The 57,671-nt window shown below is 49.1% G+C and carries 49 protein-coding genes (1 of these 49 running past the window's edge); 21 read left to right on the forward strand and 28 right to left on the reverse strand.

The features are described from left to right. The 7 genes from BTA51_RS24710 to BTA51_RS24745 form a co-directional block, all read left to right on the forward strand. A partial coding sequence (locus BTA51_RS24710; protein ID WP_246841181.1) for a transposase occupies positions 1 to 245 on the forward strand: 245 nt, incomplete at its 5' end. Between the two features lie 293 nt (positions 246 to 538). Then, entirely contained in the window at positions 539 to 1,798 is a 1,260-nt protein-coding gene (locus BTA51_RS24715; RefSeq protein WP_094711760.1) for a hypothetical protein, read from the forward strand. A 1-nt stretch (position 1,799) separates the two neighbouring features. After that, positions 1,800 to 2,927 (forward strand): DUF262 domain-containing protein, encoded by a 1,128-nt coding sequence (locus BTA51_RS24720; RefSeq protein WP_094711761.1) that lies wholly within the window; start codon positions 1,800 to 1,802, stop codon positions 2,925 to 2,927. Then, positions 2,924 to 3,610, forward strand: coding sequence for an MAE_28990/MAE_18760 family HEPN-like nuclease (locus BTA51_RS24725; protein WP_094711762.1), 687 nt, complete (start codon positions 2,924 to 2,926; stop codon positions 3,608 to 3,610). The genes BTA51_RS24720 and BTA51_RS24725 overlap by 4 nt, the downstream gene beginning before the upstream one ends. 952 nt (positions 3,611 to 4,562) lie before the next feature. Beyond that, entirely contained in the window at positions 4,563 to 4,877 is a 315-nt protein-coding gene (locus BTA51_RS24735) for a type VI secretion system tube protein Hcp (protein WP_094711764.1), read from the forward strand. Positions 4,878 to 4,955: 78 nt separating this feature from the next. After that, the gene (locus tag BTA51_RS24740; RefSeq protein ID WP_094711765.1) at positions 4,956 to 6,104 is read left to right on the forward strand and encodes a hypothetical protein; all 1,149 of its coding nucleotides are present in this window, start codon (positions 4,956 to 4,958) and stop codon (positions 6,102 to 6,104) included. Next, positions 6,101 to 6,865: a hypothetical protein gene (locus BTA51_RS24745; RefSeq protein WP_094711766.1), complete on the forward strand. Its 765-nt coding sequence runs from the start codon at positions 6,101 to 6,103 to the stop codon at positions 6,863 to 6,865. Before BTA51_RS24740 ends, BTA51_RS24745 begins: the two co-directional genes overlap by 4 nt. A 288-nt stretch (positions 6,866 to 7,153) precedes the next feature. On the opposite strand, the gene BTA51_RS24750 is transcribed toward BTA51_RS24745, so the two are convergent. Continuing rightward, positions 7,154 to 8,089 (reverse strand): hypothetical protein, encoded by a 936-nt coding sequence (locus BTA51_RS24750; RefSeq protein WP_094711767.1) that lies wholly within the window; start codon positions 8,087 to 8,089, stop codon positions 7,154 to 7,156. A gap of 434 nt (positions 8,090 to 8,523) precedes the next feature. On the opposite strand from BTA51_RS24750, the gene BTA51_RS24755 reads away from it, so the two are divergent. The 6 genes from BTA51_RS24755 to BTA51_RS24780 all read left to right on the forward strand — a co-directional run bounded on the left by BTA51_RS24755 (position 8,524) and on the right by BTA51_RS24780 (position 15,365). After that, positions 8,524 to 10,074 (forward strand): ABC transporter substrate-binding protein, encoded by a 1,551-nt coding sequence (locus BTA51_RS24755; protein WP_094711768.1) that lies wholly within the window; start codon positions 8,524 to 8,526, stop codon positions 10,072 to 10,074. A gap of 178 nt (positions 10,075 to 10,252) precedes the next feature. Further along, entirely contained in the window at positions 10,253 to 11,236 is a 984-nt protein-coding gene (locus BTA51_RS24760) for an ABC transporter permease (RefSeq protein WP_094711769.1), read from the forward strand. 13 nt (positions 11,237 to 11,249) lie between these two features. Next, a complete protein-coding gene (locus BTA51_RS24765; RefSeq protein WP_094711770.1) occupies positions 11,250 to 12,191 on the forward strand; it encodes an ABC transporter permease in 942 nt (313 codons plus the stop codon). Positions 12,192 to 12,219: 28 nt separating this feature from the next. Further along, on the forward strand, positions 12,220 to 13,215 hold the full coding sequence (locus BTA51_RS24770) for an ABC transporter ATP-binding protein (RefSeq protein ID WP_094711771.1): 996 nt from the start codon (positions 12,220 to 12,222) through the stop codon (positions 13,213 to 13,215). An 18-nt stretch (positions 13,216 to 13,233) separates the two neighbouring features. Next, positions 13,234 to 14,241, forward strand: coding sequence for an ABC transporter ATP-binding protein (locus tag BTA51_RS24775; protein WP_094711772.1), 1,008 nt, complete (start codon positions 13,234 to 13,236; stop codon positions 14,239 to 14,241). A gap of 185 nt (positions 14,242 to 14,426) precedes the next feature. Next, positions 14,427 to 15,365 (forward strand): LysR family transcriptional regulator, encoded by a 939-nt coding sequence (locus BTA51_RS24780; RefSeq protein WP_094711773.1) that lies wholly within the window; start codon positions 14,427 to 14,429, stop codon positions 15,363 to 15,365. Here BTA51_RS24780 and BTA51_RS24785 read toward each other — a convergent pair. Continuing rightward, positions 15,346 to 16,245, reverse strand: a complete 900-nt coding sequence (locus tag BTA51_RS24785; RefSeq protein ID WP_094711774.1) for a TraB/GumN family protein — start codon at positions 16,243 to 16,245, stop codon at positions 15,346 to 15,348. The genes BTA51_RS24780 and BTA51_RS24785 overlap by 20 nt on opposite strands. A gap of 242 nt (positions 16,246 to 16,487) precedes the next feature. Here BTA51_RS24785 and BTA51_RS24790 point away from each other — a divergent pair, with 242 nt between their 5' ends. The 3 genes from BTA51_RS24790 to putP all read left to right on the forward strand — a co-directional run bounded on the left by BTA51_RS24790 (position 16,488) and on the right by putP (position 22,270). Beyond that, positions 16,488 to 17,258 carry an AraC family transcriptional regulator gene (locus BTA51_RS24790; protein ID WP_094711775.1) on the forward strand — a complete coding sequence of 257 codons (771 nt, stop codon included), beginning with the start codon at positions 16,488 to 16,490 and terminating at the stop codon, positions 17,256 to 17,258. A gap of 236 nt (positions 17,259 to 17,494) precedes the next feature. Beyond that, entirely contained in the window at positions 17,495 to 20,674 is a 3,180-nt protein-coding gene (gene putA, locus BTA51_RS24795) for a bifunctional proline dehydrogenase/L-glutamate gamma-semialdehyde dehydrogenase PutA (protein WP_094711776.1), read from the forward strand. 123 nt (positions 20,675 to 20,797) lie between these two features. Further along, positions 20,798 to 22,270, forward strand: coding sequence for a sodium/proline symporter PutP (gene putP / locus BTA51_RS24800; protein WP_094711777.1), 1,473 nt, complete (start codon positions 20,798 to 20,800; stop codon positions 22,268 to 22,270). Between the two features lie 46 nt (positions 22,271 to 22,316). Here putP and BTA51_RS24805 read toward each other — a convergent pair whose 3' ends face one another. The 10 genes from BTA51_RS24805 to ppc form a co-directional block, all read right to left on the reverse strand. Continuing rightward, complete coding sequence (locus tag BTA51_RS24805; RefSeq protein ID WP_094711778.1) at positions 22,317 to 22,892, reverse strand: YceI family protein; 576 nt, start codon at positions 22,890 to 22,892, stop codon at positions 22,317 to 22,319. 116 nt (positions 22,893 to 23,008) lie between these two features. Continuing rightward, positions 23,009 to 23,557, reverse strand: a complete 549-nt coding sequence (locus BTA51_RS24810; protein ID WP_094711779.1) for a cytochrome b — start codon at positions 23,555 to 23,557, stop codon at positions 23,009 to 23,011. Between the two features lie 127 nt (positions 23,558 to 23,684). Further along, complete coding sequence (locus BTA51_RS24815) at positions 23,685 to 24,584, reverse strand: DMT family transporter (RefSeq protein ID WP_094711780.1); 900 nt, start codon at positions 24,582 to 24,584, stop codon at positions 23,685 to 23,687. Between the two features lie 670 nt (positions 24,585 to 25,254). Further along, a complete protein-coding gene (locus BTA51_RS24820; protein WP_094711781.1) occupies positions 25,255 to 26,061 on the reverse strand; it encodes a class I SAM-dependent methyltransferase in 807 nt (268 codons plus the stop codon). Further along, on the reverse strand, positions 26,054 to 26,410 hold the full coding sequence (locus BTA51_RS24825; RefSeq protein WP_094711782.1) for a hypothetical protein: 357 nt from the start codon (positions 26,408 to 26,410) through the stop codon (positions 26,054 to 26,056). Before BTA51_RS24825 ends, BTA51_RS24820 begins: the two co-directional genes overlap by 8 nt. Positions 26,411 to 26,556: 146 nt before the next feature. Then, positions 26,557 to 27,357 (reverse strand): undecaprenyl-diphosphate phosphatase, encoded by an 801-nt coding sequence (locus tag BTA51_RS24830; RefSeq protein WP_094711783.1) that lies wholly within the window; start codon positions 27,355 to 27,357, stop codon positions 26,557 to 26,559. 60 nt (positions 27,358 to 27,417) lie between these two features. Continuing rightward, on the reverse strand, positions 27,418 to 28,152 hold the full coding sequence (gene tsaB, locus BTA51_RS24835; RefSeq protein ID WP_094711784.1) for a tRNA (adenosine(37)-N6)-threonylcarbamoyltransferase complex dimerization subunit type 1 TsaB: 735 nt from the start codon (positions 28,150 to 28,152) through the stop codon (positions 27,418 to 27,420). A 77-nt stretch (positions 28,153 to 28,229) separates the two neighbouring features. Further along, positions 28,230 to 28,883: an adenylate kinase gene (gene adk / locus BTA51_RS24840; RefSeq protein WP_094711785.1), complete on the reverse strand. Its 654-nt coding sequence runs from the start codon at positions 28,881 to 28,883 to the stop codon at positions 28,230 to 28,232. Positions 28,884 to 29,178: 295 nt separating this feature from the next. Continuing rightward, positions 29,179 to 30,570 carry an HDOD domain-containing protein gene (locus BTA51_RS24845; protein ID WP_246841182.1) on the reverse strand — a complete coding sequence of 464 codons (1,392 nt, stop codon included), beginning with the start codon at positions 30,568 to 30,570 and terminating at the stop codon, positions 29,179 to 29,181. A gap of 231 nt (positions 30,571 to 30,801) precedes the next feature. Beyond that, on the reverse strand, positions 30,802 to 33,441 hold the full coding sequence (gene ppc / locus BTA51_RS24850; RefSeq protein ID WP_094711787.1) for a phosphoenolpyruvate carboxylase: 2,640 nt from the start codon (positions 33,439 to 33,441) through the stop codon (positions 30,802 to 30,804). A gap of 580 nt (positions 33,442 to 34,021) precedes the next feature. Here ppc and BTA51_RS24855 point away from each other — a divergent pair. Beyond that, entirely contained in the window at positions 34,022 to 34,366 is a 345-nt protein-coding gene (locus BTA51_RS24855; RefSeq protein ID WP_094711788.1) for a type 1 pili tip component, read from the forward strand. Positions 34,367 to 34,429: 63 nt separating this feature from the next. On the opposite strand, the gene mazG is transcribed toward BTA51_RS24855, so the two are convergent. From mazG to cysM, 4 genes are all read right to left on the reverse strand, one after another. Then, the gene (mazG, locus tag BTA51_RS24860) at positions 34,430 to 35,332 is read right to left on the reverse strand and encodes a nucleoside triphosphate pyrophosphohydrolase (protein WP_094711789.1); all 903 of its coding nucleotides are present in this window, start codon (positions 35,330 to 35,332) and stop codon (positions 34,430 to 34,432) included. 19 nt (positions 35,333 to 35,351) lie between these two features. Further along, on the reverse strand, positions 35,352 to 37,592 hold the full coding sequence (gene relA, locus BTA51_RS24865) for a GTP diphosphokinase (protein WP_094711790.1): 2,241 nt from the start codon (positions 37,590 to 37,592) through the stop codon (positions 35,352 to 35,354). A 247-nt stretch (positions 37,593 to 37,839) separates the two neighbouring features. Beyond that, on the reverse strand, positions 37,840 to 39,174 hold the full coding sequence (gene rlmD, locus BTA51_RS24870; protein WP_094711791.1) for a 23S rRNA (uracil(1939)-C(5))-methyltransferase RlmD: 1,335 nt from the start codon (positions 39,172 to 39,174) through the stop codon (positions 37,840 to 37,842). Between the two features lie 331 nt (positions 39,175 to 39,505). Then, the gene (gene cysM, locus BTA51_RS24875) at positions 39,506 to 40,393 is read right to left on the reverse strand and encodes a cysteine synthase CysM (protein ID WP_094711792.1); all 888 of its coding nucleotides are present in this window, start codon (positions 40,391 to 40,393) and stop codon (positions 39,506 to 39,508) included. Between the two features lie 450 nt (positions 40,394 to 40,843). On the opposite strand from cysM, the gene BTA51_RS24880 reads away from it, so the two are divergent. Then, on the forward strand, positions 40,844 to 43,732 hold the full coding sequence (locus tag BTA51_RS24880; RefSeq protein ID WP_094711793.1) for a response regulator: 2,889 nt from the start codon (positions 40,844 to 40,846) through the stop codon (positions 43,730 to 43,732). A 130-nt stretch (positions 43,733 to 43,862) separates the two neighbouring features. Here the strand turns inward: BTA51_RS24880 and pdxJ are convergent, their stop codons facing one another. The 12 genes from pdxJ to rpoE all read right to left on the reverse strand — a co-directional run bounded on the left by pdxJ (position 43,863) and on the right by rpoE (position 54,934). Continuing rightward, positions 43,863 to 44,609: a pyridoxine 5'-phosphate synthase gene (gene pdxJ / locus BTA51_RS24885; RefSeq protein WP_094711794.1), complete on the reverse strand. Its 747-nt coding sequence runs from the start codon at positions 44,607 to 44,609 to the stop codon at positions 43,863 to 43,865. Between the two features lie 157 nt (positions 44,610 to 44,766). Then, the gene (gene recO, locus BTA51_RS24890) at positions 44,767 to 45,480 is read right to left on the reverse strand and encodes a DNA repair protein RecO (RefSeq protein ID WP_094711795.1); all 714 of its coding nucleotides are present in this window, start codon (positions 45,478 to 45,480) and stop codon (positions 44,767 to 44,769) included. 72 nt (positions 45,481 to 45,552) lie between these two features. After that, on the reverse strand, positions 45,553 to 46,455 hold the full coding sequence (era, locus tag BTA51_RS24895; RefSeq protein WP_094711796.1) for a GTPase Era: 903 nt from the start codon (positions 46,453 to 46,455) through the stop codon (positions 45,553 to 45,555). Then, positions 46,452 to 47,132, reverse strand: a complete 681-nt coding sequence (gene rnc, locus BTA51_RS24900; protein ID WP_094711797.1) for a ribonuclease III — start codon at positions 47,130 to 47,132, stop codon at positions 46,452 to 46,454. The genes era and rnc overlap by 4 nt, the downstream gene beginning before the upstream one ends. Further along, positions 47,129 to 47,497 carry a DUF4845 domain-containing protein gene (locus tag BTA51_RS24905; protein WP_094711798.1) on the reverse strand — a complete coding sequence of 123 codons (369 nt, stop codon included), beginning with the start codon at positions 47,495 to 47,497 and terminating at the stop codon, positions 47,129 to 47,131. The genes rnc and BTA51_RS24905 overlap by 4 nt, the downstream gene beginning before the upstream one ends. Positions 47,498 to 47,602: 105 nt before the next feature. Continuing rightward, positions 47,603 to 48,388, reverse strand: coding sequence for a signal peptidase I (gene lepB, locus BTA51_RS24910; protein ID WP_094711799.1), 786 nt, complete (start codon positions 48,386 to 48,388; stop codon positions 47,603 to 47,605). 69 nt (positions 48,389 to 48,457) lie between these two features. Next, positions 48,458 to 50,257 (reverse strand): translation elongation factor 4, encoded by a 1,800-nt coding sequence (gene lepA / locus BTA51_RS24915; RefSeq protein WP_094711800.1) that lies wholly within the window; start codon positions 50,255 to 50,257, stop codon positions 48,458 to 48,460. Positions 50,258 to 50,466: 209 nt separating this feature from the next. Next, the gene (locus tag BTA51_RS24920; protein ID WP_094711801.1) at positions 50,467 to 51,864 is read right to left on the reverse strand and encodes a DegQ family serine endoprotease; all 1,398 of its coding nucleotides are present in this window, start codon (positions 51,862 to 51,864) and stop codon (positions 50,467 to 50,469) included. 174 nt (positions 51,865 to 52,038) lie between these two features. Further along, a complete protein-coding gene (locus BTA51_RS24925; RefSeq protein ID WP_094711802.1) occupies positions 52,039 to 52,473 on the reverse strand; it encodes a SoxR reducing system RseC family protein in 435 nt (144 codons plus the stop codon). Beyond that, positions 52,470 to 53,483: a MucB/RseB C-terminal domain-containing protein gene (locus tag BTA51_RS24930; protein ID WP_246841183.1), complete on the reverse strand. Its 1,014-nt coding sequence runs from the start codon at positions 53,481 to 53,483 to the stop codon at positions 52,470 to 52,472. Before BTA51_RS24930 ends, BTA51_RS24925 begins: the two co-directional genes overlap by 4 nt. Positions 53,484 to 53,524: 41 nt before the next feature. Then, complete coding sequence (locus BTA51_RS24935; RefSeq protein WP_094711803.1) at positions 53,525 to 54,232, reverse strand: sigma-E factor negative regulatory protein; 708 nt, start codon at positions 54,230 to 54,232, stop codon at positions 53,525 to 53,527. A gap of 93 nt (positions 54,233 to 54,325) precedes the next feature. After that, positions 54,326 to 54,934 (reverse strand): RNA polymerase sigma factor RpoE, encoded by a 609-nt coding sequence (gene rpoE, locus BTA51_RS24940; protein WP_246841184.1) that lies wholly within the window; start codon positions 54,932 to 54,934, stop codon positions 54,326 to 54,328. 188 nt (positions 54,935 to 55,122) lie between these two features. On the opposite strand from rpoE, the gene nadB reads away from it, so the two are divergent. From nadB to BTA51_RS24955, 3 genes are all read left to right on the forward strand, one after another. Next, on the forward strand, positions 55,123 to 56,739 hold the full coding sequence (gene nadB / locus BTA51_RS24945; protein ID WP_094711805.1) for an L-aspartate oxidase: 1,617 nt from the start codon (positions 55,123 to 55,125) through the stop codon (positions 56,737 to 56,739). Between the two features lie 324 nt (positions 56,740 to 57,063). Continuing rightward, positions 57,064 to 57,324 (forward strand): succinate dehydrogenase assembly factor 2, encoded by a 261-nt coding sequence (locus tag BTA51_RS24950; RefSeq protein WP_094711806.1) that lies wholly within the window; start codon positions 57,064 to 57,066, stop codon positions 57,322 to 57,324. Next, on the forward strand, positions 57,302 to 57,671 hold the 5' portion of the coding sequence (locus BTA51_RS24955; protein WP_094711807.1) for a protein YgfX. The gene runs 155 nt beyond the window's last position; only the first 370 of its 525 coding nucleotides appear in the window; it begins with the start codon at positions 57,302 to 57,304; its stop codon lies off the right edge, out of view. Before BTA51_RS24950 ends, BTA51_RS24955 begins: the two co-directional genes overlap by 23 nt.

Here is a 57,671-nt window from a genome sequence, read left to right on the forward strand (position 1 = left end):
GCATGCGCAACCCGACCGCTGCAGATCACCGCAAGGGCACTGGTCGACAGGTGTCATTTATTATCGAACACCGACGCCGACCGAACTATACGGACTGGATGAAGCACCGGGTGGATAGCCCCAAGGGTAAGGAAATTTACAGCCATCGAATGTCAGTGGTAGAGCCGGTGTTTGGTAACATCACCACCAACAAAAAGCTGAGCCGGTTTAGCTTGCGGAGTAAGAAGAAAGTCCAGGGCCAGTGACAGTTGTACTGTCTGGTGCATAACATTGAGAAGTTGATGAATTATGGGACGTTAGTTAATTAGCTGGAAAGCCACGAAGGCCTACGCAGGGCCTCTGTAACAGTGACTATAAGGCCTGCTTTACCGAAACAGGAACGATTGATTGCACTGGGCGGAAACCTGGGGCAAAGTTGGGAAAATTAAATTGATTAGGAAAGTCTGTGGGTAAACCTGTTTTACGAGGTTTTTTCTACAGGCTCGTTAAATGGCCGGGGGCCTAAGTCAGGAACTATTAAGATTATGGTAGGACTACTTTGTTAATTGTTAATCCAAAAAGAGAAAATGAATCAATTGAAGTGAAGCCATACTGGTATAACTATTATGCAGGTTATTCACATACTTTTACTCAAAAGATTATCGAAACGGCCGATCTTCCAGATGCTGCACTCTTATTAGATCCATGGAACGGTGGTGGGACTACTACATTAATGGCATCAGTAAATGGGTTTAGTTCCATAGGAGTAGACCTTAATCCGGTGATGAAGGTAATAGCATCGGCGAAGCAAACTGTAAAAAGTGATATAGAAATCATCAATCAGAAAATAAAAGAAATCACTACAAAGATTGAGCCGTTATCGAGGAATGACGATCATTTAAATGTATGGTTTGATCCCTTAACTGTAAATGGTATACGTAAGATTGAGCGCTGCATCACAGGAGAGGCGGAATATGAATCGACAGTAGATAAGGTCGATGCGCTAACAAATGTTCAATGTTTAATGTATACCGGCCTATTCAATTGTGTTCGAAGCTATCTATCCGAATTTATCCCCTCGAATCCCACCTGGGTAAAGAAACCCAAAATTGACGAAGATAAAATTAGTGTTTCATGGGGCGAATTAAAAAAACAGTACATCAGGCATGTTAGAGACATGGTTAAAGGGATATCAATTTCTGATCATCAATGGCCGAAAGATACTGCCGACATCAGAATAGCTTCTTCATCCAAATTGCCCTTAGAAAATGCTTCGATTGATTTTGTTTTAACCTCTCCACCATATTGCACGAGAATTGATTATGGAATTGCTACTTTGCCAGAGCTATCTATTTTATGTGTAGGTGGAGAAAAGGAAATAGATTTAGTTAGAAGGCAATTGATGGGAACTACTACGGTTCCGAAAGAGGCTAATTCTGGTGTTAAAAAGTTAACAGGAAAATGTGTTGCTTTTCTTGAATCTGTCAGGACACACAGCTCGAAAGCGTCAGAGACTTATTACTATAAAAATCTTTCTCAATATTTTTTATCTTTGGGAGCGTCTATAAATGAAATTGAGAGGGTTATGAGGCCTGGTTCTGTTTTTGTTTGCGTCGTTCAAGATTCATATTATAAAGATATACATTGCAACCTACCTGAAATTATTTCAGAAATGGCAGAATCTAGTAAATTAAAGCTTCGAGAAAGTATAGAGTTTGAGAGCAGACGAAATATGGCCAACTTAAATATAAAATCCAAAAAATATCGAAGCAAAAATTCAGCGTTTGAGTCAGTGCTGATTTTTGACAAAGGAGAGTAATATGGGTAGTGATGATTTAATTCTATCTCTCGAACAAAGTGTCGAAAAAGTCCATACGCAGAGTTTGGATTTGTCATTTAATGAACTGTTGGACATGTATGTGGACGGAGAGCTGGATATCAACCCGGATTATCAACGCCTTTTTAGATGGAGTCAGGGTGCGCAATCAAGATTTATAGAATCTCTGCTCCTGGAAATGCCGGTTCCACCAATTTATGTTGTGGAGTCTGAGACAGGGAAATATCAGCTTATCGATGGATTGCAGAGGTTCTCTTCATATCTTCATTTGCGGGGGAAGTTGGTAGCAGATCACCTGGAGCCACCAATAGTAGAGGGCGATTTTTTGGAATTACAGGAGTGCGATATCGTTCCTGATTTAAATGGCTACAAATATGATGACCTGCCAACTTCTTTAAAAATAAGATTAAAGAGAGCATTTGTCCGTGTTGAGGTTGTCAGAAAAGGGAGTGACAGTAAATTTCGTTATCATATGTTTAAACGCTTAAATACCGGTGGCGAAGCGCTAACAAGCCAGCAACTGAGGAACTGCACAATCCGGATGCTCGATTCAACTTTTATTGATTTCGTTATAGGTAAAAGTCGATCAGAAAATTTTAAGGCATGTATTTCTAATATCTCGAAGCAGCAAGGATTGGGATCTTTTGATCAAGAGTTGGTTTTGAGATATTTCGCTCTAAAAAACTATAAAGACAAATTTGTTCATGATGTGGCCGATTTTTTGACTGAATACATGGAGGCCGTTTCAGATCCAGATAATGGTGAAATAATATTCGATTACGATCAAGAAGGCATGGTTTTTGAAAAGCTTTTTTTAGTTTTAAATAAGGCCCTTGGTGATAAGTCATTTGGTCGAGTCGGTAGGGGCGGAGTGCAGTCTAATTTCTCCGTTTATCATTATGAAGGTATATGTACAGGCCTGCTTAGCAGGCTCGATGAAATCGACCCTGAAAATCAAGCTCATATAGATGCACTAAAAGAAAGTTTAGAGAATATAAAAGCCAACGAGGAATTCATTAGTGTAACAACCGGTGGTGGAAAAAATTCACCCGGCCCACTTAATAAAAGAATTCAGATAGTTATTGATAAGCTGAATGATTTGCAGCTATGAGCTTAGAGCACTTTCAGTTACAAATAGAGTCTGAGCGCGAGTGGCGAGAAGACGAAATTAGATTTCTTGATAATACCCAGAGAGATATAGCCTCTGAAGATGATCAAAAGAAAATTCGACGATCAATACTTTGTCTTGTTTATGCTCATATAGAAGGCTTTGTCCAATTTGCTTTCACCTTATATGTCGATGAGATTAATAAAAAAGGATTAAAGTGCTCAGATGTAAAACCAGTTATTGCAGCTGCAACTTTGCACCGTGAATTTATTGCTCTCAATAACAAAGATAAAAAAAGCGCAATTTTCCGCCGTTCGTTACCTGATGACACTTCCCTGCATAAGCTATCTAGGCAAGTAGAGTTTGTCGAAAATATAGCTCTAATACAGAATCACCCAGTTACGATACCTGAAGGATATGTCAATACTGAAAATAATGTTGGCCAACAGGTCTTGGAAAAGCTCTTATTCCAAGTTGGTTTGGAGTACAAAGATTTGAGAGATATATACTCTCCATTAAATCGACTGTTAAACGTTAGGAATGATATTTCTCACGGAAAAAGGAAGCAGGGGATTGAAGATAGAGAATATCAAGAGTTTATAGCTTGTTGTAAGTCGGTAATTAGTGGAATATCAAGGCGTCTAACTACTGCGTACGGTAGAAATGAGTTTATGCAGGCAGTGTAATCATTTAACAATCACATGCACAGGAAGCCAATTACGCGCCGCCAATTGTGGTGCGCTTCGCGCACTCTACCACAATTGGCTTTGCTCCATTGGCTCCTGTGATGTGGGCGTTGAGGCTGTAGAAAAACCTCCCAATCCCGCACCTTTTGCTATGATGGCAACACCCAATGCCTCCTCCGTCCAATCAACCAACAACTGACCCGACGACAAGTCTGCGAAACAAACAGACCTCGCAAAAGCATTACAGGCCATTCAAAGCCCTTAATCCTGTCATTGCAAAAACAAAATCTCGCCATTGGCCTTTATCCATATAGGAACCAAGCCGCTTGTTTAAATAATCAAGACAGATTTTCTTCATCCCAGCCTCCCCAAAACCTGAAGATGAGAAATATCACAGGACCTTAGATGGATTGAAGTTAACCCAAAAGACAGAACACACAAGCTGTTCCCGACAAAACCAAACGAGGGAGAAAGCCAAGCTGCGAGAGAGATACGAGGTGAGAGTTATAAATTGCCCAACATCCATTTCAGCGTCCTTAAAACAACCGATCACTGATTAAACTATAGTCAAAAATTCCCAAACGCCCAAAATGAAACGACTCTTGGTTGAGCATTAACTGCACAATCTCAATTTCAGGCAGTACACCCAAATAGCATCTGAAACCCACACTGCCTAGCCCTTCGGACAAGGGGCCGAATCTCTTCCATTGCCTGTTACCCTGATGGGCGGACACATAGGTCCGCCCCTACTTATTTCTCTGCCACTGGATGTAAACGAGAAATAGGATAAATCTGCTTTTGTGGGAAGGTGTGAATTCCCCGCCCCGCTAAGCTGAGCGCACCAGTCTCCTATACCAAACAACCTACTCGTTTACCCCTATAGAATGATACATAACGATCTCTTATGGTTTTGGCCAGCTAGTGATGTACAGCCAGGATAAAGGAGATTTCTATGGCAATTTATTTGAAGCACCACCAATTGGCCGTGAAAGGAAATATGACTGCGGAGGGCTATAAAGACTGGAATCGTCTGGATAGCTTCAGCTTTGGCAATAGCCGCCACATCACTATGGAAGCTGGTCACATGTCCAACTGCGAAGCCACCCGCCCTTCCCTCACATCTGTTTCAATCAGCAAACTGATGAATACCGCCTCTTCCTTGAGCTATTCAAAAACCACCATGAGCTACACCGCTGCAGACAGAGCTAACAAGGGTGCCTCTCCTGAGCGTGTCGGCTACGACTTGGAATCCGGTAAGAAACTCTAATTATTAGCGAAACCCTGTATGCAAGTGCCTGACCTACCGGGCACTGATGGACTTATGACTTTCTGAAAAGGACGCGTAATGCAGAATAGCAACCTTCCCGCTCAACATGATCTCATCCCATTTGAAAACCCTTTGCCAAGTTGGGGAGCGTCACAAAAGTACACTGGCAAGAAGCTGATGATTACTAAAGAGGCTCACACCTTCATGCGTAGACTGAATACGTATGAGAAGATAAAGGTCTACCATGAAGCTCTTAAGCTAGTCAGCGACGGCGGCTATGGGTGGAACAGTAAGGGCTTCAGAAAAGAGCCTATGTTCATGCGCCAAAAAATGTGTCCGGGTGGGATCAGTTTCATGTATAGCGTGAACCCTGAGATGATAGTCATCAATCGAATGAGGTTAGAACGAGGCGTTACAGATATTAGTACGCCCGCCAAAGAGCAACAAATGGGGTTATTTGAGATAGAACGTACATCAGGAGTTCGGTGGCGTGAAGGAATAACAGAGCGTGAAATCTCAATGCTTGAAAGCGCATGGGGAACCCCGAGACCAGTCCCAACCATCAATACAGAACATGTTGCCATCAACGGAATGTCAAACGACCTGAAAAAGGCTAGATGGCTAATGGGCGTTCATATGGATACCGCATACTGGAACGACAATGCGAAAGCTTATACTCTCGTCTACAATCCCACTCGCGGCAAACTTGACCTATTTGAATGCGTACAGGACAAGGTTTCAACCTCTAAAGTAGCTGAACTTTTAGCAGTTATGCTGATAGAAAGCCAGCAAAAAGGCGCAAAGCGAAAATGGACAGCCCATAGTCAAGGCGGCATCATTTTGACCCGAGCTGTTGAGCTGGTAAACATGCGTGGTATTCGACTTGATGGACAGCGAGTTTCCATTCATGCAGGAGGCAACCATAAGACCCGCGCAGAGAATGCTTTTAAACAAGCAGGGATAACCATAGACGAAATAAGACGCGACCATCCTAATGACTTGGTTCCCAATCTAGCAGGTATGAATGACCTCTCACCAGGTGCGTTCTGGCGTAGTATATGTAGTATCTTACTTGTGTTTGGCGACAAGCGCCCTGTTGAAGCTAGCCCACATACGCTACCTTATCTCAGCAGAGAGTCGGCAGTCAGACACTTACAGATGAACGGCTACCATAAGAAAGCAGAAAAGCTTGCAAAGCTAACCATGAAGGATTTTGGCTTGTCATGATTAAACAGCTAGTGAAGCCGCTCTTAACGGGTAAAGGACCGAACTTTTCAGATCTAACCCCAAGGCAATGCGGAATAGGTGATTACCAGCTTCGGTACAAGTTACCGGGTAATGTTCTTAGAGTAACCAAGAACAAAGAGCCGTGTATTCCTAGAGTTAATCTTTCTACCGATTTGTTTGATCCCTACTCGGAACAATCATATAACCGCGAGTTTGTACACGTTGGATTTGAGTGGTGGGCTTATAAAGGGCTATTCTTTCAAGGAGACTCTGGTCAGTTAGGCCGATTGACTATGAATATTGATGTCAATCGTGCAGCTACTCACACTCCAATAATTGAAGGCGATCTTGATAGCCTGGAAGCATACCTAAAAAAGGATTATTGGGACTATTACGAGACAGAAGAGAACAAGGACGGAAAGGCTGGAGCTAATTGGCAGGCAAGGTACGAATTCGACAATCCCGACGAAATGATCGAAAAAGGATATATACCACCGAGTAGATTAGTGCTGGTCAATTTACCTGAAGTCTATGTCAGGGAGCTTCTAAATGGTGAGAAGTGGTTGTCCTACTCCATCGGTGGAGAAGGCATTCCCGGTACAGGTGTTACACTGTTTTGGGCCTATCCGTTGAATGAAAACTACTATCTGACAGTTAGCTTTCGAATGTCTTCAGAAATAGGTGACGAGGACCTTAGGTATCAGCGTATGTCCGAGGACGCTCAGCGTATCATGTCGATGGTCGAGATGACTAAATGCTAATGGGCTGGAAAGGTCGTCTTATATTGAAGTTTCCAAAACAAATCAAGTAGGGCCTGATATTGCCAATGCGTCTTGAACATCCTTTACATTGTCCGGCACGGGAATTCGATTAAATACCCTCTCCATGAGATAGCTTCAGAGTTGCAAGCCATGTTGCAGATCCTAGATATCTAGCAGAAAAAACGATCCCAGAGTTCACTTTCACGTCATTTGTGGGAAACTTATTGCAGTGATTGGCCACTAACTTGACGTAGTGCTTTGAAGCTCCGCTTACGAAACCAGCACCGCTTATTCCCGACTCAGCTTGAGATAAATCCCCAAACCAATCAGTAACCCTACCGCTCCCAGCAACATCCAGACAGCATTCTGCAATTGGCCGGTTTCGCCGAGTAACGACTTAAACATCAACAACAGCGATTCGATGGATACAGCTATGAGAATGGCCGCCATGAACCGGGTGATGGTGCGTCTTGTGGAGCCATCGTGGTGAATATCCTTATGCAGCAACACCTCTTCTTCGATAATGGTTTTTCCAAGATCAAATATGGCCAACCCAAGGGTCACAAGAATCACAATACCAAAGGCTTCCGTCGCCATGACTCTGTGGGGATACAGGACGCCGACGAAGAGATCGCCTGCCGAGTACACCAGAAGCCCCGCCACCAAGATCAACATTCCTCCGATGATTCCATAGATAAACTGAAACAGAGGATGAATCTTGCGCCGGTATTCATCACCGTTTAGGAATGAAATCAATCGTTCCAGATTAAAGTTCACAATAAGATAGCCGAGAACTTCCTGCTTTTGGGTATCCGCATTCAGCCGACTGAATCGATGCACGCCAGATATGGATAATTTGTGTGTCGCACTGGAAAGATAGGGTTCTGTCATGACCACATCGGGTTCTGCCGTGCTGGCCAGCTTGAAATACGGGCGTTCACTACGATCGCTTCCCTGGCTCAGAGAACGCCGGTTTCGTTCACTGACATGGTCACCGAAGGCGGTATTGAATTTTTGAATACCTCCGGCATCCACACTGTATAAGAGTTCAACAAAGGGATACTGTCGACTCAGGTGTTGGGCAATATCGATCTGGGCGTTGTAATCATCCAGTAATGCAGCAGACGTAATACTAGTGGTGATGGATTCAATCAATTGTTCGATCGTTTCCCGATGGACGCGATATTGACTGAACAGATGCAGGTAGTTCTGGTGGGAGGACATGGCTACGGGTTCTTGTCATTGTTAGCATGAGTTATCACCATATAGCCCTATCGAAATATTGAATATTCGACCATCACCTATCAGTGACTGTACGTACCAATGTGACTAAAAATCACTCAAAAATGAACATTCCCTCAATTTAAGGGCTTCGGTGATAACGTTTTGCCCTCATATATTTCATAAATTTTTCCTTAAGAACCAATAACGTGCATCGCTATACATTTCCCGCATGACTAATGTCGAAATTTCGATTGTTCCTTTGATTACATGCAGATTAGGCTTATTGCTCGTTACAGAGACCGGCAACGGATATTTTGCCGGTATATTCTGTCTGACACATCATCGTCTGGATTGACGATTTCTCAGATAAAAAAACAATCAACTATTCATCGATAACAACAAGTCATTCCAACATAAAAAAGGAAGACAAAACTATGAAGAAGTCGTTAAGTATCATTGCCGGGGCTATGCTCTCATTGGGATTGGTTAACGTTAACGCGGCCACATTCAAGGTCGCCATGGACGCCGACCCGGTTTCTCTGGATCCACATGAGCAGCTTTCAGGAGCTACCCTGCAGATGTCCCATTGGGTATTCGACCCACTGGTACGCTGGACTCAGGATCTGACCTTCGAACCACGTATCGCTGAAAAATGGGAGCGTATCGACAACCTGACCATGCGGTTCCATCTGCGTAAGGGCGTCACCTTCCATAGCGGCAATCCGATGACGGCAAAGGACGTAAAATGGACCTTTGAACGTTTGAAGAATTCTCCCGACTTCAAAGCTATTTTTGATCCATTCGCCGAACTCAAAGTCATCGACGACTACACTATCGATCTGGTCACCAAAGAGCCTTTCCCACTGGTGCTGAACAACGTGACTTACCTGTTCCCGATGGACAGCGTGTTCTACACCGGCACTGATGAAAACGGCAATGACAAGAGCATGGTCGTCAAGCACGGTAATTCTTTTGCTTCCCGTAAGGAATCCGGTACCGGCCCATTCCAGGTCACTTACCGTGAGCAAGGTGTACGGGTGGAATTTACCCGTTACAACAACTACTGGGATAAGAAATCACCAGGCAACGTAGACAAAATGGTTCTGACTCCAATCAAAGAAGATCCAACCCGCGTTGCAGCCCTGCTGTCAGGTGACGTCGACTATATCGCTCCAGTACCACCAAATGACCTGAACCGTATCGAACACAACAACGGTTCCAAACTGATCACCATGAGCGGTACCCGAATCATCACGTTCCAGCTCAACCAGGAACGTCGTCCTGAATTCAAGGACCCACGTGTTCGTCTGGCGATCAACTATGCCATCAACCAGGAAGGCATCGCTGACAAAATCATGAAAGGGTTCGCCACTCCGGCTGCTCAAATGAGCCCGAAAGGCTACCTGGGTTACAACGCTGAACTGAAACCACGCTATGACCTGAAAAAAGCAAAAGAGCTGATGAAGGAAGCTGGTTACGAGAAAGGTTTCAGCATCACCATGATGGCGCCTAACAACCGCTACGTGAACGACGACAAGATCGCTCAGGCAGTGGCCGCCATGCTGGCCAAGATCAACATTAAAGTCGATCTGAAGACTCTGCCAAAAGCGCAATACTGGCCTGAGTTCGATGAGCGTGCGGCAGACATGATGATGATCGGCTGGCACTCAGATACAGAAGATTCCAACAACTTCTATGAGTTCCTGGTTGCCTGCCCTAACAAAGACACCGGTCTGGGTCAGTACAACAGCGGTAATTACTGCAACCCGAAAGTGGACGCTCTGATCAAACAGTCCAATACTGAAACTGACCCGAACATCCGCGCTCAAATCATGCAAAGCATTGAACGCACACTTTACGAAGACGGCGCTTTTGTACCACTGCACTGGCAGGATCTTGCCTGGGCTTCCAAAAGCAATGTTAACGCAGGTGCTGTGCTGAACGTCATGGACTTCCCATACTTTGGAGACCTGGTCGTCAAGTAAGGAAGTTCAGCCCTTTAGCCAAGCTCTAACGAGCTTGGCTTCTTTTTGCATTCGTAAGCTTTATAACACGAGCAAATTGCAACCCATTTGACTGGTCATCGAGATGTCTTAACGTCTTTCCGCCGGTCATGGGGTTGCATTACCAAAACAGCTAAGAATATCAGGTATATACCCCGCTATGTTGGCGTTTCTAATTCGACGACTGGCCCAGGCCTTCGTGGTCATGTTTGTGATCAGTCTTATCAGTTTTTCCATTCAGGATAACCTTGGGGATCCTCTCCGGGAACTTGTCGGTCAATCCGTATCAGAGGCCCAACGGGAAGCTCTGAGAGATGAAATGGGACTGAATGATCCATTCCTGACCCAGTACTGGCGTTTTGCCAAAAACGCCGTTCATGGAGATCTGGGCACTTCATATTTTTTCAAGCAACCCGCCCTGGAAGTTATTCTTAAGAAACTTCCGGCGACCCTGGAACTGGTGTTCGGGGCGACATTAATCATCGTACTTCTCTCTGTACCTCTGGGAGTGTACTCAGCGATAAGGCCAAACTCCTTGTTTTCCAAGGCGGTGATGGGCTTCAGTATTGTCGGCATCTCCATCCCCGTGTTCCTGACGGCCATCATGCTGGTATATCTCTTTGCCATAGAGCTGGGGTGGGCCCCATCCTATGGACGGGGAGAACTCGTTCATATGTTCGGCTATTGGGATTCCGGATTCTTTTCCGCTGATGGCCTGGCGCACCTGATACTTCCCTCGATTTCACTATCGTCCATCATGCTCCCCCTATTTATACGGCTGATCCGTGCCGAGATGATGGAAGTGCTGCAATCCGAATATGTGAAATTCGCCTGGGCCAAGGGAATCAGCCCCATGCGAATCTATTTTCTCCATGCCCTTAAAAATACCATGTTGCCCGTTATTACAGTGGGCGGGGTGCAGATCGGAACCATGGTCGCCTACACCATTTTGACCGAGACCGTATTCCAATGGCCGGGCATGGGCTTTTTATTCCTGGAAGCGGTAAACCGTGTGGACACTCCTCTGATCGTGGCGTACCTGATCGTTGTAGGGGCCATCTTCGTGGTTACCAATACCATTGTTGACATCATCTATGGCCTGGTTAACCCCACGGTCAAACTCACTGGCAAACAGTCGAATTAAGGAGGCCTCCATCATGCACAGTATTGAAGCCACCTCCCCCAGTGTGTGGAAACGCTTTAAAGATTCTCATTTCTGGCACAGTTTCAAGAAAGACAAAGTGGCCATAGTGAGCTTCGTTATTTTCATGAGTTACATCCTGATCAGCCTCTGCGCTCCGTTGATTGCGCCGTTTGATCCTTATGATATGACTCAGTTCGATATCATGGACTCGGAAATACCGCCGACCTGGCAGGAAAACGGCGATGAACGGTTTGTTTTCGGTACCGATTCCCAAGGCCGGGATATGTGGAGCACCATTCTCTATGGCACCCGTATCTCTTTAACCATCGGTATCTGTGCCGTATTGCTGCAGGCTTTCCTGGGAATCATCATCGGGCTCGCTGCGGGATATTTTGGTGGTCGGGTTGACAGCCTTCTTATGCGTATCGCAGACGTCCAGTTGTCATTTTCCACCTTGATGGTCGCTATCATTGTCCTGGCGGTCTTCCAAGCGGCATTTGGTGCCGAGTTGTACCAGGACCTGGCGCTCATAATGTTGGTCGTGGTGATTGGTATAGCTGAATGGCCACAGTATGCACGGACTATCCGGGCGTCTGTATTGGCTGAGCGCAAAAAAGAATATGTCGATGCCGCCAGGGTCATGGGCTTGAAATCCGGCCGGATCATGTTCCGCCATATTTTGCCGAATACTCTCTCCCCTATTCTGGTTATTTCCACGGTACAGATCGCCAATGCGATCATTTCTGAAGCCTCCCTGTCCTTCCTGGGACTGGGTATGCCGCCTTCACAGCCTTCTCTGGGATCACTGATCTCCAGTGGTTTTGCGTTCATCTTCTCCGGATCCTGGTGGATCACCATCATTCCCGGTATCGCCCTGGTGGTGTTGGTACTGGTAATGAACCTATTGGGTGACTGGCTCCGCGATGTGCTCAACCCCAAACTCTACAAAGGCTAGTTTCAAGAATTAGGTATAGGTGTCGCACATGGCATTGTTAGAAGTTAAGAATCTGGAAGTAAAATTCGGGCTGCGCACCGGAGAGGTAACCGCTCTCCGGGACGTCAGCTTTACCCTGGATCGGGGACAACGACTGGGTATCGTGGGCGAATCCGGCGCGGGTAAATCCGTTGCCGCCTTCTCCATACTGAACCTGATCAGCCGTCCCGGTTATATCTCCGGCGGAGAAATACTCTTCGACGGTAAAGATCTGTCCAAGCTGTCCGCTAAGGAAATGCGTTATATCCGCGGCAACCGGATCAGCATGATTTTCCAGGATCCGATGATGACCCTGAATCCTGTGCTGACAGTAGGGGCACAAATGGTAGAGTGTCTGCAGGCCCATACCAAGGTCAGCCCGCAAGAGGCACGCCGCATTGCGCTGGAAAAACTGAAGCTGGTCCAAATCCCCTCACCAGAAAAGCGTCTGGATCAATACCCTCATGAGCTTTCCGGTGGGATGAAACAGCGGATCATTATAGCCATTGCTCTGCTGCTGAACCCGGACATCATTGTTGCAGACGAACCTACAACAGCACTGGATGTCACCATCCAGGCTGAGATCATGGACCTGTTGCTGGAACTGTGCAAAGGCCAGAATCTCGGGCTCATTCTGATCACCCACGATCTGGGAGTGGTATCCCAGGTCACCGAGCAGGCCATTGTTATGTACGCCGGGCGTATCATCGAACAGGGCCCGACCAAGGAAATCATCAATGATGCCCAGCATCCTTATACCCAGGGCCTGATCAACGCTCTGCCTCAACAAGGTATTCCCGGTGAACGACTGAACCAGATCAGAGGCTCCATGCCTCCCCTGCATCGGGTCCCCAATGGTTGCGCTTTCCACCCCCGGTGTGATTATGCCGATACCATTTGCGAAACCGAGTTACCGGGTTTCACCCAGTCTGGCGGCTGCAAGGCGGCCTGTCATCTGGTGGCCGGCCGCATCAGCCTGAAATCGAAAGCCGAAGAAACTCATTGATCAGGGTCTTTGAATATCATGACATCCTTAGTAAGTATCAAGAATCTCTATAAGAAGTTTCCGATTCATGGGGACCTGTTGGATCAGGTCAGTTTCTCCGGCGGCAAATTTCATCTGAAACATGAATACGTGCATGCGATCAACGGCGTTAACCTCAATGTAGAACGAGGCGAAGCACTGTGCGTAGTTGGCGAGTCCGGCTGTGGTAAATCCACCGTGGCCAGGACTGTGATGGGATTGCTTTCCCCCAGCGACGGCGAAATCCAATACGAAGGCAAACGCATCGACAATCTGTCTTCCAGTGCCATGATGCCCTACCGCCGCAAAATGCAGATGATTTTTCAGAATCCTTATGCATCATTGAATCCTCGCATGACGATTACCCAGACCCTGGAAGAGCCGGTTCGCTGGCACCAGCCCAAACTGAACAATGCCGAAGTCAAAGAGAAAGTGGCAGAGGTCATGCAGTCTGTGGGGATTGATCCGTCATGGGGCGTTCGCTTCCCTCACGAATTTTCCGGCGGCCAAAGACAGAGAATCAGTATTGCCCGGGCACTGATTGTAGACCCGGAATTCATCGTGGCAGATGAACCCATTTCCGCATTGGACGTATCCATCCAGGCTCAGGTACTCAACCTGATGATGGACGCCAGGGAACAACGGGGACTGACCTATCTCTTCATCACTCACGACCTTTCAGTTGTCGAACATTTTGGCACCCGTGTTGCCGTTATGTACCTGGGCGCATTATGTGAAGTTGCACCAACCCGCAAACTGTTTGCAGCTCCCAAGCACCCCTACACCCAGGCGTTGCTCAGCGCGATCCCCCGCCTGGAAGACGAAAAACCGGACTTTATTCGTCTCAAGGGAGAAGTTCCCACGCCAGTAAACCTGCCAAGCGGCTGCGTATTCCACGGACGCTGCCCACACGCCAACGAGCGATGCAAAAAGGAAATCCCCAAACTCATGGACGTTGACGGCACCATGGTCGCCTGTCATGCCGTTGAGGAGAATCGATTAGGGTAGAGATTGGTATCCAGATTTTCAAAACTGAATATCCCGTCACCATAAACCCGGTTTAATCCACGCTGGAACACTGGACGCTCAGGCTGGCATGGCCCATAGTAACTAGGCTTAATTCAAGCGGGCCGGTTATGGATGGAAATTCCGGCAAATGGTGACGAACTCAACTCTTTAGTCGACAGACTGTTATGGAAATTCGCTGGTTAGAAGACTTTATCGCGCTGGCTAAGACACAGCACTTTTCACGTGCTGCCGATGAGCAGAACGTGACACAGCCTACGTTCAGCCGCCGCATAAAACTATTGGAAGAAGAGATGGGCGTGCAGCTTATTGACCGCAATACGCTGCCGTTAACCCTGACGCCTGCGGGAGAAATATTTCTTACTGCCGCAGAGCGGATTACGCGCACATTAAGGGATGCACGGGAAGAATGTCATGAGATCAAGGAACAACAGGCCAGCCGCCTGGTGTTTGCGACAACTCAAACCCTATATCTCTCTTTGTATAACCCCTGGCTGGAACCGCTGTGTCGTGAACTCAGCATTGATCTGGAGCTGAATCTCCGATCCACCGCCTGGACTGTCAGGGACTTCTCCCATGCCCTGCTTGAGCAGCAATGCGATTTCATGCTTTGCTACTGGCATCCGAGTATCGATTTATTCGTCGATGCAACGGCGGATGTCTTTGATTTCGTCAAAGTCGGCGACGAGAACCTCCTTCCCGTGACCAGCTGCGATGAATCTGGACAATCCCGACATACCCTACCGGGTACCCGGCGCAAACCGATTCCATTTATCGACTACCACGACAACGCTTTCCTCAAGCCGGTGGTACATTATGGTATCAACCACTCCGCCAAAGAGGTTCACCTGACAACCGTCAACCAGAACTTTCATTCTGTCAGTGTCAAAGCCATGATCAAAGAGGGTTTTGGTATGGGATGGATCCCCGGACGACTGGCTAATGAGAGCCTGAAATACAAAGGGCTGCAACTGGCAGGCGGACCGGAATTCAATATCCCGTTGGAAATCCGCCTGTACAGACGCAAGGACAACACTCACGTGGGCCTTAACCGGTTATGGTCAGAACTGATCAAGACCCAACCTTTTACAGCTGACTCACGTTAAATCCTTTTTTCTCCAGCGCTTCGATCACACTGCGCGCTCCAACCAGGTGGCCGGCTCCTACCACCACAAAGCAGGTCTTGTGCTCCTTGACGCACTGCTGCACCGAGTCGGCCATTGGCCCGTTACGCTGATAAAACAATATATCGTATACAGGGGCCGATTCAGGGGCTTCTTTCAGAGGATCCGCAATGGCGATCCGGTACATGCGATCAGCGTCACCTTTGATCCAGGCATCTTCCATTTCCGTCCACATTTTTTGGTAGTCATCCATCTGTTCGAAGCTTTCACGAATCGCATCATCATCTTCCGGGAGCTTACTGATGAACTCCATCTGCTGCCGGAAGGATTCTATCTGTAATATTGGCTTATTCCCTCTGGCCAGACGCATGAAATGGAAGTCAATCCCCTTCTCAGGGATGTACCCCAACTGGATGGCCTGAAGGGAGGCCAGCATTAATGCGACAAAGCCCGGGCGATAGTGCTGGACCGCCTGTAACGGCACACCAAACTCATCCAGACGTTTTTTAATGACGGACATGGTCTTGGAATTGACGTGTTGCTCGAGGGTTTCCCCCTGCGGGAAAGTCACTGTCTCCATCATGATTTTCTGCTGTTCTTCCAGCGGCACCGCCTGATCGTCCATCTCCACCATCAATACCGGACTATCCTGGTAGGCAGACATAATTTTCGACCTTAACGGGTAAAAATCATCGTCTCCAAAGTGAATGGCTCCCAACAGATAGGCTGTCCCCGCAGATGATTCCGCTTTCCAGAACAGTCCTTTTTTGCTCCCCTCCTCTGCCCAAATCACTGAAGCAAAAGCTAAAAACAGGACTCCCAACCAGTGACAACGTGATCTGACAGCCTTCCTAAATCTCATTTTCTATCCTCAACACTGATGAATAATTCACATGAATCGCATTCCACCCCTCACAGGGGGATATACATCACGGAAAATCAAAATAGCGGACTTTGCCGGTGAACGAAAGCGGACAACAGCAGGCAAAGGTGCAGAGTACAAAATTCCTCACGATTTGCACTGAAACGCATTAGTATTTACCCTTATAACAAGCTGTACAGTAATTAACCTAAACTTCACCGCTTCGTTCAGTGAGGTGAATAATGCCGCAAGCCAAAGTCATGAGCCTGCCGCAGACGGTCAATCGTCATAAGCATGATCATTATCAGTTGGTCATGGGGCTGACAGGTTCTGCAGAAATCGATATGTGTGGTCTTGCCGCTCATCTCGATGTGAGCCATGCCTGCATTGTGCCCACAGATACTTACCATGACTTTTTTGGCCGCCCCAGCAACCATGTGCTGGTCATTGATCTGGAAGAAAGTTCACCGGCTTTTCGTGACCCGCAGCACCCTGATTACGAAATTCTCAATCCCCTGTTTGAATCTCCCAAGCTGGTCTCACTGGACCAGGGTATGCGCCAGCTGACTCAGGTCTGCATACAGGAAATCCAGCGTGCCGAGACCGATCAGGCACTGCGACATCACATGGCCTGCACCATTATCCGCTGCCTGAGCAGAAGGGTTCTGCCCGATACCAAGCCTAAAAAAGTGCCCCTGCTCGATATCAACCGAATCGACCACTACATATCCCAGCACATGCAGGATCGCATCAGCATTTCCAACCTGGCTGACTGCATCTGTGTAAGTGAACGCCACTTCTTTGAACTGTTCAAACAACAGACTGAACAGACGCCGCACCAATACGTTATTCGTATGCGACTGACTTATGCGACCCGTCTGATACGTGAAACAAATCTGTCTTTAGCCGAGATCAGTCAAAAATCCGGATTTTCCAGCCAGAGTGCTTTGACAAACAGCATGCGTAAATATGAAGGATTTACACCAAAACAGCTTCGTAATAGTTTCAATTAATCGATAACCCCCTCCAACAGCCCCTACAGCCCCCAAATCACAGTTTTCTGCAAAACTGACGCGGGATTTTACAAGACCGTGTAATTCGTCTCGCGCTAGATTTATCTACAGTATCTCACGTTGCCCGGCGGCCATTCGATGCCGGTCACAAACTTGTCATTAACAACAACAATTGTTCGACAACTCCGAGGCCATGTGCCACCCCATGTCGAGCTTTGGACGGAGGAAATCCATCTATGTTCAAGGCGTCCAGCGCTCTCGCTGAAGACTTACCAAATCAACCCCTGGACCAACTCTGGCAGCACATCACCGTCAATTATGCCGTTGATGAAACCGCCTATCTGAAGGAACTCCTCCCCCTGGCCCAACCTGATGCTGACGGCATCGGCCAGATTACAGAGGTAGCGACGCGGTTGATTGAGAACGTCCGTAAACAGGACGATTCCGTTCACATGGTCGATGCCCTGTTACAGGAATACAGCCTGGATACTCAGGAAGGCATCTTGCTGATGTGTCTTGCGGAAGCCTTGATGCGTGTACCGGATAAGAAAACCGCTGACGCCCTGATTGAAGACAGGCTTTCCGGTGCAGACTGGGAAAGGCATATGGGTAAGAGTGAATCCACTCTGGTCAATGCTTCCACATGGGGACTGTTGCTGACAGGCAAAGTGGTCAAACTCGATCGTCAAATTGACGGCCGCCCGGCAAATGTCCTGAACCGTTTGGTAAAGCGTAGTGGGGAGCCCGTCATCCGGGCCGCCATGCACCAGGCAATGAAAATCATGGGTAAGCAGTTTGTGCTTGGCCGTGACATTCAGGAAGCGCTCGACAACGGTAACAAATACCGCAGCAAAGGCTACAGCTATTCATTCGACATGCTGGGCGAAGCTGCTCTCACAGATCACGACGCCAAACGCTATTTTGATTCCTACAAGCAGGCGATTGCTGCCGTTGGTGCAGATCCGTCCAACTCACAGAAGCCTGGCTCCTCCAGTATTTCAATCAAACTATCTGCCCTCCACCCCCGCTATGAGCAGGCACAGGAATCCCGGGTTCAGACAGAGCTGTACAACACCGTACTGGAGTTACTGAAGTTTGCCCGTGAGCAGAACGTCAGTATCACGATAGACGCTGAGGAAATGGACCGCCTGGAACTGTCATTGCGGTTGTTCGAGAAGCTCTATCGCTCCTCCGTGAACCAGGGCTGGGGACAGCTCGGGCTTGTTGTCCAGGCTTACTCAAAGCGTGCACTGCCGGTTCTGATATGGCTGACGGCTTTGGCAGGTGAACAGGGAGACGTGATTCCCGTACGTCTGGTGAAAGGCGCTTATTGGGACAGCGAAATCAAACTGTGCCAGCAGAAAGGCTTGTCCGGCTACCCGGTCTTCACCCGCAAGGAAGCTACCGATGTATCCTACCTTGCTTGCATGAAATATCTGTTCAGCCAGCAGACTGTTGGTCGCATCTATCCCCAGTTTGCCACACACAATGCCCACACCGCGGCATGTGTACTGCATTATGCCAAGCAATCGCCCAACAGGCCTTTTGAATTCCAGCGCCTGCACGGTATGGGAGATGCCCTGTATAAGACGATTCTGACTGACTACAACTATACCGTCCGTATTTATGCGCCGGTAGGAGCCCATAAGGACCTGCTGCCTTATCTGGTCAGACGCCTGCTGGAAAATGGAGCCAACTCTTCATTTGTGCACCGTCTGGTGGACGCTGCAACTCCGATTTCGAGTCTGGTCCACCATCCGGCCATCGAGCTGCAAAAGTTTACCCATTTGTACAACAACAGAATTCCCTTACCTGGAAATATCTATCCAGACCGTCCCAACTCGGCAGGAGTGAACTTATTCGTGGAACAACAATATCAGCCCTTGCAAGAAGAAATCCGGCTCTGGGATAACACCCAATGGCATGCCACCCCGATCATCAACGGACAAGCCGACAGCGAAGGTGCCGGTGAGACCATCGTCAGCCCATACAATCGGAACCAGTCTGTAGGAACGGTTTTATGGAGCGGACAGCAACATCTCAAAGCGGCGTTGGACAGCGCAGAAAAAGGCTTCCCACTGTGGAACGACACCCCAGCGGAAAAACGCGCCGCTATCATTGAAGCTTTCGCGGATAAGCTGGAAGCCAACTTTGCCGAAATAATGTCACTCTGCTGCCGGGAAGCGGGTAAAACCATGCAGGACAGCATTGACGAGATTCGGGAAGCCGTAGATTTCTGTCGTTACTACGCGCAGCAGGCTCGGCGGGAAATGACCAAACCGACAGTTCTGCCGGGACCAACCGGAGAATCCAATGAATTGTACCTGGAAGGCCGCGGAATTTTTGTCTGCATCAGCCCCTGGAACTTCCCACTGGCAATTTTCACCGGCCAAATGGTCGCAGCCCTGGTTGCCGGAAACGCGGTTATTGCCAAGCCAGCAGAACAAACCACGCTGGTTGCTCATCGCGCCGTACAATTGTTGTTTGAAGCCGGTCTGCCAAAAGAAGCACTGCAGTTTCTCCCAGGTGACGGCGCCAAAATCGGCCCGGACCTGATTTCAGATCCACGTGTTGCTGGAGTTGCCTTCACCGGCTCCACCCAGACAGCCCATGCGATCAATCGCACCATGGCTGCCCGGGACGGCGCTATTGGCACATTGATCGCTGAGACCGGTGGGCAAAACGCCATGATCGTCGACAGCACGGCACTGCCGGAGCAGGTCGTCAAAGACGTTGTACAGTCAGCCTTTGCCAGTGCGGGCCAGCGCTGTTCCGCGCTTCGTGTGTTGTTCGTCCAACAGGACATTGCCGACAACATCATGGAACTTCTGAGCGGCGCTATGCAGGAATTGAAGGTGGGCGAGCCCGGATTATTGAAGACTGATGTAGGCCCTGTCATCGATGCGGAAGCCCAGACCAAACTGATCAACCACATTCGCAAGCTGTCTCAGTCCTCCAAGTGGCAGAGCCGGGCCAACCTGCCGGAAAACTCGGATCAGGGTTATTTTGTTCCTCCCTCAGCCTTTGAGATCAACGGCATTGAGGAACTGACTGAAGAACAGTTCGGCCCCATCCTGCATATCGTTCGTTATAACGCTGCCGAGCTGGATAACGTTATTAAGAGTATCAACGATACAGGATTCGGCCTGACACTGGGAATTCACTCACGCAATGAATCCACCGCTTTGTACATCGAAAAGAATGTCAAAGTCGGCAACACCTATATCAACCGCAACCAGATTGGTGCTGTGGTAGGTGTTCAACCATTTGGCGGCCGGGGCCTGTCAGGCACCGGGCCAAAAGCCGGAGGTCCGCATTACCTCCATCGCTTCACCAATGAAAGGACTCGAACCATCAACACGACAGCTGTCGGCGGCAATGCCACTCTGCTGTCTTTAGGGGTGGAACACGTTTGATCCTTCAGCCCCTGAAGCCCTATCACTGGGCTTCAGGGGCTATATGCCATCACTTCTTACAATAAGGCACAAGCGTACCACCTAACTTAAAACAACAAAAAGATCGATCGAGGAGTACTTCGAATGATAGAAAATCAATTTGCCGTGGGGATGACCTTCATGGTGTATTTGATTGCCATGTTGGCAATCGGACTCTGGGCGTATCTGCGAACGCAGGATATGTCTGACTATATTCTTGGCGGTCGTAACCTGGGCCCCTTTCCTTCGGCGTTAAGTGCCGGTGCCTCAGATATGAGTGGATGGTTGTTACTCGGCCTTCCCGGTTACGCCTATGCTGCTGGTTATGAAGCCAGCTGGATTGCTATCGGCCTGTTGGTCGGCACCTGGCTGAACTGGCTAATTGTTGCACGTCGTCTGCGTATTTACACCAAAGTCGCCGGTGACTCGCTAACCATTCCCGAGTTTCTTGAGAACCGTTTCGAAGATCACAGCCACGCACTTCGCGTTATTTCTGCCTTTTTCATCCTGTTATTCTTCCTGTTCTACACAAGTTCCGGCCTTGTTGCCGGAGGCAAGCTGTTCGAAACCGTTTTCGGCCTGGACTATCACATTGCCGTAGTTGCAGGTGCACTGGCCGTTGTTTCCTACACATTGTTTGGCGGATTTCTGGCCGTTAGCTGGACAGATGTTGTACAGGGTCTCCTGATGGCAGCCGCTTTGGTTATCGTCCCCGTCATCGCCTTGAGCTCCGAGGGCGGCTGGGCCGCTGCCAACACTGCCATGGCAGCCAAGAACACAGCACTTATGGATGTCTGGACCAACAGCTCCGGTGAGCCATTGGGCATCATCGCCATCCTTTCCCTGCTTGGCTGGGGCCTGGGTTACTTTGGCCAGCCACATATTCTGGCCCGTTTCAAAGCGATCCGTTCCGAGAATGATATTCCTGCTGCACGTCGCATTGCTGTCAGCTGGACGGCTTTATCCCTTATTGGCTCAGTGGCCTGTGGCTTCGCAGCGATCGCCTTCTTTGACGCACCTCTGGAAGACTCAGAGAAAGCATTCATGCTCCTGATCAATGCCCTATTCCATCCGGTAATGGCGGGTATCCTTCTGGCAGCCATTCTGGCAGCCGTCATGAGTACAGCGGATTCTCAGTTATTGGTTTCTTCCTCTGCCCTGGCAGAAGATTTCTACAAAGCCATGTTCCGCAAAAAAGCAACGCAGAAGGAACTGGTCATGGTCGGACGCGCCGCGGTCATTGGGATTGCCTTGATTGCAACAATGATTGCCATGGATCCAGAAAGCAAGGTACTCGGAATGGTCAGCTATGCCTGGGCCGGCTTTGGAGCGGCATTTGGACCCGCTTTGATCCTTTCATTGTTCTGGAAACGAATGAACCGGAACGGTGCCCTGGCTGGCGTTATCGTTGGGGGGATTACAGTTGTGGTCTGGAAACAGCTTAGCGGCGGAGTTTTCGATCTGTATGAAATCATCCCAGGATTTATCCTGGCAACAATCGCCATTATTGGAGTTTCCATGGCGACGGGAGAGCCTTCACACAGTATTCAGAAACAGTTTGATGAAGCAGTAGGTTAACCTTCGGTTTAGCCCGGCTCACGCCGGGCTCTTTTTCACTCTCGCATTACATGCGAACGCCTTCAAACGACATATAAATTTCGACTTCCTGAGTTGCAGGGCCAAGATTCTTGGGAATTCCAAAATCTTTAAGCGCCAGCTTTGTTGAACCTTCGAAGCCCTGACGCACACCGCCCCATGGATCCTCTCCACCACCGATACGGGTAGCGTCAATCACAACTTCTTTGGTGACACCACGCAGAGTGAAGTCACCAACGATTTGCGCCTTGCCATCCCCCACAGGCTTGACGGATTTGCTGACAAATGTCGCTTCAGGGAATTTGTCCACCAGCAAGAAGTCAGCACTGCGCAGGTGCTTGTCCCGCTCCGCATGGTTTGTATCAACACTGCTGGTATCAATGGTTACATTGACTTTGGAAGCGGCAGGATTGCTCTCATCAAAGCTGAAAGTACCTTCAAAATCGTTGAAATTCCCGACGATATAGCTGAACCCCAGGTGACTCACCTTAAATTGAATAAAGGCATGCTGCCCTTGAGTATCAAACTTATAGTCTTCGGCAAACGCCAATGTATTAACCAGGCTGGTTCCAGTGAACACTGCAGCCATCAGCAACTTCTTCATTAATCATTCTCCTTTGTGTTTCACAATATATTTGGCAATTCAGATGGATTGGGTTATTGAGCTTATCGACGCCGCCCCAACCCAGACAAACAACATCGATCGAATTCAGGCAAACTCTATTTTTCCGGACGAAGCATCCGTACGAGAGTCTTATCTTTGTCAATGAAATGATGCTTGAGTGCAGCCAGTCCGTGGACTACCGCGAGAATGACAAGAGTCCATGCCATCCATTCGTGAATTTCCCCCGCTATGTCAGCCATACCGTCAATGGTTGGGAATAACGCAGGCACTTCAAACCAGCCGAATACGCTGACAGCACGGCCTTCCGCTGTCGGGATGACATAACCCACCAATAAGGTCACAACGATGATGAGATACAGCCCACGGTGTGCCCACTCACTGGCATGCTTCTCCATTGAGGATAATGAGGACAAAGCTTCCGGACGTGGATTAAACCAGCGCCAAATCAAACGGAAAGCGATAAGGAAAATGAGTATCATTCCAATACTCTTATGAATTTCCGGAGCATCGTGATACCAGGGGTCATAGTAGGAAAGTTCCACCATATAGACACCCAGGCCAAATAGCCCAAAGACTGCCAGGGCAAAAATCCAATGGATCAAAATGGTAAGCCAACCGTATCCTTTGGAAGAGTTCTTTATCATTACCTATACCTGAAATTCTGATACCAATTATCAATGAGTTCTTCACTGACCAGAAGCAGCCTCATTTTCAGCGTATTTAAATCGATAATAATTCGTAAAAAAAGTAACTTTTTTGTCACTTAGCTTTCTAAATTTTCGAATCCTCGATGTATTGCTTCCCAGCCCAGATTCGTCGCAAGTATTTAATATTGACTGAAACCAGGGTAATTCCCACAAGCGTTAGCATTCCTCCCACTATCAGTTTCCATCCCAATACATCATCAAACCAGAATATTCCAAAAATGGTGGCCAGTATGGGAGCCAGAAGAAGCATGGGGGTCACCAGGGAAACGGGATATCGCCCTACCAGATAGTAAACAATCCCATGACCGATAACGGACGCACCAATAGCGGAATATACAGGCGTCCAGAAATCCGACAACTGAGAGTGACGCAGGGTCTCCCATTGTCCGGATTCAAATATCAGTGATAAGAGCAAGAGCGAAGGGGTCGCAACAAGCGCGATCCAGGCCTGAAGACGGAACACCCCCAGATTCGGACATTGCCTCATCAGAATGGTCGCAACTGCCATCACAAAAGCCGCTCCGGCAACCCAGAACAAAGCATCCAGATGATCGAATACAATGGGATCGAAGCCAATGAGCATAACCCCGGCCAAAGCAATAACAATTGCCAGCAGTCGTACAAAAGACAACTTTTCACGGAGGAAAATAGTCGCGAGAATGGCGGAAAAAGGCACATAAAGCTGGGTTGCAATAGCAACAGAGGCGATGTTGCCCCCTGCATTCAACCCCATAAATATCATCCCGAAATGAAATACTCCCAGCAGGAGAGCCACCCGGAGCAATGGCTTCATCACACCCGGTGCAGGCTTCAGCCACGGCAACATAATTATCAGCAGAAAGGCAAAGCGAATCGCCGTAAAGAACAAAGGTTGAAAATGCGTTGCGCCTTCCTTACCCGCTATGAAATTAAACCCCCAGGCAAAATTCGCCACCAACACCAGCAATAAATCTGACGGATTCATCGGGGACACTCTCTATACTTCATACTGATTTTCGTCCTTGTAGATATTTGGATAATTGATGCCTCGCCGACAGATGGGCATCGGGACCGATCAGAATAGCTCGGCCAATTTGCAGTCAGTTTGCAACGTTGATATTCGTCGGGATTGAACAGTAGACGTAGCAGGCGTCAGCAGCTCGACATTAGACCGCATTCCACCTGTATGGGCTTCTTAAACTTTGGTCGAAATTATTCAATAAGCATAAAATATCAATTAATACAATAGTCTAGATACGGGAATTTACGTAAAGATTTAATTTACGGCATTGGCTATATTGTATACAGCTCAACAAGAGGAGAAGCACAATGGAAAATCAATTTGACGAAGATATCGTTGTTCCAAGCAACAACTAATTTTTAACTGCCGACGACTCAGCGATTTGTTTTTTACACGTGCGTAGAGTCAGTTTCACTTGAGGCGAAAGACGACTGCAAGGACGATCATCCAGATTACCGTCAACCAAGGCCACCAGAGCCTGCGGAAATCAAAAGGACTACCACAGGATGTCTTCGCCAAAGAGTGAAGCCTAATTAACACTCCCCCTGCCTATCCCCAACTACCCAATCGATTCCCAAACACCCAAGCTCTTCTCAAACATTAGCCCCCCTACACCAAACCCTTCGAGTTTCAACTATTTCAGCAGACTCTTAATTGTGTAGATATCGAACCTTCCACTCTTTCCGGTGATTTGCATGGTAGGCTTCTTGTCTGCCAGAAACGGAGCGGGTTTTGGGCGCTTCACCACGACTCTTTTTACCGGCGCGGCAAGGGCATAAGGAAGCAATGAATCACTATCAGAATCACTTCCTACCAAATCTTTGAACACCCTCATTTCCTTTTTTACCAGACTGGTTTTCTGTCGCTCAGGGAACATCGGATCCAGATAGATCACATCTGCTTGGGTATTCCAGTCAGTCATTCCGAAATGCAACGACATTCGACCCACAACTTCTACCGTCTCCATATGTCCCGATTCCAGCGCCCGTTTCATGCCATCTTTCAATAGACAATAAACCACAGGATGTCTCTCAAACATATCCACTCGACAACCAAGAGCCGCCAGCACAAAAGCGTCCCGTCCAAGACCAGCCGTGGCATCAAGAATGTGCAGGGACTTTACCTCCCCCTTAAGACCTACCGCTTTGGCAATCATCTCCCCACGTCCACCACCATGCTGTCGTCGATGCTCCAGCGCGCCGCTGACAAAATCCACGTGCACAGGACCAGGAGCCTTTCGATACCAGCTCAATAAAGCGGTAGCCTCAGCCCCATAATCCATCACATAGACGGGATCATTGGAGGGTTGCGGGAGCTGGTCGTATGGGACATAGAGGTAACCATGCTCAGTGGCAAATGCAGCAGCATCCTCCCCACGTTCTGGAGCACTGGCGGTTACATAAAAAGGGGGTACCTGGTTTGGCGGCGGTAGATCAGACAAAGACGTCAATCCCTACTAACTCTCCAGTGTCCTTGTCCTGCGCCAGGGTAGATTGGTTGGATTGGTACAAGTTCAATGCCTGCTGATTTCCTAGCGGAAGTTCATCCTGTTCACGCTGTCGCCGAAAACGGTTTTCCTCCACGCCCTGAAGAGCTTCAGCTCGACGGACCTCAGGCTGAGACAGAACCTGCTCCGCGGCATTGGCATCAGCTTCGAGCGCGGCCGCTCTCTCTGCGTCAGCGGAAGCAGAACGCTGCTGCAGCTCACGTCGTTGTTCCTGAGTATTCTCAGTAACGTCCCGACGGCTCTGGGGAAGCAACGGTAATGAACTGCCAATTCCACTGATCATAGATTTCCAGCCACTGTCCTCGCTGCCAGCTCTCCTGAAATTAAGGGATTAAATTCAATCAGCCCAGGTTCGGGCTTAACCTCAAAATAAACACCTTAATTGGGACAAAGTATAGTCAACTTTTGTAAAAAGTATCCGCCCGGATATCAGTTGAACGCCAGCCATCCCAGCAATAACACCCCAAGCAAAAGCCGGTATATGACGAATGGCATGAAGCTTAGTTTTTCCAGAAATTTCAGAAATAGATGAATACAGGCATAGGCACTGATTGCTGATAAAGCCGTCGCAACCGCGACTACTGTAAACTCAGAATCAGTTCCGGTTTCAGCCAGCTCCAGCCCCTTCAAAAGCCCCGCCGCCATAATCAGAGGTATAGACAGGAGAAATGAATAACGGGCAGCAGTATCACGATTCAGCCCGAGAAACAGCGCCGCAGTCATGGTAATACCTGAACGAGAGGTCCCAGGAATCAAAGCCAGGGCCTGGGAAAAACCAATGACCAGTGCATCCTTGAGCGACAATTGCAGCATATCGCGAGTACCTGTTTTACGGTCAGCCACCCCAAGGAGAACGCCAAACCCAATAGTCGCGAGGGCAATGACCAGCGCCGAACGAAGGTTTTCCTCGATCCAGTGTGACCCAAGCAGACCGGCCAGACCTGCGGGAATGGTTCCAAGTATGACAAACCAGGCCAGACGAGCCTCCTGAGATCCTCCCCGCCCTGTGACTTGTCGAAGCCATGCACTCACCAATTTAAAAATGTCCTGACGAAAATACAGCATTACCGCAATTAAAGTACCGACATGAACGGCAACATCAAACAGCAACCCCTGATCTTCCCATCCCAGAATTTGTGAAGGGAGAATAAGGTGGGCTGAACTCGATATAGGTAAAAACTCCGTCAATCCCTGGATAAGGGCCAGTACCACAATTTCTAACCAAGACATGCAATTTCCTTAATGGGAACAAATAACATCTATATGCTAACGAGATCAGGGACTTGGATATCAGCGTCCCGGCAATTTTTTCCAGGTAACTTCATCCCGGAGATAAACGGGCTGCGCATCAGCCGGTGTCACTACTCTGCCTTCGGCAAAGTAGCTCAACGCCAGCTTTCCGACTGAAGCCGCTCTTGGGTACCAATCAGAATCCTGAATCGCAATGGATTTCTGGGTATCGATGGGAAATTCTTTAAAATAATTCAGGCCGCTGCCTACAGCTATAGTGCTGATGTCTGCCGAGGGTAACTCCAGCATTGAGGGAGGAATAACTTTCTCTTCGCCCACCAGTTCAACAGAACCATTCACTACTCGATACCAGGCTGCATAAACTTCATTCATCCGTGCATCAAGCAGAGACAATATCCATCTTTCGCCGGTCGATGGATCGGCATTTCCCGACTCTGCCTTGAACACTTCAGGTTTGGCCACCAGGAGCCCTGAAGCCATTGCCTCCAGTGTGCTCACGGGTACCACAGGCAATTGCCTTGAAAAAGCCAGCCCCTGAGCCAACCCTGCGGCAATTCTCAACCCTGTGAATGAACCCGGGCCTCTGCCAAAGGCAATGGCATCAACGTCTGACAATGTTATTCCCGCCTCCGTCAGCACTTCATCCACCATAGGTAACCCAAGGCGGGCATGGGATCTTGGTTCAAGCGTATAACGTTCGACAGTCCTGGATTCAGTTACCACCGCAACTGAGCAGGCATCGGTAGAGGTATCCAGAGCAAGGATATGAGGCATCAGGATTTTCTGGGTAGGATTTCAATCAGGCGCCACTTATTTTGTGGCGCCAATTTACTTATTTCTAACAGTATCTATCAGGATAGACCTTCAAACACTTTCTCACGAATCTCGTCTACTGTTCCCACCCCTTCTACACGGAAGTATGTAGGTGCGGAAGCAGGATCCTGAGCAGTCCAGTCCTGATAATAATCAACTAATGGTGCCGTCTGAGAATGATAGACTTCCAAGCGCTTACGGACAGTCTCTTCTTTATCATCTTCACGCTGGATCAGAGGCTCTCCGGTAACATCATCTTTGCCTTCCTGCTGAGGTGGGTTGTGCTCGACGTGGTATACACGACCACTGTGCTCATGTACACGACGGCCACTCAAACGGCTGACGATCTCTTCATCGTCAACAGCGATTTCCACCACATAGTCAATTTTCACACCCGCTTCCTTCAGAGCTTCAGCCTGAGGAATGGTGCGAGGGAAGCCATCAAACAGGAAGCCCTTGGCGCAGTCTGACTCCTGGATACGGTCTTTAACCAGAGCAATAATCGTTTCATCAGACACCAGGCCGCCGGAAGCCATCACTTCTTTGACTTTAAGCCCTAGTGGTGAACCGGCTTTCACTGCTGCGCGCAACATATCTCCGGTAGAGATTTGCGGAATACCGTATTTTTTCATGATATTTTGAGCTTGTGTGCCCTTACCAGCGCCTGGGGCACCCAATAATATGACTCTCATACCAAATACACTCCTAATCAGAAATTATCGTTTGTTTGCACAGTCCAGGGCGAGATCCGCCAGACTGGCCGACGACTACCGTTGATATTGTTATTGTGGTATTGCCGGCATGGTGGGACCCGCAGTGAGCCAACCAAAGCCACTATTTCACCCGTATTTCGGGTGGGAACATAGGGGACTTACGTCGCAAAGGAAGGGATTATACGGATATCGGCGGGCAAGCTGAAGCCTTGTACCAAATTCCCGTCATTCAAAAAAATTATGGGCAGAAAAGAAAGGGTTTGCTGACAGAAAATCACATCCCTGCAGCCAGATCGGTCAGTGCAGCACTTGACTGTTTCAATTGCTCAAATACTTCAAACGTAATATCTGCATCCATTCCCAGACGCCGTGTATACACTAACGGATCGTCCGGCATCAGATCATCCCCCAGCTCCAGCTCTTTTAAAAGGCAGTTCGCCAACTGGATCAGGGCCACGTAATCCTGGAACTCACCTTCATAATCCTTTTCCTGATGATGTGCGGCTGTGGCACAGACTTCTTCCGGCAACTGCCATTTTTCCAGCAAAACAGATCCCAGCTGTCCATGTCCTACCCCTACCAGCTCTTTAGCACTTCCCATACCCAACACCTGTTTTTCCAGTGTTGCGAGTTCCGTAAAGGGCTCAGATGCTGCCAGTTTATTGAGCATACCGAATTCGGGCTTGAACAAATGACCGAGTAACAATAATCCAAAGTTGTGTAGCAGGCCGGCAAGATACGCCATACCCGGATCCACACGCTTATCAGGCACGTGGAAGGCCAACCTTTGAACAAGCAATGAACAATGCATCGCATGCTTCCAGAAATTTCTCAGTCCAAGAGGGCCATCTTTGGGCAGGTCAAATGCCTTACTCGCAGCAATGGAAAGCGCAATCTGACTGACCCGCTCAAACCCAAGTACTCGGGCGACGGCATCTTTGATGGTTTTAATTTCACCGCGATAGCCATAGAGAGCAGAGCCGGCCTGGCGTAACACCTGGGCAGTCAAACTTGGGTCCTGCTCGATAATTCGAGCCAAATCATCCACAGAAGCATCAATATCCTGAGTGATCTGCAGAATTCTCGCTGCGACTGTCGGCATTGGCGGCAGGCGATAAAGCTTATTCAGCCGCTCTTTGATATCGAAAGATGCACAGGCAGCTTCAGCTTTTTCATCCGGAGTTTCTTTGTATTCCTTAGTGCAAACACAAGCACTCATTTTAAGAGCACTGCCCATCATCTGCTGAAAACAGTCTCGGGATAAGCGTAATAATGTCGTGTGACTACCAGACTGAATATATATCTGCTGCTTGCTGAACAGTGTTTCGTCACATACCGCATGAACGCCATAGGCTTTGGCAACGGGCGGGTGCGACCCCGGCTCACAATCCTTGAACAGCCTGTCTGCCTGATGCTGGGCAATACGCTGCAAATTGCGGCGGGTCATTTGATTCAGACGTTCCAGGTCCATCTTTTTGCCTAAAGGCGTGATCGACATGACCACTCCCTTGGCATCCACCAGAATTTCAGCAACGGCCACTTCATCCTGAACGACTTTTGCTGCCTCGATGGCAGCTTCCAATGTGCCGACCCGGTCATGGTGGAGCTGCTGGTAAGACAACCCCTGACGATTAAGATACTGCATGACTCGGGAAGCGACTGGCACTGCTGGTACTCTCCTGAACTACGTCGATAAACTCACTTTGCTTGGAGGGCCTGCAGCCGTTCAAACCTGACTATAAAACTCAGCCACAGGCTCCCTACCATTAAGTTTAGTCGCTGTAGATTTCTTTACAGTGCCAATAGCGTCACATGTTGGGGTAAAGGTAGTTTACCGCTTGTAGCCTTTTTGTAACCCCTACAACCCTGCTAATCTATTGCCTTGAATTAGCAGGATTTATCCTGTGTTACGCATTCCTGCCGCCACACCGGCCATGGATACTTTCAAGCCCCGCTCAACGGTTTCTTTGTTGGTTTCCCCTTCCGCCCGGTCTCGGACCAGCAATTCGACCTGAAGGAAGTGCAATGGGTCAGTGTATGGATTTCGGACTTTCAAGGATTGTTGGAACACAGGGTTATCCCGAAGCAGCTCATCCTGATGCTTGAGCCTGTTAATCAATTCCACCACTTCCCTCGCCCGCGCTCTCAACGCAGCCCCGAGCGAATGCAATTCAGGGCGCACCAGCCGTTCCTCGTAATAACTGGCAATGTCCGGATCAACCTTGGACAGCACCATTTCCAGCATATCGATGTGGGTCTCAAAGAATGGCCATTTATCCAGCATTTCCTGCAACAGCTCGCTTTTTCCCTGTTCAACAGCCTTGGATAGAGCCTCATCACTCCCCAGCCAGGCCGGTAACATCAGGCGCATCTGGGTCCACGCAAATATCCATGGAATAGCACGCAGGCTTTCAACGCCTCCTGTAGACTTGCGACGAGCCGGACGGCTTCCCAATGCAAGCTTACCAAGCTCCTGTTCCGGGGTAGCGGAGCGAAAATATTCGACAAAATGCTCATGCCCGCGAACCACACCTCGATATGACTCCACAGCAACACCTGCCAGATCACTCATCATCTGCCTCCATGCTGGCAGAGGTTTAGGCGGAGGTGTCATCGATGCCTCCAATACAGCTCCAAGGTATAAGTGAAGATTCTGCTCTGCTACTTTTGGCTGGCCAAACTTAAAGCGGATCATCTCCCCTTGTTCAGTGATCCTGAAACTACCATTCACTGAGCCGGGAGGCTGGGAAAGTATGGCCCGGTTGGCAGGACCGCCGCCTCGACCGACAGTCCCTCCACGACCATGAAACAGTGTCAGTTTTACCTGATGCTTGCCGGCTACATCAACCAATGCTTCCTGCGCCTGATACTGCGCCCAGGCTGCCGCCATCTGCCCCGCATCCTTGGCTGAATCCGAATAGCCGATCATGACTTCCTGCACTCCACCGGTATACCCTCTATACCAGCTGTTGGAGAGCAGTTTATCGATACTCTCTGCCGCATTCTCCAGATCATTCAGCGTTTCAAACAATGGCACAACCGGCATAGGGTGGCGCATACCGCACTCACGCAACAGCAAAATAACAGCCAGTACATCCGATGGCGCTCGTGCCATGGAAATAACATATGATCCCAGACCTTCTGCTGGCTGGTTGGCCACTACTTTACAGGTTGCCAGAACTTCTGCCACTTCCGGGCTAGGCTGCCAGTCTGTGGGAATCAATGGGCGCCTCCCTTGCAGCTCCCCTACCAGAAACTGCTGACGCTGTTCTTCAGTCCAGGATGCGTAGTCTCCCAGCTCCAGGTAGTGACATAATTCCTTGAACACATCGGCATGCCTATCCGAGTCCTGTCGAATATCCAGTCGTACCAGCTGCAGACCAAAACACTGAGCGCGACGAATCACATCCAGCAAAGGCCCGTTGGCAATCGACTCCATACCACAATCCATTAATGAGCGATAACACATCATCAATGGTTCCATGAGTTCTCTGTTTTCCAGCAAGACTTCCCCGGAAGGGTTCTGCGGAGGAAAATCACTCGCCCAGTCCCGGGTTGCTTGGAGGCGCTCGCGCAGCTTTGCCAGTACCTTTCTATATGGCTCTCTGGCCTGCCCTGACGCCCGCGCAATTTCACCATTACAGGCTGTCATCGAGAGTTCTGAACGCAGCCTTGTGATGTCGCGCAAATAGAGGTCCGCCGCCATCCAGCGACTCAATGTCAGAACCTCCCGCGTAACTTCCGAAGTGACATTGGGATTGCCGTCCCGGTCCCCGCCCATCCATGAAGCAATTCGAATCGGGGCAACGTCCAGGGGCAGGTTCACGCCAGCATGGACCTTAAGCGCTTTTTCCATTTGTCGCATAAACGTCGGAACCGCGCACCATAATGAATTTTCTATGACCGCAAATCCCCACTTGGCCTCATCCACGGCAGTGGGACGTTCGTAGCGGATTTCATCAGTATGCCACGCTTCAGCAATCAGGCGACGCAACGTTGCCACCAACGATTCGTACTCAGAATCGAGAAGGTCATCCCGATCGAGCGCTTGCAGTGTTTCGGCAATCATGTCGTATTTCTGAATCAGCGTACGTCGGGTGATTTCTGTCGGGTGGGCAGTCAATACGAATTCCACCGACATATCCTGCAGTTGCTTGACAATATCTTCGCTACTCAGGCCTTTACCTATTAGTCGATCAAAGACAACTTCCAGCGTATCGATTCGATTGTGAACCAGCTCGTCCTTTGGAGCCCTCCGACGAACCGTGTGATACTGCTCTGCTATATTAGCCAGGTTCAGAAACTGGTTAAATGCCCTGGCGACCGGAACGAGCTCATCATCCGACAGACTTGCGAGCACATCCTTTAACTGTTTCCTCTGATTGGAATCCGAGCGGCGATCGGCTTTTGCCGCCATTCGAATTTTCTCAATCTTTTCAAACATCTCATTGCCGAGATGGTGACGAATACTTTGCCCCAGCAACTCCCCCATTAGACGGACGTTCTCACGTAAATCCGGATGTAGTTCCTTCGTCATATTAAACCTGCCTGATGATGAATAACGCCAAATGTCACATGTTATAGCTGAACTCAGACTCTGAATCTGTGAGATGGAAAAAACGTACCTTCACAGCCTTGTGCAGAGACCCGGAATAGTGCAAATCCCGGAATCAATTTGAGACAACTCGCGACGGATAAACAACAGGATAAAGAATTCAGTAACTTCTTGCTATTAAGATGTTTATGACAAATTTCCACTCACACCACCCGCTCACCGGCAAACCTTAAAGGGTGGAAATTTGCAGATCATTACCGGCAGCTTGCTGATCGATCGTGGCAGGAATACGCTCCCAGCACTTACTGTACTTAACAAATTCCGCACCAATTAATACAGATTCAGGCTGGCTGGCCCCAGGTTTGCTACTAGACTTATAACAGGCTTATCTCAATGAGCATTGGGATGAAAATCGCCATCACGGAAAGCAGCGTTTTGGTACTTACAGCTACCCGGGATTTTAGGTACATGCGCGTATGGAGACCCGGCTGACCACTGCCTAAACTAAAAAGCATAAGGATATTATTCGTCATGGATCAGCTGTTGATACGAGGTACTCGTCATGAAAATCAGCACTCTGGTGAGAGAGTGGGAATCCAACGCTAAAGCCCGGCTTACGCACAAAGAATACAACCTGAAACTGGAACTTGAAGACGCTGCAAGAATTGCCGCTTTGGCGGAGATGTACCCAAAGCGCCAGCAGGAAGATATTATCCGTGAACTGATCTCTGCTGCCCTTGACGAGCTGGAAACCAGCTTCCCTTACGTCGAAGGTAACACCGTTGTAGCAGAAGATGAAATGGGCGATCCGCTGTACGAAGATGTCGGTCCGACTCCTCGCTTCCTGAATCTCAGTAAGAAATATATTTCTTTGTTAAAACAGGAAATTAAAGCAGCCAATAACTAGGCTGTTATCAGTTTCATATTATCCCGGTCCTCACTAAGTGCCGGGATAATAACTCCTCAAAGGTCAGATTCCTTCTTTCTTGGCCTGTTCCCAAAAGCCGTCCATCTGCTCCAGCGTTGCCTCGGTCAACGGAGTTTCTTGTTCCTGCGCCAGCGCCTCTACCCTTTGAAATCGCCTGATAAATTTATCATTCGTGCGTCGGAGAGCCATTTCAGGATCAACTTTGATAAACCTTGCCAGGTTGGCACAAGCAAAGAGGATGTCGCCAAATTCCTCTTCAATATGTCGGGCGTCCCTTTCTGTTGCAGACGCAGATTCGGATACATTAGCAGAATCTGAAAGCTTCAAAGCCTGCTCAAGTTCATCCAACTCTTCGCGGACCTTTGCCAACACGGGAGCAACATCAGGCCAGTCAAATCCGACGCTAGAGGCTTTTTTCTGTATCTTCAGCGCCCTGCTCATCGCCGGCAAGGCAACGGGAACATCGCGCAATAATGACGCAGGTTGCTTTTCCTTTGCACTATTCGAATGCAAAGCCAGCCGCTTTTCCTCAGCTTTTATCCTGTCCCAATTGGCGTTGATTTCAGCCTCTGTAATTTTTCGACCGAGCTCTACCCGGCTTTCAAGAGTCCCTTCGGGAAAGACATGTGGATGCCGACGGAGCAATTTACGAACGACGTTATCGACAATATCGTCCCATTGAAAAGAATTCTGCTCCCCTCCCAATCGCGCATAAAACACCACTTGAAACAGCAGATCGCCCAATTCATCCATCAAGTGCGGCCAGTCCTGCCGCTCAATGGCATCTACGACTTCATAGGTTTCTTCAATAGTATGGGGAACAATGGTTTTAAAACTCTGCTTGAGATCCCAGGGACATCCGTCTTCGGGATCTCTCAGCCGGTCCATTAGATAGAGAAGATCATCAATAACATACTTGTTGGTACTGTTTCTGTCGTCAGTCATACCACCATCCTTCACTCCGCTATTCCCCGCTATGAGCCCTACGGACATCAATGACGTTGGATAGACGGCGTATGCGGTCCAGCACTCTGGCCAGAGATTCGAGAGAAGCAACCTCAATCGTCAATTGCAAACGGGCCGTATTCTGTTTTTTATCCGACTGAGTGTTAACCGTCGTGACATTGACCCTTTCATTCGCCAGCAGGATCGTTATATCCCGCAACAGACCGGAGCGGTCATAGGCATCAATCAGAATATCCACTGGATAGGTAAACTCAGTATCACCCCAACTGACTTCTATAATGCGGTTAGGTTCTGATGATTGTAACTGCAGCGCGTTGATACAGTCCTGGCGGTGGATCGAGACGCCACGACCAACCGTTATATAACCAACGATCGGATCTCCAGGTAACGGCTTACAACAATTCGCCATCTGGGTTAGAAGGTTTCCAACTCCCAGTATGTGTATATCGCTGCTCTTGCTGGTTTCCGCAGTCGAACCTGGCAGCTGAAGACTAAGCTGATGCTCCTTGGGCTCCAGCATCTTCTGGGCAATGTGCGCAACCTGCATGGGTTTGAGATCGCCGGCACCGATGGATGCAAACATATCCTCAGCCGAGTGCAGGTTCACTTTCTGGGCCAGTTCCTCATAGGGAACTTTTTCCAAGGACAGTCTTTTCAACACATCCTGCAGAATCTCGCGGCCATCCTCGATGTTCTGATCCCGATCCTGCAGCTTAAACCAGTGCGTAATCTTTGCCCTGGCCCGTGACGTAGCCGCATAGCCAAGATCCGGATTTAACCAGTCACGACTTGGCTTGGCCTGACCAGAGGTCAATATCGTCACCTGATCCCCAGTTTTCAGGACATAGTTTAAGGGAACGATTCTGCCGTTGATCTTGGCGCCCCGGCAGGCATGACCAACCTCGGTATGGACTTTATAGGCGAAGTCTATAGGCGTCGAACCTGATGGCAGGTCAATGACATGCCCTTCAGGGGTAAACACATAAATGCGATCACTGACAATATCATTGCGCCACTGCTCCACGAGATCCGAAGTTTTTGCCCCAAGCTCTTCCTGCCATTCCAGCACCTGACGTAACCAGGCGATCTTCTGTTCATACCCGTGGGACTTCTGTTGTGTATCCGTGCCTTTATACAGCCAGTGAGCACAAACTCCCAGTTCAGCTTCCTCATGCATTTTGTGGGTTCTGATCTGAACCTCCATCACCTTCGCATGAGGCCCTACCACGGCAGTGTGCAGCGACTGATAACCGTTTTGCTTGGGGTTGGCCACATAGTCGTCGAATTCATGTGGGATATGGCGCCACAATGAGTGCACCAACCCTAGCGCCGAATAACAGTCCTTTACTGACGGAACCAAAATTCTGATGGCGCGGATATCGTAGATTTGAGAGAAATCGATGCCCTTGCGGTGCATCTTTCGCCAGATACTGTAGATATGCTTTGCCCGACCCGATAACTCCGCTTTAATACCGTACTGATCCAACTCATGGCGAAGGACTGACAAAACCTCCTCAATGAACTTCTGCCGGTCTACCCGACGTTCGTCCAGCTGTTTGGCGATTTTCTTATAGGCGGTTTCATGAAGATAACGGAATGAGAGATCCTCCAGTTCCCACTTCAGGTAACCAATACCGAGCCGATGAGCCAAAGGTGCATAGATATCAAAAACTTCCCGCGCAACACGGTGACGTTTGTCGGAGCTGGCATTTTTGACGTCCCTGATTGCACAGGTGCGCTCCGCCAACTTAATCAGGGCAACCCTGACATCATCAATCATGGTGACCAGCATGCGCCGGATATTATCCACCTGAGTCTGGGTTTGCCCCAGCACCGAACCTTGATAGGGTTGATGGATATTGGATATTGCAGCCATCTGCAACACCCCTGAAATGAGGTGCACGACTTCAGAACCGAATTCCTTTTCAACGGCTCCAAGACTGAGCTTCTCCTCCCTGACGGCTCGATAAAGCACTGCCGCGATCAAGCTGGCAGTATCCATTTGCAACTCAGCCAGAATCTGGGTCATTTCCAGACCTGTCACAAAGCTGGTTGTGTTCTCTGACCAGATATTGCCGGATTTTACCGCTTCTGACTCAATATTTTTTGCCAGTACACAGGCTTGGCGAAGAACATCCACGTCTTCAAGGTTTTCCTGTTGTTGCAGGCGATCGATCCAGCTGTCGATATCAACCGAACCATCTTCCAGAAGCGGGTAATCTTCGCGAACTTTAACCATGAATGTCTTTCACTTTTTTGTTGGTCATTGTAGCAGCGTTGACGGAATCAGGTGGCTTTGGGAATCCTTCCTCTTTCAACCCCAATGGCATAAATGGGTCCTCAGGCCCAAGAATTAAACCCCTGGAATCTTTATGCCTACCGATCCTGCCTATAATTCGCATAGCGGTATTACGTGCCTCTCTCCGTCAGGAGAAATTCAGCCAATAAGCCTCACTCCCTGCCAACGACACGTGATGAGGTCTGACTTATCCCCTTTCAAATAAGGCCATGGACTCCACATGAGTGGTATGCGGAAACATGTCCATAACCCCCGCTTTGAGCAATTTATATCCCTGTTGCGCCAGAATTCCGGCATCCCTGGCCAGAGTCGCCGGATTACAGGAAACGTAGACAATCCTCGCTGCATTAAATCTACCTATGGACTTAACAATTTCCTCTGCTCCTGAGCGGGGAGGATCAAGCAGTATCTTGTCATACTCGCCATACCACGGGTGTTCGTTGCCGCCAGCCATTGGCAAATGTAAATCCGCAGCATGGAACTCAACGTTTTCTATCTGGTTTTTGCCGGCATTGTGGTATCCCCGCTCCACCATCGCCTGGCTACCCTCGACCCCAACCACATGACCGGATATACGTGCCATCGGTAGAGTAAAGTTACCCAATCCGCAAAACAGATCCAGAATCCGATCGGATTTCTCCGGGGCCAGCCAATCCAGTGCCTGATCGAGCATTTTTGCATTGATTTCGCGGTTTACCTGAGTGAAATCCGTCGGGTGGAAGTCAAACTTCAACTGATGGGCAGGCAGACTGTATTCAAGTAACTCCTGACCATCCGCAGGCCACAGCTTATGCACGGTATCCGGTCCTTTTGGCTGCAAATAAAGCGCCAATCCGGTATCTGTAGCAAAAGAGATCAGCTTATCCCGATCTTCCTCAGTCAGCGGGTCCATATGACGAATAATCAGCGCGACGACGTTGTCGCCAGCGGCTACTTCTATCTGGGGAATCCTCTGATAACAGGACAGGCTGCGGACCAATGCTTTCAGTTCAGGAATGCGCTGGCCCACCTGTTCAATCAAGACCGGACAGGAATCTATCGCCGTCAGGAAATTACTGAAGCGCTCACGGAATCCCACGAGAACTTCGTCCCGCTTAATCACAAAACGAACCCCGAGTCTTGCTTTAGAACGGTACCCAACACTCTGACTGGCGATAGGTGCAACCACTTCCTCCGGCTTCAGCGCTCCAAAATGTTGCAGGTGATCAAGCAATACCTGCTGTTTGTGTGCGATCTGGAAATCAAGACTTGCGTGCTGCATGGAACAGCCACCACAGACATGGGCATGAGGGCATGGCGGCGTCACTCTCTGCGGGTGTTCATTGGATACGGAATCCACCGCCAGCTCATCATATTTACGTTTGCTGTTCACATAACGGGCCGTCACCGTTTCCCCAGGCATAGCTCCGTCCACGAACAGGGTCTTGCCGTCAAGATGAGCGACGCCCCGGCCCTCGTGACTCAATGACTCAATCTCACAGGTTACCGGGGTAGTCGGCATGGCTTTACGGCGTCTGGACATCAGATTTCTCTCTCGCTTTGATTCACAAAAGACCGGGGTCTAGGTAAGAAAAAAGTGTCGCATTATAGTCGTCTGAGGCCAGCAGTGTAAGGCTTAATCCCCAATTACAGCAGAATCGGGGACAATACATCCTGGCCTCAGAGAATCTGAGATTAGAGATAAGGAGGGTAATCAGGCATTTACTGTACTATCAATTTCGTCATGAACAACTATCAATTTCGTCATGAACAACTATCAATTTCGTCATGAGGAGCTATCAGCTTCATCATGAGGAGCTATCAGCTTCATCATGAGGAGCTATCAGCTTCATCATAAAAAGCCATCAGCTCTGTCATGAAAAAACACCGGTAGACAGATAACGATCGCCACGGTCACAGATAATGGCAACTATCACGGCATTTTCCACTTTCTGAGATACTCGCAGCGCACCCGCGATAGCGCCACCCGAGGATACGCCACAAAAAATACCTTCTTCACTGGCGAGCCTTCGCATGGTCACTTCAGCTTCTTCCTGACTGATATCCAAAATCTGGTCAACTCTTTCCGGTTCAAATATCTTTGGCAGATATTCCTTAGGCCAGCGCCGGATTCCAGGAATAGAAGCGCCTTCCCCCGGTTGTAATCCAACAATTTGAATTCCGGGATTCTGCTCCTTCAGATAGCGTGAAGTCCCCATGATAGTACCGGTGGTCCCCATGGAGCTGACAAAGTGTGTAATCTTACCCTGGGTCTGCTGCCAGATTTCCGGACCCGTTGTCCGATAATGAGCAAGAGGGTTTGCAGGATTGGCAAACTGGTCAAGCACGATCCCTTCACCACGCTCTTCCATTGCCTTGGCCAAATCTCGAGCCCCTTCCATCCCCTCTTCCCGGGAGACACTAATAATTTCTGCACCATAGGCAGACATGGCAGCCCGACGTTCTTCGCTCATATGAGCCGGCATGATCAGCACCATCCGATACCCTTTCATGGCTGCTGCCATTGCCAGTGCAATACCGGTATTGCCGCTGGTCGCTTCCACCAGGGTATCGCCCGGCCTGATTCGCCCCTGGGCCTCAGCTTCCTGAATCATGCTCAAAGCCGGCCGGTCTTTGACCGAGCCCGCCGGATTATTGCCTTCGAGTTTTGCCAATATGATATTACTGGTATCTCCAGGGAGCCTCTGAAGCCTGACCAGTGGCGTATTCCCTACACATGTTTCAATTGTCGGATAAGACATAAACCTTTTGACTCTTTGCTATATATGTAACCAGACCTAGGTATGTAACTAAACCTGGGTATGCAACCAATCCCCAATTAAGTAACCAAACCTAAACGTACCTATGCGCAGTCGCCGTAACTTTGTCTAAAGCATCAATCTGATTGGCAACGGCTCTTTGGAAATTCCGTGAAAACAACCATCATGATAAGCAATTCACCGAAATCCTGTTATATTCTTTTCCAATATAAAAAGCATGCTTTCATATAAGAAAACAGTCAATATAAGGAAGCACCGCAAAGGAAAAGCTTTCCCAGCTACCATTTTTTTCGACCAATTAACTAACCTGGAAGCCACTTTTTAGGTAAAGTCTCTCGTATGACTGAAGGCGAAAAAGTTTTATGACTATCACGACCCGAACTGCCGTGGCGTCTACAGGGAACTGACAATAACAACTGAAAACTGACACTCATGAAACACTGGGGTATCAAAACCAAAGTTATACTGCTCACCCTGATACCAACTCTGGGTATTGCGGTGATCATGTCGACGGCATTCGTCTATACCCGATTGACGGACCTCAATCGCTCACTCCTCGAACGGGGAACCGATTCCGTCCGTCATATGGCAAATGCCGCGGCCTATGGAATGCCGGCAGGTCAGCATGCACAACTGTCCTCACTGACCACTTCGGTTCTTGAGGAACGGGATATTCGCTCCGTCACCATTTATGACCGGAAACGCCAGATCCTTGCCCATGCGGGGCCAAAGCTACTCGAACCGCAGACCATTCCTGCCAGTCTTGCTAACCAGTTAACGATTTACTCCAGCTACGAAGTGTTGCGCTTCAGCATGCCTATCTGGCGTCAGGCTCCCCCCGATCCCTCAGCCACCCAGGAAAACGCCACTCAGGGCAACGGTGCCTTCACCCCCGCAGAATCACAGGAAAATCTTGCCGGATGGGCCGTGGTTGAAGTAAGTCGGGCACCTACGGATCTTGCCAAATACCAGACACTGTTATTTGCCATCGTCGCAGTCACGCTGGCGGTCATTTTATGCACCTATATGGCACTTCGCCTGAGCCGGGATCTTACCAGACCTTTGACAGACGTCTCCGATGCGCTTAACAGGATTCGAGAAGGCAAGCTCGATACTCGTGTCTTTATTGAGGCAAGCCCGGAGCTTGCCAACCTGCAGGATGGTATCAATTCCATGGCGGAGGCCTTGGAGAAGTCCCGTATCGAGATGCAACAGAATATCGACCAGGCGACGGAGGACCTTCGCGAAACCCTTGAGACAATCGAGATACAGAATATTGAACTGGATCTGGCACGCAAAGAGGCGCTTGAAGCCAGCCGGGTCAAATCCGAGTTCCTGGCGAACATGTCCCACGAGATCAGGACCCCTCTCAATGGGATCATCGGCTTTACCAAGCTGTTGTCAAAGAGCAATCTGGGCATTCAGCAAAGGGATCAGCTCAATACCATTTACAAATCCTCTGAAATTCTGCTGACTATCATCAATGACATTTTGGACTTTTCCAAAATAGAAGCCGGCAAACTGATATTGGATAACACGTCGATGAACCTGCGCGAAATCGTGGAGGACGTGCTGACCATGTTGGCACCCGGCGCCCATGAGAAAAATCTCGACCTGGCCGGCCTGATTTATTCGGATGTACCCGAATATATTATGGGCGACCCTCTCCGGATGAAGCAGATCATCACCAACCTGGTCAACAACGGCATTAAGTTCACGCAGAGCGGAGAGGTCGTGGTCAGAGTGATGCTTGAGGACGAAGATGAGCATCACCGGTCCACCATCAAAGTCACAGTGACTGACACCGGCGTAGGACTATCAAGAGTCCAGCAAAATACTTTGTTCAATGCTTTCAGTCAGGCTGATGCGTCAACGGCCCGCCGCTTCGGTGGAACCGGGCTCGGACTGGTTATCTCCCGCCGCCTCACTGAGCAAATGGGAGGTAGCATTGGCGTTGAAAGTGAGCTGGGCAAGGGTTCAACCTTTTGGATTGTTCTACCTGTTGATATTGCTCCAGATCAGCCGGAATATGATGCAGGCCAACCCGAACTGGCAGGCGAACGTATTATCTATCTGGAAAATCAGCCCAAAACAGGCCTGGCAATCCGGCACACGCTGCAGAAATGGGGTGCAGAACTCAAGACGGTCGATAACATTTCAGAACTGGTGGAAAGCGTGGGAGAAGCCCAGCAGAAAGGCCAGGGCTATGCCGTCGCACTGATCGGTATCACGCGACATCATCTACGCTCCACTTCTTATCTGGAAGCAATAAGACAACTTGAGTATTCCCTGGACTGTCGTACTCTGGTGTTGACGCCAACAATTACTCTCGGCCTGGAAGAACCCCCTATTTTGGCCGAAGCCTCCAACTACCTGATTAAACCCCCGTCCCAGAGACGTCTCGGCAATGCATTGACCCAACTAATTACAGGCGCTCCTGTGGAAACCCAAGAACTTGGTCTGGACGACGAGCCTCCGCTTCAGGAAAGGGACTATAAGCGTGCGAAAGTTCTGGCTGTTGATGACAACTCAGCCAACCTCAAACTGGTTGAAGCCTTCCTGAATGAACTCGGGGCGGAAACCGACATTGCCAACAGCGGCTATGAGGCGTTAACCAAAGCCAAGCTCAAGAAATACGACATCATTTTCATGGATGTTCAAATGCCGGGGATGGATGGAATTGAAACCACCCAGAGAATTCGTCAGTTTGAGTCCGGCAAACGACACACTCCCATCATCGCTCTCACCGCACACGCGTTGACAGACGAGCGACAGCACTTGTTAAAAAGCGGCTTCGACGATTATCTAACCAAACCCACCAATGAAGAAGAGCTTCAGGGCATTATTGCCAGACGGGCGGGTATTCATCTCACCCTACAATCCCAGCCTAAAGCCAATACACCAAAATCTGATTTAGGAAAAATCAAACCATCGGTTAAATTCGCCACTGAGCCATCAGTCGATTTACAAAATAGTATTGTCCTGGCGGGGAATAAAGCGGACCTGGCTGAAGAATTATTCTCCATGCTGCTGGAAGGCTTGCCAGAGGACAAGACTTCTATCCAGAAAGCCTTTGAATTACAGGAACAGGAAATTCTACTGGAGCGGGTTCACCGGCTCCACGGTGCAAGTCGGTATTGCGGAGTTCCCGCTCTGCGTAGAAAGGCCGGAGAGCTGGAAACACTGATCAAGAAAGGGCAGCCACACAAAGACGAGCTGTATGCCCTGATAGATGAGATTGATCGGGTACAGTACTGGGCTGAGCGAAATGACTGGCAAAATTCTCTTCGTAACTTCCATGTAACTCACCAGGCTACTTGAGAAGCATCCTTTATTGCATAACAGCAGACTGCCCTTAACATAACGGGCAGTCTCACGGTTGATTCCAGGAAAACGATCAATTCCAGAAGAATAGTCATTTCCTGGCCAGCTATCAGTTATTGGCCAGCTATCAATTATTGGACAACAGCACAGCCTGATCCAACAGCTCACGCATTTCCCTGACAGCCTGGGAAAACCCGGAAAACAGGGCCTGTGCCACGATACTGTGCCCAATATTCAACTCGTTGATGCCGGGTAAGGCGGCTACAGCCTGCACATTGTGATAGTGCAGCCCGTGCCCGGCATTTACAATTAAACCAAGATCACATCCAACAACCACACCTTTTCGGACAACTTCCAATTCCTGTAGCTGCTCGGCTTCATTGACAGCATCAGCATAGCGACCGGTATGAATCTCAATGGCCGGAGCACCACATCGCTTGGCAGCTTCAATCTGTGCAGGATCCGGATCAATGAACAACGACACTTCAATTCCGGCATCTGCCAATCGTTTGCAGGCGTTCGCCACTCTTGCTTCCTGACCAACAACATCTAAGCCACCTTCAGTGGTCAATTCTTCGCGCTTTTCCGGCACCAAACAGCAATGAGCCGGCTTAACCTTTTCCGCCAACTCAATCATGGCATCAGTCACCGCCATCTCTAGATTCATTCGCGTCGTCAGTGTTTCCTTCATTACCCAGACATCCCGATCCTGAATATGGCGACGGTCTTCCCTGGGATGAATAGTGATCCCATCTGCGCCGGCCTGCTCAGCCTGCAGCGCAGCCAACACAGGATCAGGATAGCGTGTACCCCTGGCCTGGCGTAACGTCGCGACGTGATCGACATTGACTCCCAGCAATACCCGTTTTGTCACTTTTCACCTCTTTACACTCTAATTTTTAATTGCATGAAATTCTCAATTGCATGCCCTGATGGGTTACATTGATTAACTGACAATTTCATTGTTAATTTGCGCATATTCCGATGACAACATGGAACTAAATCCACTTCACAGAAATTAGCCCGGCGATCTACTTACTCTGCCTCTGAACCTCAATAAATTGCTGCATCACCTTACGGGATTGCAAAACCCGTCCATCCAGCAATTCATTTATCAAATTACGGCATATTTTCTTCGCCGCCTGCAATACATTTGAGTCTTGCCAAGCCCGTTGTGCAATTGCCAGCATTGTGGCCCCATCGACCCCGGTATCTTCTATAGAGTCAACCCTTTGAACGCCCGAGTTCAACCCCACCCGATAGGTACCGTGGCTTACCACAGGGCTCCCTGAAGTACTTTCAAAACCGAAATCAATACCAAGACCCAACTCATCAAGCAACGCCAACTCAAACTCCCTTAGGGAAGGCTCAATTTGCTGTCCTGATGCCAGCGTACTTAGTGAGGAAATATAATGTGAAAACAAACCAGAGACACCCCCTTGTACCGGGAGCAGCTTGAGGACAAGCTCATTCAGATAAAAACCGGAGTAAAGAGCTAATCCGGAGAGACTGACCTTCAACTCGCCGGGTTCAACTTGCAGGAGAGTTTTGAGCTCCGAGTGACCACCGTAGGCAACCCAAATCTCTTGAAACGGCTGGAACAGGGCTGCAGAGCCTTTACGGCCTCTCCCACCCTTTACGACAACAGACAGTCGACCGATATCTTCGCAGAAAAGATCGACAATCAAACTGGTCTCTCGGTATGGGCGAGTATGCAAAACAAAGGCACGCTGCATGTCCTGCATTAACTTACCAACCTCCAGTATTACCTGCCTCCAGGCAAGCCAACACCCAATCCCGAAAAGACTAAACCCCGACTACCGATCGTCATAACCCAGGCTTTTAAGCGCCCTTTCGTTATCACTCCAGCCAGACTTAACCTTAACCCAGAGCTCAAGCATCACCTTATGCTCAAACAGACGCTCCATGTCCTTACGTGAATCAATCCCAATCCGCTTGATTCGTTCACCCTTGTGGCCGATGACAATCTTTTTCTGCCCCTCTCTTTCCACCAGGATTAACGCATTGATTCTCAGAAGCTTACCTTCCTGCTTGAATTGCTCGATCTCAACGGCCACTTCATAGGGAATCTCTTCCCCTAACTGACGCATCACCTTTTCCCGAACGATTTCCATAGCCAGGAATCGTTCGCTACGATCTGTGATCTGATCTTCAGGGTAAAAATGGATACTCTCGGGCAACGCTTCGCCAATCACTTCTTCCAGCTTGTCGACGTTCGTTCCACGCTCAGCAGATATCGGGATGATATGAGAAAAATCACACTCCGAATTCAAACGCTCAATAAAGGGCAGCAGGCGATTCTTGTCTTCCAGGCGATCGACTTTGTTTATTGCCAGAATCTTGAAAGCCCGGGCAGCAGCCACTTTATCCAGCACATACTGATCTTCGTCCGACCAGTGATCACGATCCACCACAAAAACGATAACATCAGCATCTTTGAGCGCCGTTGATGCTGCTTTATTCAGCACCCTGTTCAAAGCTTTCTTCTCAGATCGATGCAGACCCGGAGTATCTACATAAATCGCCTGGCAATCACCTTCAGTCTTCACTCCGAGGATCTGATGACGAGTAGTCTGCGGCTTGCGGGACGTGATACTGATTTTTTGTCCGAGAATCCGGTTTAATAACGTTGATTTACCAACATTTGGCCGCCCAACAATGGCGACGTACCCACAATGGGTGGAAGGAGTCTGGTTCACTTATCTACACCTAATTCAGCCAAGGCTTTTTTGGCGGACTTTTGCTCCGCCACCCGACGACTACTGCCTGTTCCTTCTGTTGGCTCTTCCAGGCAGTCAATGACACACCTGACATGAAAAGTTTGTGCATGGGCTTCGCCCTGCACGGAAATCACTTCATAACGGGGAAGGTTCAGCTGTCTAGCCTGCAAGTATTCCTGCAAACGTGTTTTTGAGTCTTTGGTCGTGTCTTTGAGGTTCAGGGCGGCCAGTCGTTGCTCAAACCAGTTCAACACCCGTTCAGTACACACTTCAAAGTTGCTATCGAGGTATATTGCCCCTATCACCGACTCAAGAGCGTCCGCAAGGATGGACTCCCGACGAAATCCACCACTTTTCAGCTCACCTGATCCCAAACGCAAATAATCGCCCAGGTTAAATTCACGGGCAATTTCCGCCAGCGTCACTCCCTTGACCATTCTTGCACGAAGCCGACTAAGCTGCCCTTCCCTGGCTTCTTCAAAACGACGGTACAAGTGCTCTGCGATAATGAAATTGAGCACTGAGTCCCCCAGGAACTCAAGCCGCTCATTATTCCGCGTACCATAACTACGATGAGTCAGCGCCAGGGTTAACAGGCCAATATCATTGAACTTGTACCCAATGGCGCGTTGGAGCCTATCTAGCTTTTCGATCACTTATTATTCACTTCCAGATGGTCTTTAAATGAAACCACCGCATCAATGTTCTTCACAATATTAGTGCGCACTTCGTACTCGATATTGATGTACATCTTCGTTTTATCACGCACAATTTTAATATTGTCATGGTTAAAGTTACGCACATTGTTAATCATGAAATGCTTATCCAAACGTTTAAGGATTTCCTGATTACTAAAATTTGCCAGCTTTGCTTCACGGCTCAGCCCCTCCAGAGAAGAGTTAACCGCAAAATTATCAATGTATATAGGACCAATTTTCACTGCGAGAGTGATAAAGCAAAGCAAAATGAATATCCATGCTAAGGTCACATACATTGATGCACCGGTTTGCTTATTACGCATTATAGAAGCCTCTTAGTTTCAACCACTACAGTAAGCATAGTCAGCAAGCGGTTGTTTTTACAGGGAACATCCAGCCAACTTGTGCACAATTCTGAGAACAGGACCTTAATCCAGGAGCCCGACTCTTGAGAATGACGGTATGGACAGCATTTTTTCCCAATGCATCCAGATGGCAAACGCCCGCCCTACAATATTTTCATCAGGCACCAAACCAATAAAGCGACTGTCCTTAGACCGATCCCGATTGTCGCCCATCATGAAATAATACCCTTCAGGGATGGTCCATTCACCATCTCCCATGACGTTATGGTCATTACGCTTGATAATACGATGTTGACTTTCACCCAGCATCTCTTCAAATATCAGTTCCCTGGGAGCACCTGCAGGCAAGGCAGCCAAAAGTTTTTCCGACACTCTCTCGCCGTTGATATATAGCTCTTTATTGGTATATCGCACGACATCTCCCGGAACACCGACCACTCGCTTGATATAGTTAGTGATATTGTCTTCCGGGTTTTTAAACACCATAACATCACCACGCTCCGGGCTTCCTATGTCAAAAAACTTATACCCGAGCACAGGAACCCTCAGACCATACTCATATTTGTTGACCAGGATGAAGTCCCCTACTTCCAGGGTCGGCAGCATGGATTGCGATGGAATCTGAAATGGCTCGACCAGAAATGATCTCACCACCAAAACCAACAGCAACACAGGAAAAAAGGACTTGGCGTATTCCACAGCAACAGGTATCTCCCCCGCGTCAGTCGCGTCCGAATCTGCGCTGGCGGCAGCCCGTCTGGCTCCGGCAAAAAATAGCGCGTCCACCAGCCAGATCACACCTGCGATACCCGTTAATAAAACGAGAATAATTGCAAAATCAAAATCCATGACATTTCCTGTGAGATTTTTATTTGATGACAGTTCGTCTCGCGATCAGCAGACAACCAACTTTGGCAGTTAATTGTCTACCTTTAATACAGCCAGGAAAGCGTCCTGAGGAATTTCAACACGCCCAACCTGTTTCATCCGCTTCTTACCTTCTTTCTGCTTCTGCAAAAGCTTTTTCTTCCGCGACACGTCACCACCGTAACATTTGGCCAGAACGTTCTTACGCAAAGCTTTCACCGTGGTTCGAGAGACTATTTGCCCACCGATGGCAGCCTGAATTGCTACGTCAAACATCTGTCGAGGAATAAGATCCTTCATTTTTTCCGCGAGCTGACGACCACGGTAAGGGGCATTGTCCTTATGTACAATCAGGGCCAACGCATCGACTTTATCCCCATTAATCAGGATATCCAGACGCACCAGCTTAGCGGCCTGAAAGCGGACAAAGTGATAATCCAACGAGGCGTATCCACGGCTGACCGACTTCAAGCGATCAAAGAAATCCAATACGACTTCTCCCATCGGCAATTCATAAGTCAGCGCGACCTGAGATCCCAGAAACTGCATATTCTTCTGTATACCGCGTTTCTCCACACAGAGAGAAATCACGTTGCCCAGGTAATCCTGCGGCACAAGTATATTAGCCTCAACAATAGGCTCTCTCATTTCCTCGATAAGCCCGGGATCTGGCAATCGGGAAGGATTGTCGACCATCAAGACTTCATTCTTTTTGGTCAATATTTCATAAACAACCGTCGGTGCAGTGGTAATCAGATCAAGATCGTATTCCCGCTCCAAGCGCTCCTGGATAATCTCCATATGGAGCATACCCAGAAAGCCACAGCGAAAACCGAAGCCCAGAGCATCTGAGGTTTCCGGCTCAAAAAACAACGACGCATCATTCAGCGTCAATTTTTCCAATGCTTCACGAAAATCTTCGTAATCTTCAGAGTTGACGGGAAAGACCCCCGCATACACCTGAGGCTGAACCTTTTTGAATCCGGGAAGAGAAGTGACATCCGGTGTTTTGGCAAGGGTAATGGTGTCCCCGACAGGCGCTCCATGGATGTCCTTGATACCGGCAACCACATAGCCAACCTCACCAGCCTTCAATCCTCCGGTTTCCTTACGCTTTGGAGTGAATACACCTATTGATGTGACAGGCTCCTGAATCCCGGTGGATTTGACCAGAATCTTATCGCCCTTTTTCAGCTCACCGTTCTTAACACGCACCAGCGATACAATGCCGAGGTAGTTGTCGAACCAGGAGTCGATAATCAATGCCTGAAGATCGGCCTCGGGATCACCTTCTGGAGCCGGGATCAGTTGAACAATCTGCTCCAGCGTCTCCTGAATACCGATTCCTGCCTTGGCACTGGCTTCAACCGCGCCAGTTGCGTCGATACCGATAATTTCTTCAATTTCGTGGCGCACCCGGGCTGGCTCCGCCTGAGGCAGATCCATTTTATTCAATACCGGAATAACCTCGAGCCCCATTTCAATAGCGGTATAACAGTTCGCCACAGACTGGGCTTCTACACCCTGGGCAGCATCCACGACCAGCAGCGCCCCTTCGCAGGCAGCCAGAGAACGGGATACCTCATAGGAAAAGTCGACGTGTCCAGGCGTATCAATAAAATTCAATTGATATCGCTCGCCATCCTGAGCATCGTAATAAAGCGTGACGCTCTGTGCTTTTATGGTAATACCACGCTCCCGCTCAATGTCCATGGAATCAAGCACTTGCTCGGACATTTCACGATCGGTCAATCCCCCGCAGAACTGAATAAAGCGATCTGCTATGGTGGATTTCCCATGGTCGATATGGGCAATAATGGAGAAATTTCGAATATGTTTGAGTTTACTCACAGACAGCTAACACTCGGACGCAAATTAAAGGCCGCAGAATTTTACCAGCTCCCACATTGAATTGCAGTGAAATTAGCATAAATTCCGAATTATTCGTTGACCGACCGGCCAAACAGACTAATGCCTATATGCTCTGCCCATAAGTGAAGAAGGAAAATAGGGGCGGAACCGACTCCCCCCCTGCATCAGGACCAGCAATCTGCCAGCTCTTAATCAACCTTCATCACAATGAAGGCGGGGTTGCCATTACGAATGATCAATACGGGCAGAGACTTATTCTTAGGCAGATCTTCAACCACCGAATTGAAGTCCTCGACAGTCTTAACCTCATGATTATTCAGACTGCTGATAACATCATTTACGCGGATTCCAGCAGAAGCTGCCGGCCCTGGATATATATTTGTCACCAGAACACCACCAGATACCTGTAACTGAGACTTCTCCGCATCAGTGAGATCACGCACATCCAAACTTAAGGCATTACCCTGAGCTTCAGCTTTCGCAGGTGCAACAGTGGGTGAACCGGATTCACCAGGCAACTGACCTATCATGACATCGATCTTGATCTCACGCCCATTTCGCACGACATTCAGCTCAGCTTTCTTGCCTGGGGCAATCCGGCCGACCAAATGCGGCAACTCAGATGACAGCCCGATATCGGTCCCATCAAAACCGGTAATTACGTCTCCCGGCTGCAATCCTGCCTGATCCGCAGGAGAATCTTTCATCACCTGCGCCACCAGGGCTCCCCTGGGTTTATCCAGTTTGAATGACTCAGCCAGATCCTTATTTACTTCCTGAATGAGAACACCTAACCAACCACGTTTGACTGTGCCGGTCTCTTTTAATTGAGTCATGACGTCCATAGCGACATCGATAGGAATGGCAAATGACACCCCCATAAAACCGCCCGAGCGGGTATAGATCTGGGAGTTAATCCCCACGACCTCACCATCCAGGTTAAATAATGGGCCTCCAGAGTTACCGGGGTTTATCGCCACATCAGTCTGGATAAAGGGTACATAGTTCTCATTGGGCAGACTCCGCCCCTTGGCGCTGACGATTCCGGCGGTAACTGTGTAATCAAAGCCAAATGGCGAACCGATCGCGACAACCCATTCCCCCACCTTAAGCTTCGATGACTTTCCAACCTTCAGTACCGGCAGATCATCAGCATCCAGCTTCAATAAGGCCAGATCGGATTTTGCATCCGCACCAACCAGAGTGGCTTTCAGCTCGCGACGATCCACCAGCCTTACAAAAATTTCATCGGCACCTTCAACCACATGGTTATTGGTTAATACATAACCGTCATGAGAGACAATGAATCCAGACCCCATCGACTGGGCCTCCCTTGGAACACCACCTCCACGCGGGAACTGATCGCCAAAAAAGTGGCGAAAAAATTCGGGAATTTGTTCCATGTCCGGGGCATTTCCAAAGAATTGAGCATTCCCGTCATTAACTCTTCGGACAGTACTGATATTAACAACGGCAGGAGAGACTTCTTCAACCAACTCGGTAAAATCGGGAAGATCCACGGCATTGGCAGACAGCGCCATAAAACCGATCCACCAACCGAATACAACAATAGCTAACCTTCTCATTCAGTAGCTCCATTTTGATATTGCGAACCAGGGTGACAGTCTGCTGACGTTCAGACTCAACAAGACAATTAAGCCTGGACGTCAGCAGACTCAGGCTTGGCAGATAACCCGAGTTCAACCCAGTTAACCGAGTTCAGCCCAGTAGAAAAGAGAATTCAGATGGAAGGAGATTATCTATCCAAGCTTGCGTAATAATTGGGGATGGTATGAGGGATTGCAAGAAAGTCTAAATGACAATGTTTTAACCAATATCAGGCCAAGAGCCAGGCCCAATACGCCTATCAGGGCAACGACAGGGTCAGGAAAAGAGAATATTGCTTCGGCAGCACCGGCACATACAATCATGGCCAGAAGCGGCAAGAGATAGGCAAGAATGGAGGCTTTCAAAAGCGCTTCTTCAGCGATTCCCACCAGAACCCGATCTCCCACATTCACATCCAGAGTTCTGCTCACCTTTACCTGACTGGACCTGCCACTTGAGACAGAGTTCAGCATCTTCTGGCCGCACCCTTTACTGGCAGAGCATGACTGACAGGCAGACTCACGCATGGTATTAATCCATGCGTAATCCCCGTCAATAGCAACAACTTTGCCCTGCTCTTCTATCATGATGACGACTTCAGTGATTTCATATGCATATTGTCCGCGACTTTCTTAACGGTCTCAATAGGCACTTCGCCAACCACGGTGACGACATAGCGTTCATTCTCAATATCCAGGTACCGGGAATAAGCTGACGTAGCCCCCATTTTTGATGCCCCTTCCGGCATTCCGGCATCGGCCATAGGCTCTACAAAAACACTGAATAGAGTGAGGCCGTCGGTATACACGCGACTACGGCTTTTTTCCGGCATGATGTGATTTGTTTTAGATACATAAGGTGCCGGAGAAAAACCATCCGGCAGCCAACCCGGCTCCCAGGCATGAGGAATCGGTTTTTCCACGGCCTCTTGATGCCGGGTCAATTCGCCAGGCTTCAGCTCAATAAATTCCTTTTCACTGATATCCCCACCAATACTTAGCTCAGTAAACTGGAAGCGCTCGAGTACCTCGCCTTTCTTCCCGGTCAGCATTGACTTGACCAATAGCCCCGTACGTTTCTCCAGCCAAAGCAGATAACTGTAGCGGAAAGCATCTTTAGCCATCAGAGCCACTTTTACCACCTCATGGCCGGCAAGACGCTCAGCTCCGGCAACAGAGATGCTGTACACGGATGCTAAAGGGGCTATATCACCGGTGATACCAGCAGCAAATGGACTGGATGGCAGAGCCTGTTCAAGCTCAACCTGCTCATTACCCGGAAAAATACAAACCACATGTTCGCCGTTACGTACAATTTCCCTCGGTTCTCCATCCAGGGCAACAAGCCGCTCCTGTTCAAGCCCGTTCTTGAGCCGGTGTGCCACCCGCATACTACTCATTTCATCGCCGCGGCTATACACGAAGGTGCCAGTGTAGGATTCATTCTTCCGGGCCTCCACCATCATAGCCAGCCAATCAGCAGGATCCTGGGACCCCATGGCATGGCTTGGCACACTTATCACCCACAACAGCATTACCGAAAACATCAAACGTATCATTGACTGCTGAATCTCTCGATCATATATCCTGGTCAACATGCCAACCAATTCCTGGTTCACCCCTGATTTCATCCCGAATACTATTTATCCCCGGTCGACACTTCTTCGGTGACAGACGCGTCACCACTGGAATCAACCTCTGATTTATCCGCCGCCACGGCTTCTGGATTTTCCAGAACCGGTTCATAACTGGTCAGACGAGCATAAGGCACAATACTTCTGCCACCGTTAAGGGCCGCGTTGCCTGCGTGCTTCATGAGATATGCATTAAGACGCTGCTCATGCTCCTCTGAAAATTCGACGACATCTCCCCCGGCACTTGAAGCCACTTCAGTTCCGGCATTCTGAGGAGTACTCTGTTCCACTATCTGCGGCTGCTGTACGGTATTGCCCTGCAGATCAATAGTCTGCACGGAGAACACCACAGCAAATGCCACCGACGCGGCAATTGCAGCGCCTCCCCACCAGGGAAAACGACTTGAGGTAGCAGCAGACTTGACTGGTTCTTCACCATTCGCCTGATTTGCAGACTCTACAGCCTCGCTCTCGGGAGTGGCACCATCGGCTATCCCCAATTCCTCATCCAGGCGACTGGCAATACCTTCACGCAAATCGATATGCGCCCAGGCTGATTCTTCTTCACTCATACCAGCCCGGATCTGATGATAACGACACCAGACTTCCATGACTTCATCATCATGAGCCTGGGCCAGTATACGCCTCAACTCAAGATCATCAGCTTCATTGTCCAGCAATGCTGACAAAGATTCTTTCGTTCTCTCATTCATATCTTTCACCTCAAAATTCTGAAGCCTCGCTCTTGCTCGACAGACTCCAAAACTTTCTTTAATTACCCACTCGCACCTTAATACCGTATCCCCTTAACCTACTCGCACCTTGTTATCCAACAGTGGAGCTATATGTGTATCGACCGCGTCCCTGGCCCGAAATATCCTTGAACGCACAGTCCCCACCGGACATTGCATGATATCGGCAATTTCCTCGTAACTGAGCCCGTCAAACTCCCTCAATGTCAGCGCTGACTTCAGATCTTCCGGCAGATTTTCGATGGCCTTATAAATTGCCGACTGCAACTGATCACGGTGCAATTGCTGTTCTGGCGATTCAATGTCTTTCAACCCGGCAGCACTTTCATAAAATATGGCATCCTCCACCTCAACATCGGTCCCGGGAGGACGGCGTCCACGCGACACCAGGTAATTTTTTGCCGCATTAATCGCAATTCGGTACAGCCAGGTATAGAACTGGCTGTCACCACGAAATGACGCGATGGCCCGATACGCCTTGATAAATGCCTCTTGCGCCACATCCGCCACTTCAGCAGTATCGTGGATATATCGACTGATAATCGCCATGACCTTGCTTTGATACTTTACCACCAGCATATCGAAGGCCCGGCGATCACCTCGCTGAACACGCTCTACCAACTGCTGGTCCAGAGATTTTCCAGAGACGCTGCTTGCTTCCAATGTTTGTCTACACTCCAATGATCGCCGCTGATCCGAAATAGATTCGACAAGCTGTATCGACATAAGTTCCCGCCATGTTTATTTTTTCAGATTCACTGAAGATATAGACATTCGGCGGTCCAGATAGTTCACTGATAGTCAAAGTGTTAGTATAGATCCCCTTTCTCCCGGAGAGTTAACGATTGTCCATGAGCCCCAGTTTTGAACATGATGTATTGATTATCGGCAGTGGTGCTGCCGGACTGGCTGTAGCCCTCAACTTACCTGACTCCCTGCGCGTGGCGGTTTTATCCAAAACCACGCTGCAGAGCGGTTCCACACTGTGGGCCCAGGGAGGTATTGCCGCGGTATATGACGACCAGGATAGTGTTGAATCACACATACAGGACACCCTGAATGCCGGTGCGGGACTCTGCCACGAGGACGCGGTCAGGTTTACCGTGGAAAATGGCCGTTCAGCCATTGAATGGCTCATCAGCCAAGGGGTTCAATTTGATACTGAAGATCCCGGCTCGACGACCCATAACTTCCACTTGACCCAGGAAGGGGGACATAGTCACCGCCGCATTCTTCATGCTGCCGATGCTACGGGACAGGCACTCTCCGGATCACTGACCGACCGGGCTTTGGAAAAGTCCAACATCCAGATTTTCGAGCACCGCGTGGGCATCGATCTGATCACCCATCGCAAGCTATTTATGCCGGGCAATCGCTGTGTCGGCGCTTATGTCCTGAACAATTTGACCGGCCATGTGGAATTATTCCGGGCTCGATTTGTCGTTCTCGCGACAGGCGGCGCCAGTAAGGTTTACCTGTATACCAGCAACCCGGACGTTGCCACAGGCGACGGCATTGCCATGGCATGGCGCGCCGGATGCCGGGTGGGCAATATGGAGTTCAATCAATTCCATCCCACCTGCCTTTATCATCCTCAGGCAAAATCATTCCTGATAACCGAAGCTGTCCGCGGTGAAGGCGGCAAGCTCCTGCTACCCAATGGCAAACGGTTTATGGACCGCTTCAGCGACAAAGCGGAACTTGCTCCCCGGGATGTTGTGGCTCGGGCCATCGACCACGAGATGAAGCGCTTGGGTGCCGACTGCCTGTACCTGGACATTTCCCACCGGGATTCAGACTTTATCAAAAGCCACTTCCCCACCGTGTATGACCGCTGCCTGAAATACGGCATTGATATCACCCGGGATCCCATCCCAGTGGTACCGGCAGCTCACTATACCTGCGGAGGAGTGGTGACGGATCACAACAGCCATACCGATATCAATTCCCTATATGCCGTCGGTGAAACCGCCTTTACCGGACTGCATGGCGCCAACCGCATGGCGAGCAATTCACTGCTGGAGTGCTTGGTGTTTGGTCGGGCCTGTGCAGACGATATTGTCCGCCGACTGGATTATTCTCCACCACCGCCTGACGCTCCTTCCTGGGATGAAAGCCAGGTCACTGATTCCGATGAGGATGTGGTGATCTCCCATAACTGGGACGAGCTGAGGCGTTTCATGTGGGACTATGTGGGGATTGTCCGCACGGATAAACGCCTGCAACGCGCAAAACACCGCGTAGATCTCCTGCATCAGGAAATCCGTGAATACTACAGCAACTATAAAGTCAGCAATGACCTGCTGGAATTGCGAAATCTGGTCACCGTAGCGGATCTAATCATCTGTTCTGCCATACAGCGCCAGGAGAGTCGGGGCCTGCATTACACCCTGGATTACCCCAAACCTGTTGAAAAGCCTGAAGACACCCTTTTGGTGCCAGTCAATTTTTCTTCAGAGAGCTGGTAGAAAAAACAGAGCAAGAGAGCGAAAAAAGAGAACCGGGCCACAGCGAATAAGAAAAGATTTTCAGTCGGAACGATCCGTTGACTGGCTTTCTTTACTCTATGCGGCCTAAAAGCCATGGAGGATTCGCCATCACGCGGTTACAATACGCGGCTTGGTTCATAACTTCACATTTTGGTTCACTACCCATATATGCCGCTCAAATATAAAGCACCTCGCTAGCCCCAACGATAGTGGGTGCAAATAAAAGCGGCGAGAGCAAGTATGAGTATCCTGGGCGGGTAACCATAAGTGAGCAAGAATAGTGGGAACAGGTAAGAGGTACACATGAGTTCTCAGGCTGATATTAATAAACTGTTCTGGCACAGCCGTAGAGGCATGCTGGAGCTGGACGTTCTACTGGTTCCGTTTCTAAAGGAAGCCTACTCCGACCTGCCAGACGAAGATAAGCAGCGGTATGAGCGCCTGCTTGAATGCGAAGATACCGACATGTTCCAGTGGTTTATGCAAAAATCTGTTCCTGAAGATCCAGATCTGGCACGTATCGTTAAAATCATTCTCGACCGTGTTCAGCCCAAATACGATTAATGTCAGGCCCTCCCTGACCATCAGTCTGCTACTGAGCATTTTATTTGCCAGTCTCTGCACGATCCTGCACATCGCCAATATTCCCCCGTTGTGGTTATTGCCGATGGTTGGTGCGATGGCCTTGCACTGGCTCTATGCTATTGGACAGCATGGACTGCTTCTTTGGCCGAACAGTGTTACCAACGTCAAGCTGACTCTGGATTCAAACGGCGAAGTCGTATGCAAAATCCGGTATAAACGAGGTAACTGGGTACCGGTATCGCTGGATGGCGACTCTCTTGTCACCGCGCCCCTGACGATTCTATCCGCCAGCCCCGCTATCGATCAGTCAACAAAGCCAGGGATTG

Origin of the sequence: Hahella sp. CCB-MM4, from assembly GCF_002260525.1 — a bacterium.
In the GTDB taxonomy this organism is placed as follows: domain Bacteria; phylum Pseudomonadota; class Gammaproteobacteria; order Pseudomonadales; family Oleiphilaceae; genus Hahella.

Coding starts and splice junctions, on each gene's coding strand:
- BTA51_RS24720 (WP_094711761.1), top strand. CDS start 1,800: ATGGGTAGTGATGATTTAATTCTATCTCTCGAACAAAGTGTCGAAAAA.
- BTA51_RS24725 (WP_094711762.1), top strand. CDS start 2,924: ATGAGCTTAGAGCACTTTCAGTTACAAATAGAGTCTGAGCGCGAGTGG.
- BTA51_RS24735 (WP_094711764.1), top strand. CDS start 4,563: ATGGCAATTTATTTGAAGCACCACCAATTGGCCGTGAAAGGAAATATG.
- BTA51_RS24740 (WP_094711765.1), top strand. CDS start 4,956: ATGCAGAATAGCAACCTTCCCGCTCAACATGATCTCATCCCATTTGAA.
- BTA51_RS24745 (WP_094711766.1), top strand. CDS start 6,101: ATGATTAAACAGCTAGTGAAGCCGCTCTTAACGGGTAAAGGACCGAAC.
- BTA51_RS24750 (WP_094711767.1), bottom strand. CDS start 8,089: ATGTCCTCCCACCAGAACTACCTGCATCTGTTCAGTCAATATCGCGTC.
- BTA51_RS24755 (WP_094711768.1), top strand. CDS start 8,524: ATGAAGAAGTCGTTAAGTATCATTGCCGGGGCTATGCTCTCATTGGGA.
- BTA51_RS24760 (WP_094711769.1), top strand. CDS start 10,253: ATGTTGGCGTTTCTAATTCGACGACTGGCCCAGGCCTTCGTGGTCATG.
- BTA51_RS24765 (WP_094711770.1), top strand. CDS start 11,250: ATGCACAGTATTGAAGCCACCTCCCCCAGTGTGTGGAAACGCTTTAAA.
- BTA51_RS24770 (WP_094711771.1), top strand. CDS start 12,220: ATGGCATTGTTAGAAGTTAAGAATCTGGAAGTAAAATTCGGGCTGCGC.
- BTA51_RS24775 (WP_094711772.1), top strand. CDS start 13,234: ATGACATCCTTAGTAAGTATCAAGAATCTCTATAAGAAGTTTCCGATT.
- BTA51_RS24780 (WP_094711773.1), top strand. CDS start 14,427: ATGGAAATTCGCTGGTTAGAAGACTTTATCGCGCTGGCTAAGACACAG.
- BTA51_RS24785 (WP_094711774.1), bottom strand. CDS start 16,245: ATGAGATTTAGGAAGGCTGTCAGATCACGTTGTCACTGGTTGGGAGTC.
- BTA51_RS24790 (WP_094711775.1), top strand. CDS start 16,488: ATGCCGCAAGCCAAAGTCATGAGCCTGCCGCAGACGGTCAATCGTCAT.
- putA (WP_094711776.1), top strand. CDS start 17,495: ATGTTCAAGGCGTCCAGCGCTCTCGCTGAAGACTTACCAAATCAACCC.
- putP (WP_094711777.1), top strand. CDS start 20,798: ATGATAGAAAATCAATTTGCCGTGGGGATGACCTTCATGGTGTATTTG.
- BTA51_RS24805 (WP_094711778.1), bottom strand. CDS start 22,892: ATGAAGAAGTTGCTGATGGCTGCAGTGTTCACTGGAACCAGCCTGGTT.
- BTA51_RS24810 (WP_094711779.1), bottom strand. CDS start 23,557: ATGATAAAGAACTCTTCCAAAGGATACGGTTGGCTTACCATTTTGATC.
- BTA51_RS24815 (WP_094711780.1), bottom strand. CDS start 24,584: ATGAATCCGTCAGATTTATTGCTGGTGTTGGTGGCGAATTTTGCCTGG.
- BTA51_RS24825 (WP_094711782.1), bottom strand. CDS start 26,410: ATGATCAGTGGAATTGGCAGTTCATTACCGTTGCTTCCCCAGAGCCGT.
- BTA51_RS24830 (WP_094711783.1), bottom strand. CDS start 27,357: ATGTCTTGGTTAGAAATTGTGGTACTGGCCCTTATCCAGGGATTGACG.
- tsaB (WP_094711784.1), bottom strand. CDS start 28,152: ATGCCTCATATCCTTGCTCTGGATACCTCTACCGATGCCTGCTCAGTT.
- adk (WP_094711785.1), bottom strand. CDS start 28,883: ATGAGAGTCATATTATTGGGTGCCCCAGGCGCTGGTAAGGGCACACAA.
- ppc (WP_094711787.1), bottom strand. CDS start 33,441: ATGACGAAGGAACTACATCCGGATTTACGTGAGAACGTCCGTCTAATG.
- BTA51_RS24855 (WP_094711788.1), top strand. CDS start 34,022: ATGAAAATCAGCACTCTGGTGAGAGAGTGGGAATCCAACGCTAAAGCC.
- mazG (WP_094711789.1), bottom strand. CDS start 35,332: ATGACTGACGACAGAAACAGTACCAACAAGTATGTTATTGATGATCTT.
- relA (WP_094711790.1), bottom strand. CDS start 37,592: ATGGTTAAAGTTCGCGAAGATTACCCGCTTCTGGAAGATGGTTCGGTT.
- rlmD (WP_094711791.1), bottom strand. CDS start 39,174: ATGTCCAGACGCCGTAAAGCCATGCCGACTACCCCGGTAACCTGTGAG.
- cysM (WP_094711792.1), bottom strand. CDS start 40,393: ATGTCTTATCCGACAATTGAAACATGTGTAGGGAATACGCCACTGGTC.
- BTA51_RS24880 (WP_094711793.1), top strand. CDS start 40,844: ATGAAACACTGGGGTATCAAAACCAAAGTTATACTGCTCACCCTGATA.
- recO (WP_094711795.1), bottom strand. CDS start 45,480: ATGCAGGACATGCAGCGTGCCTTTGTTTTGCATACTCGCCCATACCGA.
- BTA51_RS24905 (WP_094711798.1), bottom strand. CDS start 47,497: ATGCGTAATAAGCAAACCGGTGCATCAATGTATGTGACCTTAGCATGG.
- lepB (WP_094711799.1), bottom strand. CDS start 48,388: ATGGATTTTGATTTTGCAATTATTCTCGTTTTATTAACGGGTATCGCA.
- BTA51_RS24920 (WP_094711801.1), bottom strand. CDS start 51,864: ATGAGAAGGTTAGCTATTGTTGTATTCGGTTGGTGGATCGGTTTTATG.
- BTA51_RS24925 (WP_094711802.1), bottom strand. CDS start 52,473: ATGATAGAAGAGCAGGGCAAAGTTGTTGCTATTGACGGGGATTACGCA.
- BTA51_RS24930 (WP_246841183.1), bottom strand. CDS start 53,483: ATGTTGACCAGGATATATGATCGAGAGATTCAGCAGTCAATGATACGT.
- BTA51_RS24935 (WP_094711803.1), bottom strand. CDS start 54,232: ATGAATGAGAGAACGAAAGAATCTTTGTCAGCATTGCTGGACAATGAA.
- nadB (WP_094711805.1), top strand. CDS start 55,123: ATGAGCCCCAGTTTTGAACATGATGTATTGATTATCGGCAGTGGTGCT.
- BTA51_RS24950 (WP_094711806.1), top strand. CDS start 57,064: ATGAGTTCTCAGGCTGATATTAATAAACTGTTCTGGCACAGCCGTAGA.